Raw genomic sequence first — 57,320 nt, 5'->3', positions numbered from 1 at the left:
CTGACCGACCCGGCCGTCGACATCACGTGGATCTGGTACGACCACGAGGAGGTCGAGGCGTCGCGCAACGGCCTGGGCCGCATCGAGCGCGAGCGGCCCGAGCTGCTGGCGGCGGACTTCGCCGTGCTGGGGGAGCCGACCGCCGGCGAGGTGGAGGGCGGCTGCAACGGCACGCTGCGCGCCGTCGTGCGCACGCGCGGCGCCCGGGCCCACAGCGCCCGCTGGTGGATGGGCGAGAACGCCATCCACGCCGCCGCGCCGCTGCTCATGCGCCTGGCCGAGTACCGCCCGAAGACGATCGAGGTCGACGGCCTCGCCTACCGGGAGGGCCTCAACGCCGTGCGGATCGACGGCGGCGTGGCCGGCAACGTGATCCCCGATCTGTGCGAGGTCGAGGTGAACTTCCGCTTCGCCCCGAGCCGCACGATCGAGCAGGCCGTCGCGCACGTGCGGACGGTGTTCGAGGGGTACGAGGTCGAGATCACCGACAGCGCCGCCGCGGCGCGGCCGGGCCTGGATGCGCCCCTCGCGCGGGACTTCCTGCGCGCCGTCGGCGGCAGCGCCCGCCCGAAGTACGGCTGGACCGACGTGGCGCGGTTCTCGGCGCTCGGCGTGCCGGCCGTGAACTACGGCCCGGGCGACGCGTCGCTGGCACATCACGACGAGGAGCGCGTGCCCGTCTCGCAGATCGAGCGGGTCGAGCGCGGCCTGCGGGCGTGGCTGAGCGGGTCCTGACCCGGTCGCGGGCGGAGGGCGGCACGTGAGAGCGGCCTGGCGGGGGCTCCCCGCGGCGCTGCGCATCGCGGTCGTCTACGCGGCCGCGCGTCTGGTCACGATCGGCTTCATCCTGATCGCGGCGGCGCTCGCCTCTCCGGAGACGCAGCTGCCCTCCGGCAACCCGCTGTCGGATTTCGCGCTCGCGTGGGACGCGCAATGGTACTGGACGGTCGCCTACGACGGCTATCCCTCCGAGCTGCCGCGGGACGCGGACGGGCACGTGACGGAGAACGCCTGGGCGTTCATGCCCGTCTACGCATACCTGGCCCAGGCGGTCGCCGTCGCGCTCGGGGCGGCGTGGGGCGTCGGCGGCTTCCTCGTGTCGTTCGTGTCGGGCTATCTCGCGTGCCTGGCGCTGCACCGCCTGCTGCGGGTGCGGCAGGGCGAGGGCGAGGCGATGTGGGCGGTCGTGCTGTTCGCGTGCGGGCCGCTCGCGGGGCTCTTCCACGCCGGCTACGCCGAGTCGCTGTTCCTGCTGCTGCTGTTCCTCGCGCTGCTGTGCGTCGTGCGGCGGCGGTGGTGGTGGCTCTACCTGCTCGTGCCCGTCATGGGATTCACGCGCCCCGGCGTGCTCGCGTTCGCCCTCCTGCTGGGGCTGTACGGCATCCACCGCTGGCTCGCGCGCCGCGACGACCCGCTGCCGGCGCGTGAGATCGCGCACATCGTCGCGCTCGGCGCGCTGGCGACCGCCGTGGGCTTCGCCTGGCAGGTCATCGCCGCGGTCGTCACGGGGGAGCCCGGCGCCTATCTCGACACCGAGCTCGCGTGGCGCCGCTCGTGGGTGGGCACCGAGCACTTCCTGCCGCTGGAGGGCTGGTTCCAGGGCGCGGACGTGTGGTTCGGCGTGTGGGGTCTGCCCGCGTGGCTCGCGCCCGTCGCGGTCGTCGCGCTCATGCTCGCGGCGGCGGCGCTGCTGATCCTGCCGCGGGCGGTGCGACGCGTCGGCCCGGAGCTGCGCCTGTGGGCGGGGAGCTACCTCGTGTACCTCTTCCTCGTCTTCTTCCCGCAGTCCAGCGTGTTCCGGCTGCTCGCGCCGCTGTCGCCGCTGTGGGGCGCGTTCGCCGCGGTGCGCTCGCGGGGCGTGCGGATCGCGGTGCTGGCGCTCGGGCTGCTCGGCCAGTGGTGGTGGATCTGGAATATGTACGGACAGGGCAGCAGCTACTGGCAGGTGCCGTGAGCGGCATCGGCACCAGTTCTTAACCGTTCGCGAATGGACCAGACCCGGCCGACCGATAAACTAAGCACGCAGACACCTAGGAAAGGGAGCCCGCCATGGCAGCCATGAAGCCCAGAACCGGTGACGGACCGATGGAGGCCGTGAAGGAGGGGCGTCTCATCATCGTTCGCGTGCCGCTGGAAGGCGGCGGCCGGCTGGTCGTCTCGGTCAACGACGACGAGGCGAAGGAGCTCTACGGCGTCCTCGGCGAGGTCGTGAACGCGGCCTGATCGCTTCAACAAAGGGCCCCGAGCGCATGCTCGGGGCCTTTTCGTGTCCGCGCGCCTCAGGTGGCCCGGACCGTGGTGAGCTGCAGCAGCCCCTCGCCCACGGGGGCGAGGGCCGCGACGACCGCGGCCGACTCCTGCGTCTCGCGCAGCAGCGTGCGGTACGTGGTGGTGAGGTCGTCGCGCTGCACCGGATCGGCCACCTTGCCGCCCGCCAGCACGCGCGGCACGAGCACCGTGCCGCCGGGGCGCGCGAGCCGCAGCCCGTGCGCGACGTAGTCGATGACGTGCTCGGGGTCGGCGTCGACGAGCACGAGGTCGTATGCCGCCTCGTTCATCCGCGGCAGCACCTCGGCCGCGCGCCCGGTGATCCAGCGCACCCTGGTCGATGGCACCCGGGCGGCCTGGAAGGACTCGCGGGCCGCGGCGAGGTGCTCGGGCTCGCTGTCGATCGTCGTGAGCGTCGCCTCCGGGGCCCCGTGGAGCAGCCAGAGGCCCGAGACGCCGGCGCCCGTGCCGACCTCGATGATCGTGCGCGCGGCGGTGGCGGCGGCCAGGAAGGCGAGCTGCGCGCCGACGGCGGCGCTCACCGGCGCCGCTCCCAGCTCGCGCGCGTGCTGCCGCGCGCGGGCGATGTGCTCCGGCTCGGTCACGCTCTCTCGGACGAATCGGGCGATCGCATCGTGCTCGCTCATGTCAGAAGCCTACGGCGCGGCGGGGCCGAGCGTGTCGCGCGTCGCCGCGGCGAACGGGAACGGCCCGCCCGCCACGGGTACGATGAACCCCGTGGAGTTCGGCCTGTCGTTCGAGAAGATCATCCTGATCGGCGTCGTGGCCGCGCTCCTGATCGGCCCGGAGCGACTGCCCCGCTACGCCGAGATGCTCGGACAGTTCGTGCGCCGCGCGCGCGACTGGATGCAGGGGGCCCAGGAGCGCGTGAAGCGCGAGATGGGCGAGGACTTCGAGGACGTCGACTGGCGCCGGCTCGATCCCCGGCAGTACGACCCGCGCCGCATCATCCGCGAGGCGCTGCTCGAGGAGCCCGCCGTCTCGGCCACCGCCGTGGCGCCGCGACGGCCGTCGGCCGGTGCCGCCGCGGCGGGCGCCGGGGCGACGGCGATCGCCCCGGCCCGGCCCGCCGCGCGCCGCCACTTCAGCGCCGCCGAGCCGCCCCCGTACGACCCCGAGGCCACCTGACCGCGGCGCGTCTTCGCCGGTCGAGGCGACCGGGGGTCAGGACGGCGAGAAGGGCAGGCGGCGACCGGTGAGGCCGCGCGGCTGGGCCGCGATCGTCGCCGCGAGGCCGGTGATCGCGCGGGCCGCCGGATCGTCCGGGTGCGCGACGACGACGGGATCGCCCGCATCGGCCGAGGCGCGCAGCGCGGGGCTGAGCGGGATCGACGCGAGCACGGGCACGGCGGCGTCCTGGTCCTCGGACAGGGCGCGGGCGACCTCGTCGCCGCCGCCCGAGCCGAACAGGTCGAGCGTCGTGCCGTCGGGCAGGGTCATCGCCGCCATGTTCTCGACCACGCCGGCCACGCGCTGCCCGGTCTGGCGCGCCACGAGCCCGCTGCGCACCGCCACGTCCGAGGCGGCGGCTTGCGGCGTGGTGACGACGAGCACCTCGGCGTGGGGGAGCAGCTGGCCGACCGAGATCGCCACGTCGCCTGTGCCCGGCGGCATGTCCAGCAGCAGCACGTCGAGGTCGCCGAAGTACACGTCGGTAAGGAACTGCTGCACGGTGCGGTGCAGCATCGGCCCGCGCCAGGCGACGGCGCCGAGCCGCCCGTCCTGGCCGCGCTGCAGGAACATGCCGATCGAGATGGCCTTCACGCCGTGCGCGACGGGCGGCAGCATGAGGTCGTCGAGCTGCGTCGGCTGCGCGATCTCGCCGCCGCGCGCCAGGCCGAGCAGGGCGGGGATCGAGAAGCCGTGCACGTCGGCATCGACGAGCCCCACCTTGAGGCCGCGCGCGGCGAGGGCGACGGCGAGGTTGGCCGTGACGGTCGACTTGCCGACGCCGCCCTTGCCGCTCGTGACGGCGATGACCCGCGTGAGCGAATCGGGCCCGAAGGGCATCACCCGCGCCGGCCCGCCGCGCAGCCGGTCGGTGAGCGCCTGCCGTTCGGCCGGGGTCATCACGCCGATCTCGAGCGCGACCTCGCCCACGCCGGGCACGCCCTCCGCCGCGCGGCGCACGTCGGCCTCGATGCGGTCGGCGGCGGGGCAGCCGACGATCGTCAGGGCGATCTCGACGCGCACGGCGTCGCCGGCGGCCGTGACGCCGCGCACCATGTCGAGCTCGGACAGCGGGCGGCGCAACTCCGGATCGGAGACGCGGCCGACCGCCTCGCGCACCCGCTCGGCGAGGTCCGTCACGCCCGATCCCTCCGGCGCCGCTCGCCCGGGGGCTCGGGGGAGCCGTCGTCGCCCAGCTCGGCCAGCAGCGCGCGCAGCTCGTCGCGCAGCGCCTCGCGCGTGACCTGCCCCTCGCGCAGCTCGTCGATCGTCATCCGCAGCGCCACGATCTCGCGCGCCATGTACTCGGTGTCGGCGAGGTTGCGCTCGGCGCGCTGGCGGTCCTGCTCCATCGAGACGCGGTCGCGGTCGTCCTGCCGGTTCTGGGCGAGCAGGATGAGTGGGGCCGCGTACGACGCCTGCAGCGACAGCATCAGCGTGAGCGCGGTGAAGCCGAGCGCGGCGGAGTCGAACCGCCACGCCGCCGGGGCGAGCGTGTTCCACGCCATCCACACCGCGCAGAAGAGCGTGAGCCCGAGCAGGAACCACGGCGTGCCCATGGCGCGCGCGATCCATTCGGTCGCCTGACCGAACCGGTCGCTGCCCTTGGGCTGCGTCTCCACGAAGCGCGGGGTGCGGCCCCGCGGCGTCTCGAGGTCGCGGGCGCGCGCCATCACCGCGCACCTCCCGGCGGCAGCGCGATCGTGCCCGTCTCGGGCGGCGCGGTGATGCGCTCGTCGTCGGCGTCCTGGGATCGCCAGTCGTCGGGCAGCAGGTAGTCGAGCACGTCGTCGACCGTGACCGCGCCGACGAGGCGGTGGGCCTGGTCGACCACGGGCATGGAGACGAGGTCGTAGCTCGCCAGGCGGCGCGCGGCCTCGGCCGCCGGGGCCGTCACGAGCAGCGGCTCGAGCGTGTCGTCGAGGATCGCGCCGACGCGCTCGTGCGGGGGATAGCGCAGCATCCGCTGGAAGTGCACGGCCCCCAGGAAGCGGCCCGTCGGCGTCTCGTACGGCGGCAGCGTCACGAACACGCTCGCGGCGAGGGCGGGGTGCAGCTCGTGCCGCCGGATGAGGGCGAGCGCCTCGGCGATCGTCGCGTCGGCGGGCAGGGTGATGGGCTCGCTCGTCATGAGTCCGCCGGCGGTGTCGGGGCCGTAGCGCAGCAGCATGCGCACGTCCTCGGCCTCGTCGGGCTCCATGAGCTCGAGCAGCTCCTCGAGGCGCTGCTGCGGCAGCTCGGCGAGCACGTCCGCGGCGTCGTCCGGATCCATCGAGTCGAGGATGTCGGCGGCGCGCTCGTCGCCGAGGCGCTCGAGGATGCGCACCTGGTCCTCCTCGGGCATCTCCTCGAGCGCGTCGGCGAGGCGCTCGTCCGAGAGCTCCTCGGCCACCTCGATGAGGCGCGCCTCCGGCAGATCCAGCAGGGTGTTGGCGAGGTCGGCGGGCTTGAGGTCGGCGAACGTCTGGGCCAGCCGCTCGGCCGACTGCGCCTCGCCGGGCCGGCGCTGCTCGCGCACCTCGCTCCACGTGGCGGACGTCGTGGGGCCCTTCGCGAACGGCGAGGCGCTCGTCTTGGGCTTGCGCAGGAACAGCTGCCCGATCGACCACTCGCCGAGCCGGTTCGGCTCGATCGCGACGTCCTCGATGACGGCGGTGCCCGTGCCGTCGACGAACTCGACCCGGCGGCCGATCATCTCGGCCATGACGCGCAGCTCGCCTGCGCGGGGCTGGAAGCGGCGCACGTTGATGAGGCCGGTGGTGATCACCTGGCCGGTCGAGATCGAGGTGATCCGACCGATCGAGAGGAACACCTGGCGGCGGCCGGGGATCTCGCACACGAGGCCGATCACGCGCGGCGAGCCGGAACTTCGGTACACGACGACGACGTCCCGGACCCGCCCGAGACGGTCGCCGGAGGGGTCGAAGACCGGGCATCCCGCCAGGCGCGCCACGAAGACCCTCTGCGTACTCACGCCTCCCAGCGTAGACCGCGGTGCCCGGGCGGGACGGGGGCGCGCCTGGAACCGCGCGGCACAGGGCATCCATAGCCGGCGCAAAGGCGCGCGCGGGCGGCGCGTGGGATGATCGAGGCATGAGCATGCTGGGTGGGACGGGCCGGACGCCGCAGAACGTCGGCGAGACCGTGGCGCGGTACGACGACTACGAGGCCGCGCAGAAGGCGGTGTCCAAGCTCATCGAGGCCGAGGTCCCGGCGCGCGAGATCAGCATCGTGTGGGCGGGACTCAAGGCGGTCGAGATGGTGACGGGCCGCATGGGCTACGCCCGCGCGGCGTGGTCGGGAGCGCTCAACGGCGCGTTCCTCGGGCTCATGTTCGGCGCCATCATCACGCTGCTGTCGCCGACCCTCTCGATCCAGGTCCTGCTGGGCTGCCTTCTCGTGGGCGTCGCGATCGGCATGATGATGCAGATCCTGACCTACTCGCTCACGCGCCGCCGCCGGGACTACACGAGCATCACGGCGCCGATCGCCGACCACTACGAGATCGCCGTCTCGGGACCGCACGTGTCCAGCGCGCGCGACGTGCTGGGCGGCGGCGACCGCCCGGGCAGGGTCGCGCCGTCCGCTCGCGCCGCCGCGCCGACGCCGCCGGCGCCCCTCGAGCCTCCGCGCTACGGCATCCGCATCGACGACCGCCCGGCCTCCGCGCCGCAGGCGCCGACGATCCCGCCCGTGCCGCCGCTCCCGCCGCAGGCCGCTCCCGTGCCGCCCGCGCCCGGGGATGCGCCCCAGGCCGAGCCGGCGGAGCCGCGCGCCGACGAGCCGCGGTCGGACGAGCCCCAGTCGGACGAGCCGCGCGCCGACGAGTCCGAGTCCGAGGGCCCGACCGGGCGCGACGCCGACCGCGCGTGACGGCCGGGGCCCGCATCCGCGTCGCCGTCGCGCTGCCGGCGGGCCCGGTCGATGTCGGGGCCGCCTGGAGCGGGCCCGCCGACGCGGCCGACACCGTCGTGATCGCGCACGGCGCGGGCGCCGGCATGGACCACCCGTTCCTCACGGGGTTCGCGGCGGGGCTCAACGACCTCGGCATCCGCACGCTGCGCTTCGAGTTCCCCTACGTCGCCGCGGGCCGCCGCATGCCCGGCCCCGCCGCGCACGCGATCCTCGCCTGGCGCGCCGTGCTCGCCGAGGCGCGCACGCGGGCCGAGCGCGTGTGGGCGTGCGGCAAGTCGTACGGCGGGCGGATGGCGTCGATGGCGGCCGCCGAGGGCGACTTCCCCGTCGAGGGGCTCATCTACCTCGGCTATCCGCTGCACCAGCCGGGGCGGCCCGAGAAGCCGCGAGCCGAGCATCTGCCGCGCGTGACGGTGCCGCAGCTGTTCGTCGAGGGCGAGAACGATCCGTTCGTTCAGCCGCGCGAGCAGCTCGAGGCCGCGGTCGCCGACTGCCGCGACGCGCGGATCGCGTGGATCGCGGGCGCCAATCACTCGTTCGAGGTGAAGGGCGCGCGGCGCCCGGCGGACGGGATCGGCCGCGGTCTCGCGCCGCTCGTGGCGGAGTTCGTGCGCGGCGCGTAGGACGCGGACGCAATGTTTCGTCACACTTCGCCGGCCGGGCCGCGGAGCGGGCAGGATGGCCACGTGATCCTCACATGTCGCTGTTGTCGCTGAGCGCATTCGCGCGCCCGCAGACAGCCATCGACAGCGCCCGCGCCCCGCGCGGCACCGAGAGGAACAATCCCATGCGCTACGCGCGCAGCATCGCCGAGCTCGTCGGCAACACCCCGCTCGTCCGTCTGAACCGCGTCACCGAGGGCATCGCCGCCACGGTGCTGGCGAAGGTCGAGTACCTCAACCCCGGCGGCTCCGCCAAGGACCGCATCGCGGCGCGCATCATCGACGCCGCCGAGCGCGACGGGCTCCTGCGGCCCGGCGGCACGATCGTGGAGCCGACCAGCGGCAACACCGGCGTCGGGCTCGCGCTCGTCGCCCAGCAGCGGGGCTACCGCACGGTCTTCGTCGTGCCCGACAAGGTCTCCGAGGACAAGCGGGCCGTCCTGCGCGCGTACGGCGCCGAGGTGGTCGTGACGCCCACGGACGTCGCGCCGGAGGATCCGCGTTCGTACTACAGCGTCTCAGACCGGATCGTCGCCGAGACTCCGGGGGCGTACAAGCCATCGGCGGGCTGCGCGACGGCTACGAGTACGGCCGCGCGGCCAACCCCACGCGCACGGCGCTGCAGCGGCAGCTCGCCGCGCTCGAGGGCGGCCGCCACGGGCTGTCGTTCGCCTCGGGCCTGGCCGCCGAGGACGCGCTGCTGCGCGCCCTGCTGCAGCCGGGCGACACGGTGCTGCTGGGAGACGACGTCTACGGCGGCACGTATCGGCTGCTCACCCGCATCCTCGGACCGTGGGGCGTGACCGTGAGCGTGGTCGACCTCGGCGACGCCGACGCGGTGGGTGAGGCGCTGCGGCGCGAGAGCCCGCGCGTGGTGTGGCTCGAGACGCCGAGCAACCCGCTGCTGAGGATCGTCGACATCGCCGCGCTCGCGGACGCCGCGCACGCCCACGGCGCGACCGTCGTCGTCGACAACACGTTCGCGTCGCCGGCCCTGCAGCGCCCGCTCGCGCTGGGCGCCGACGCGGTCGTGCACTCGACGACGAAGTACCTCGGCGGCCACTCCGACGTCGTCGGCGGCGCCGTGGTGCTCGACGACGACGGGCTCGCGGAGCGCGTCGGCTTCCTGCAGTTCGCCGCGGGCGCGGTCTCGGGCCCGCTCGACGCCTGGCTCACGACGCGCGGCATCAAGACGCTCGGCCTGCGGATGGAGCGCCACAGCGCCAACGCGCAGCGCGTGGCCGAGTTCCTCGACGCGCACGACCGCGTGGCCCGCGTGTACTACCCGGGCCTTCCGTCGCATCCGGGCCACGACATCGCCGCGCGGCAGATGTCGGGCTTCGGCGGCATGGTCTCGCTCGCCCTCGAGGACGCCGCCGCGGCGCGGCGCTTCGCCGAGGGCACGCGCCTGTTCCAGCTCGCCGAGTCGCTCGGCGGGGTGGAGTCGCTCGTGAACTACCCCGACGCCATGACGCACGCCTCGGTCCGCGGCACCGCGCTCGCCGTGCCGCCGGAGGTCGTGCGCCTGTCGGTCGGCGTCGAGGACGTCGACGACCTGCCGCAGGACCTCGACGACGCGCTGCGCTGAGCCACCCGCGGCGAGCCCGGCGGCCTCAGCTCGAATCGCCGCGGGACGGGGTCAGCGCGGCTCCGCGCAGATCGGTCAGGGCGACGGCGTCAGCGCGCGAGGCGCGCGATCCAGGCCTCGACCTCGTCGGCCGTGCGGGGGATGCCGGCCGAGAGGTTCACGGGGCCGTCGGCCGTCATGAGGATGTCGTCCTCGATGCGCACGCCGATCCCGCGGTACTCCTCGGGAACGGTGAGGTCGTCGATCTGGAAGTACAGGCCGGGCTCGATCGTGAAGACCATGCCGGGCTCGAGGATGCCGTCGTAGTACATCTCGCGACGGGCGGCGGCGCAGTCGTGCACGTCGATGCCCAGGTGGTGGCTCGTGCCGTGCACCATGTAGCGGCGGTGCTGGCCGCCGCGGTCGGCGTCGAGCGCCTCCTCGGCGGTGACGGGCAGCAGGCCCCACTCCGCGGTGCGCGCGGCGATGACCTCCATGGCGGTCTCGTGCACGGTGCGGAACGTCACGCCCGGGCGGGCGGCGGCGAAGGCCGCGTCGGCCGCCTCGCGCACGGCCTCGTAGACGCGGCGCTGCACGGGGCTGAACGTGCCGTTCACGGGCAGCGTGCGGGTGATGTCGGCGGTGTAGAGGCTGTCGACCTCCACGCCGGCGTCGATGAGCACGAGATCGCCCGGCACGACGCGGCCGTCGTTGCGCGTCCAGTGCAGGTAGCACGCGTGGGGGCCGGCCGCCGCAATGGTGTCGTAGCCCTCCCAGTTGCCGTCGCTGCGGGCGCGCTGGTGGAAGACGCCCTCGATGATCCGCTCGCCGCGGGGGTGCTCGATCACGCGCGGCAGCTCGCGCACGATGTCGTCGAAGCCGCGCGCCGTGACGTCCACGGCCACGCGCAGCTGCTCCTGCTCGTACTCGTCCTTCACGAGGCGCAGCTCGGAGACGAAGCGGCTGAGCTCGGCGTCCTCGTCGAGCACGACGTCGCCCTCGCGCGCCTCGAACGCGTCGACGTGCGCGGTGGCCACGCCCAGGTCGGCCGCGACGCCGTCGAGGGACGGGCGCGGGCCGATCCAGAACTCGCCCACCGACGCATCCGAGTAGAACTCGGCCGTCGTGCGGTCGGCGCGCTCGCGGAAGTAGAGGGTGACGTCGTGGCCCTCGTCGGTCGGGTCGAACACGAGCACCGAGTCGGGCTCGGCGTCGCTGCCCCATCCGGTCAGGTGCGCGAACGCGGAGTGCGCGCGGAACGGGTAGTCGGTGTCGTTGCTGCGCTGCTTGAGCGAGCCGGCCGGGATCACGAGGCGCTTGCCGGGGAATGCCGCCGACACCGCCTTGCGGCGCCTCGCCGCGAACGGCGCCTGCTCGCGCGCGGGCGCGACGGGCTCGGCCTTCTCGGCCCAGCCCTCGCCGATCGTGTCGAGGAATCCCTGCGGGAACGGCTGCTTGCGGTTGGAGGTCGCCTCTGCCTGCTGCTGCTCCGCGGTCGTCGTGTCGCTCATGCCTCCAGTGTCTCACCCGCGCCCGGCACAGGGGTGCCGCGGCGGCGCCGCAGGGCGAGGGCGACGGACCCGGCGAGCCCGATCGCCGCCGCGAGGAGCACCGGCCAGGCGCCGTCGACGAGCCGCATCCGCAGCATCGTCACGCCCGACTCGAGCATCGGCCCCCACGACCCGAGGTTGACGCGCGACGCGACGGCGCCGAGCAGGCCCCACAGCAGCGCGGGCGCGAGCCACAGCAGCGCGAGCGAGCCGATCCACGCGCCGGGGCGCCGGCCGGTCCACGCGAGGATCGCGCCGACGAGGATCGCCGGAAGCCAGTGCGAGCCCCACACGAGCGCGGCCGGCGGACCGAGCGAGAACGGGCCGGCGACGTCGAACCACGCCCGCAGCCAGAACCCGGCCGCCACGGCGCCGGCCGCGAGTCCCAGGGCGGCGCCGGTCACCGGCGCGCGGGTCGCGAGGTGCAGCGCGAGCACGCCGATCGCCGCCGAGACGACGCAGAACACGACGATCGCGGTGACGTAGAGCGCGGCGGCCGTGGAGATCGAGCGCACGTCGGTCGCGAAGGTCGGCGAGCCCGCCTGGCGCATGCCGCCCGCGGTGACGATCCCCGTCTGCGCGATCGCGACCGCCTGCACGATCGCGATGCCGCCCGTCGCGAGCCAGCGGCCCCGCGCGGCCACGCGATCGCGCAGCGCGAGCCCCGCGAGCGCGCCCGGGAGCGCGAGCAGGCCGAACAGCGACGGCAGCGTGTACTGGCTGAACGGCAGCAGCGCGAAGGGCATGTCGGCGGGCAGGGTCGGGGTCGCCCACAGGTTCTGCAGGGGCAGGCGCATGCCCGTGGCGATCCACGGCAGCAGGGCGAGGAGGGCGGCGATGACGCCGACGAGGACGGCCGCGACGGCCGGGATCCGTTTCGGGGAGCTCACGCCGTGAGCGTGCCAGCGCCCCGTGACAGATCGCTGGGAGACGCCGGCGGGGTGCGTCAGCCGGCCGGCTCGAGCTGCACGACGAGGGGGCGGTGGTCGCTGCCCGCCTTGTCGAGGTTCGTCAGCACGATGGAGCCGGTGGGGCGCCACGCGTCGGAGTGCAGCACGTGGTCGATCGGGGTGCCCAGCAGCGAGGGGATGCTCGTCGGCCAGGTGCCGACCGCGCCGTTGCCCGTCTCGGCGGCGGCATCGGAGCAGTAGCCGAGGTCGTGCCCGTCCACCCCGAAGCGCTGCATGTGATCGATCGTCGCGTTGAAGTCGCCGGCGATGATCACGTTGCCGTCGGCACACTGATCCGCGATCCAGCGCAGATCGTCCCGCCACGCGTCCATGTACGCGGGGCGGGGCGCCACCGCGTGCACGGCGACGACGATGGGGCCTGTGCCGTCGACCGGCATCGCTACGGCGCTCGGCAGCACCGTGGTGTTGCTGGAGCCGTCGCTGGAGGACTCGATGACCGAGTAGTCGCCCAGCTCGGGTGAGATGAGGATCGTCGTCTCCCAGGCCTGCGGCGTCGGCGCGTCCTGGTCGTTGTACGCCACGTGGTGCACCCACATGGGGCGCCCGAGCTCGCGCATCTCGACGGCGACCTGCTCGCCCACCGACTGCGCCGTCTCGGGCAGGGCGATGATGTCGGCGTCCATCGCGATCGCCGTCTGCGCCACTCGGAACGCGCCCGTGGCGTCGCCCGCCGTGTTCCAGGTCATGACCCGCACGCTCGTGTCGGTCGCGGCGGGCAGCGTGTCGTCGCCGTAGCCGCGCATGCCGAGCGCGACGCCGCCCAGGATCGCGCCGACCGCGGCGACCATCGCCATCGACAGCGCGAAGCCGCGCGCCGCGCGCGAGGCGGCGACGAGCAGGAAGAACAGCGCGATGCCGGCGAAGCACACCACCAGCAGACCGCGCACCGCGATGATCTGCGCGATGGGGAACATGTGCTCCACGCGGAAGAAGCGGGGGAACGAGAGCACCGCGGTGGCGCATGCGAACAGCACCGTGAAGAGGAACCCGAGCACACGCACGAGGCGAGCCTACGGTCGTCACCTGGGCGTATGGCGGATGTCGGCCGTGTGCCGCGTGGCCGCGCGCCATCGGATCGGCGGCCCGCGCCGCCCGCATTACCATCGGGGGAATGGGCGATGAACGAGCGGCCGGGCCCGCGGATCTGCACCTGCACTCGGCCTGCTCGGACGGCACGGAGCCGCCCGCCGCGGTGTGCGTCGCGGCGCACGCGGCGGGGATGCGCACGATCGCGCTGACCGACCACGACACGACGATCGGGTGGGACGAGGCCGCCGACGCCGCCGCGTCGCTCGGCATGACGCTGCTGCCGGGGGCCGAGGTCTCGGCGAAGCACCGCGGGCGCAGCGTGCACGTGCTCGCCTACCTGTTCGATCCGGCGGCTCCCGAGCTGGCGGCGATGATGCAGCGGGTGCGGGAGGACCGGATCGGGCGCGCCGAGCGACTCGTCGGCAACCTGGCGCGCGACTACGACATCGCGTGGGACGACGTGCTCGCGCAGCGCGTGGGCGATGCCACCGTGGGCCGCCCCCACATCGCCGACGCCCTCATCGCGAAGGGCATCGTGCCGAGCCGCGAGGAGGCCTTCGCCGACATGCTCCACCCCGCGAGCCCGTACTACGTCGCCCACTTCGCGCCGTCGCCGCTCGACGCCGTGCACGCCATCGCGGCGGCCGGGGGAGTGTCGGTGATCGCGCACCCCGCCGGCCGCGGCATGCTGCCCGTCCCCGTGCTGGAGGAGCTGATCGGCGCGGGCCTGGGGGGACTCGAGATCGATCACCGCGAGAACACCGCGGCGGGCCGCGAGACGCTGCGCGAGCTCGCCGCCGCGCACGATCTCATCGTCACGGGATCGAGCGACTACCACGGCGCCGGCAAACCGAACCGCATCGGCGAGAACACGACATCGCCCGAGGCGGTGGCGCGCATCATCGACGCGGCGACGGGGATCGAACCCGTCACGCCCTAGGTCGACGGGCGCGCGTACTCCGAGCCGGTGGCGGTGCGCTCGAGCAGCCCGTAGTCGACGAGATAGCGCCGCAGCACGGCGACGTCGTCGGTGAAGGACGCGAGCCGCTCGTTGATCTCGCGCTCCGCCACGACCTCGCCCTGGCGCAGCGCCCGCTCGGCGATGAGGGCGAGCAGCTCGCCGCGGACCGTCTTGTTCGCCGGATACTGGGCGATGCGGCCGTCCGCGTCGAGGAAGCGCTCGGGGCCCGTCGCGCGCGGGGGCGCGGGCGCCGCGCGCAGGGCGGCGCGGAACACCTCGCCGTCCGCGATCCAGCGCCCGTCCGCCTCGGTGACGAGGCCGGCGCCCACGAGCGTGTCGGCCACGTGGCGGCGGCGCGACGGGCTCAGCCCCTCGAACGCGGCGTCGGCGTCGCCCGCGACGATCCGGGCGTACGCCACCCGGGCGGCGTCGTTCGCCAGCGCCGCGACGATCGCCCGCCAGGTCTCCACGCGCGCTCCGTGCGTGCGGGTCAGGCGCCCTGCGCGGCCTGACCGGACGAGCGGCGGCGGCGACGACGGCGGCGCGCCGCGGCGGGCTTGCCGTCGTGGTGCTCCTTGCCCGCGCCGTCGTGCGTGCCCGCGCCCTCGGGCTTCTCGCCCTCGGCGGTCGCGGCCGCGCCGCCCTCGCCCGATCCGGCATCGTCCGTGCGGTGGCGCCGGCGGCGCGACGATCCCTCGCCCTCGCCCGCGCGCTGCGCGGACGGCTGGCGCCGGGGACGCTCGGCCTTCGGGGCGGAGGCGATTCGCCCCTTCGTGCCCTCGGGGATGTTCAGATCCGTGAACAGGTGGGGGCTCGACGAGTAGGTCTCGGTGGGCTCGGGCTGGCCGAACTCGAGGGCGCGGTTGATGAGCGCCCACTTGTGCAGGTCGTCCCAGTCCACGAACGTCACGGCGATGCCCGTCTTGCCCGCGCGGCCGGTGCGGCCCGCGCGGTGCAGGTACGTCTTGTCGTCGTCGGGGATCGTGTGGTTGATCACGTGCGTGATGTCGTCCACGTCGATGCCGCGTGCGGCGACGTCGGTGGCCACGAGCACGTCGACCTTGCCCGCCTTGAACGCGGCCATCGAGCGCTCGCGCTGCTCCTGGCCCATGTCGCCGTGCACGCCGCCCACGTTGAAGCCGCGGTCGTTCAGCTCGTCGACCAGGCGCTGGGCCGCGCGCTTCGTGCGCGTGAAGATCACGACCTTGCCGACGCCCTCGGCCTGCAGGATGCGGCCGATGATCTCGTCCTTGTCGAGCGAGTGGGCGCGGTAGACGATGTGCTTGATGTTCGCCTGGGTGAGGCCCTCGTCCGGATCCGTGGCGCGGATGTGGATGGGGTTCGACATGAAGCGGCGCGCGAGCGTGAGGATCGGGCCGGGCATGGTCGCGCTGAACAGCTGCGTGTGCCGCTTGGCGGGCAGGCGCGTGAAGATCTTCTCGATGTCGGGCAGGAAGCCGAGGTCGAGCATCTTGTCGGCCTCGTCGAGCACGACCTCGGTTGCGTTCGACAGGTCGAGGAGGCGCTGGTTGGCGAGGTCGATGAGGCGGCCGGGCGTGCCGACCACGATCTGCGCGCCCGCCTTGAGCTGGTCGATCTGCCCCTCGTACGCCTTGCCGCCGTAGATGGCGACGACGCTCGTCGAGCGGTTGGAGGTGAGCAGGTCCATGTCCTCGTACACCTGCACCGCGAGCTCGCGGGTGGGCACGACGACGAGCGCCTTCACGCCGGGCTCGGGGTCGAGGCCCAGGCGCTGCACCACGGGGATGCCGAAGCCGAAGGTCTTGCCGGTTCCCGTCTTGGCCTGGCCGATGACGTCCTGTCCGGGCATCGACAGCGGGATCGTCTGCTCCTGGATCGGGAAGGCGTCGGCGATGCCCTTGGCGGTGAGTGCGTCGATGATGTCCTGATCGACACCGAGGTCGGCGAATGCGGTCACTGTGAATCAAGCCTGTCCGGCGGCGCGCGCCGCCCGTACGAAGGGTCCACGCCGTTCTCGATTCCCAGGCGCGGCGCCCCGCGTCCGTCGGCGGGGCCGTGAACCAGCCTAGGGGATCGGTGCGGGGAAGCCCCTGAGCGGCGCGTGGCGCGCGCATCCGCGTGGCGCGGGCGCCGCCGCGTAGGATCGCCTCCGTGGTGAACTGGTTCTGGCGGCGCCGGCCGCCCGCGCGCATCCTCAAGCTGCGCTCGCGCGGCGACCTCGGCGACGCGCGCCGCGTGGACTTCGCCGAGCTGGCACCGGACGTCGCCACGTTCCTCGGCCAGGCCGCGTACCTGCAGCTGGGCTACTTCGAGACCCTCACGCGCCTCATCCGCGCCACGCCGGAGCTGGCCGAGAAGGAGGCGCTCTCGCTCGCCGCCGGCCGCGCGCTGCGCAAGCACCGCCAGATCGTGCGGCTCATCGCCGACCGCGTGGGCGATCCGACCGAGGTGATGCTGCCGTTCCGCGAGCAGCTCGACGCGTTCCGCGGCGCGACGATCGGCGCGCGTCCGCGCGAGACCATGCTGTCGGTGTACATCACGGCGGGCATGCTCGACGACTTCTACCTGGCGCTGGCCTCGAGCTACGGATCGACGGGGCGGCGGGTGTCGGAGATCCTCGGCGAGGCGAGCGACCGCGATCAGCTCGAGCAGCTGCTGCGCGCCACGATCGAGGGCGACGACGAGATGCGATCGCTGCTGTCGATGTGGGCGCGCCGCCTCGTGGGCGACACGCTGCTCGTGGCCCGCGCGGCGCTCGCGCCCGAGCGGTTGGGCCTCGACGACGAGAAGCGCGTCGAGCCGGTCTTCACGGCGCTCATGGCCGCCCACGCGCGCCGCATGGACGCGCTCGGCCTCGCCGCCTGATCCCGGCTTCCTCAGCGAGACAGCATCTGCGCGCCGAGACAGTGGCGTGTGCACGCTGTCTCGGCGCGGGAATGCTGTCTCGCGGGAACCAGGGGGCCGGATCAGGCGATGCGGAGGCGGCGGCGCTCGGCGTCGTCGCGGCGGGTGCGGGCGATGCCGAGGGTGACCGCGACGGCGGCGGAGACGACGATCGCGGCGGCGAGGGTCGCGACCCACTGCCACGGATTCGCCTCGCCCCAGCCGATCCACGTCAGCGCGGCGTAGACGGCGGCGGCGACGAGGGCCGCCACACCCGGGGTCAGCACGATGCCGCGCGTCTCGCGGTGGGGGAGCGCGTAGTGCAGGCCGATGCCCAGCGCGATGGCCCCGATCAGCGCCAGCAGGATGTACATGTCAGGAGACGAAGCCGACGGGGCGCTTGCCCTCGGACCCGATCTCGACGTACGCGAGGTTCGCGACGGGGACGAGGTAGGTCGTGCCCTTCGCGTCGACGAGCTCGATGTGCATGGTGCCCTCCTTGAGGGCCGCGGCGATGGTCTTCTTGACGGTCTCGGCCGACTCGGCGGACTCGAAGCTGAGCTCGCGGCCGGTGTTGGTGATGCCGATGCGGATCTCCACGGATGACTGCCTTTCGTCGCGCGCGCCACGGCCGGTGCCGGGCTGGTGTCAGCCTATGCGATCGGCCGTGGGCGGGGCGGCGCGCACGCTGACGGCGAACAGGGGCGGCGGCCCCGCGATGCGGCCGCGCGATGTCGGCGGTGCTGGCTACCGTGGAGTCGTGCCCCTCGAGACCCCCGACCTCGCGCAGCGCGCCGTCATCGACCTGCCCGCCGACGCGTCCGGCACCGTGATCGGCGCGCCGGGCACGGGCAAGACGACGGCGCTCGTCGAGCGCGTGTCGCGGCTGCTCGCGTCCGCCGCCCTCGGCCCGGAGGCCGTCGTGGTGCTCACGCCCACGCGGCCGTCGGCCACGCGGCTGCGCGACGAGCTCGGCGTGCGGGTCGCCGTGGCGACCCCCGGCCCGCTCGCGCGCTCGATCGGGTCGCTCGCCTTCCAGATCGTGCGGGCCGATACCGTGCGGCGCGGCGAGGACCCGCCCCAGCTGCTCACGGGGGCCGATCAGGACCGGATCATCGCCGAGCTCCTGGAGGGCGACGAGCTGGACGAGGCTGCGGGCCGCTCCCGCTGGCCCGCGCACCTCGGCCCCACCGTCCGCCGCTCGGCCGGCTTCCGCTCGGAGCTGCGCGCCTTCCTCTCGGAGCTCACCGAGCTGGGCGTCGCGCCGGCGGAGCTGGAGGCGCTCGGATCGGAGACGTGGACGGCGGTGGCGGGATTCGTGCGCGACTACCGCAACGTGCTCTCGGGCATGCGCGCCGCGCACCGCGACAGCGCCGAGCTGTACCGCGAGGCGGCCGAGGTGCTCGCGAGCGGCCAGCCGCTGGGCGAGCTGGATCGGCTGCGCGCGGTGCTCATCGACGACGCGCAGGAGCTGACGCGCGGCGGGATCGACCTGGTGGCGGCCCTGCGTGCCCGCGGCGTCGCGGTGCTCGCCTTCGGCGACCCCGACATCGGATCGGGCGCCTTCCGCGGAGTGACGCCCGAGCTGTTCGCGCGGCTGGCGGGCGTGCTCGGCCCCGTGCACGTGCTCGACGCGGACCATCGCGGACACGCGGCGATCGCGCGGCTGGCGCGCGCCGTGACGCAGCAGATCGGCGCGGGCGGACGAGTGGAGCACCGCCGCGCGCCCGGGCCGGAGGTCGAGGCGCCCGGCGTCGTCGAGGCGCGCATCGCGTCGTCGCCGTGCGAGGAGGCCGACCGCATCGCGTGGGCGCTGCGGTCCTGGCATCTCGACGACGGGGTGCCGTGGGAGCGCATGGCGGTGATCGCGCACGACACGCGGCAGATCACGGCCCTGGAGACCGAGCTCGCCGCGCGCGAGGTGCCCACGCGGGCGGCGGGCGTGCAGCGCCCCCTCGGCAGCGAGCGCGCCGTTCGTCAGCTCGTGGAGCTCGTGCGGCTGGGGCTCGCGGAACCCGAGGAGCGCGAGGGCGAGGCGCTGCTCGAGGCCCTGCGCTCGCCGTTCGGCGGGCTCGACGGCGTGGGGGCGCGCCGGCTGCGCGCGCGGCTGCGACACCGCGAGCTCGAGGCCGGCGGCACGCGGCCCGCGCGCGAGCTGCTGCGCGAGGCGCTGAACGATTCCGTGCACCTGACGTTCATCGACACCGCCGAGGCGCGCTCCGCGCACCGCCTCGCCGAGACGCTGCGCCGGCTGCACGAGCTCGGTCGCGCCGGCGCGACGATCCACGAGCTGCTGTGGGAGGCGTGGGATCGCGCCCGCACGCCCGACGGGCGGCGGCTGTCGCGCGCGTGGCACGAGGTCGCGGTCTCCGCGCAGCCCCTCGCGGCCGAGACGGGGCGCGCGCTCGACGGCCTCGTGGCGCTGTTCGACGCGGCCAAGCGCTACAACGAGCGCTCACCCGGGGAGGGCCCGGAGCCGTTCATCCACGACATCCTCGACAGCGACGTGCCCGAGGACGCGCTCACCGCCCCCGAGCGCCCCGGCACCGTCACCCTGCTGACGCCGGCGATGGCGCTGGGAACGGAGTTCGACGCCGTCGTGATCGCGGGCGTGCAGGACGGCGTGTGGCCCAACGTGCGGCTGCGCGGCGGCCTGCTCGACTCCTGGCGGCTGGCCGACGCGGTCGCCGCCGCGCGATCCGGCACCGCCGCCCCCGAGCCGGCTGGCGTGCTCGACCGCCGCAGGGCGGCGCTGCACGACGAGCTGCGGCTGTTCGTGCGGGCCGTGTCGCGGGCGCGCTCGCGGCTGCTCGTGACGGCCGTGGACGACGACGACGCCACCCCGAGCCCGCTGCTCACCCTGCTGCCCGAGCCTCCGGAGGACGAGGCGGCCGAGCCGATCGAGCATCCGCTCACGCTGCGCGGGCTCGTCGCGCGGCACCGCCGCACGCTCACGTCGGCCGCCCCCGATGCCGCGAAGGAGCACGCCGCCGCGCAGCTCGCGGTGCTGGCCGGCGAGGGCGTGCCCGGCGCCGACCCGGCGCAGTGGTACGGCGTGCGCGGCCCCTCCACGACCGCCCCCCTCGTCGATCCGGACGCGCGGCCGGTGCGCGTCTCGCCGTCGCGCATGGAGACGTTCGAGGCGTGCGGGCTCGACTGGGCGATCCGCGCGCTCGGCGGCGACACCGCCGGCGCGCCGTCGGCGGGCATCGGCACGATCCTGCACGCGGCGCTCGAGGCGGCGCCCGACGGCGACCTCGGCACGATGCGCGGCGTGCTCGACGCGCGCTGGGGCGAGCTGGAGTTCGAGGCCGGCTGGATCGAGCGCAAGGAGCGCCGGCGCGCCGAGGAGTACGTCGAGCGCCTGCATCGCTACCTGCGGCACGTGCACCACGAGGGCGGCCGGCCCGTCGCGGCGGAGGCGCGCTTCCGCCTCGCCGTCACGCTCGACGACGAGCCGCGCGTCGTCGGCATCCCCGAGGGAGAGCAGACGCCCGACCTCGGCCCGCACGCGCTGCTGAGCGGCATCATCGACCGCGTCGAGGCGTACCCCGCCGGCGGCGGCGAGCACGCCGACGCGCGCGGTCGCGGATGGGTCGCCACGCGCCCGGCGGACGGCGCGGCCGCGGAGGCCGTGGTGATCGCGGATCTGAAGACGGGCAAGTACGAGGACCGCACCTCCGACGCGAAGGTCGTCGAGGACGCGCAGCTGGCCTCCTATCAGCTCGCCGTCGAGGCGGGCCTCGTGCCCGGAGCCCCACCCGGCTCGCTCGCGGGGGCGCGGCTCGTGGTCGTCTCGCAGAAGACCGCGAAGTCGGCGTACCGCGTGGCGCACCAGCCCGCGCTCGGTCCCGAGGCGCGCGCCGCCTTCCTGCGCCGCGTCACCGAGGCCGCGCGCGGCATGTCGGCCGCCGGCTTCACCGCCAACGTCGACGTGCACTGCCGGGGCTCGCACCGGCCCACGCTGTGCCGCCCGCACACCGTCAAGGCGGTGAGCGCCTCGTGACCGCGCCCGCGATCGCCGCCGCGGCGCCGGCGTGGACCGGCCCGCTCGCGCTGTCGGCCGACGTGATCGCCGCCGCGCTGGGGCAGCCGACGCCCACCGCCGCGCAGCGCGAGGTCATCGAGGCGCCCGCGGGTCCGGCGCTCGTCGTCGCCGGTGCCGGCAGCGGCAAGACCGAGACGATGGCCGGGCGCGTGGTGTGGCTCGTCGCCAACGGCCACGTCGAGGCCTCGCAGATCCTCGGCCTCACCTTCACGCGCAAGGCGGCGGGCGAGCTGGCCGAGCGGATCGGCGCGCGCCTGCAGCGGATCGGCGAGTTCGACGAGCGCGGCCTGCTGCCGCACCTGCCCGAGATCGTCGCCTCCGGCGCGCTCGAGCGCATCGCCGCCGCGGCGCCCGAGGCGCAGCGCGCCGTGCGCCGGGCCGTGCTCGACGAACTCGCCGCCGCCTACGGCACCGGCTGGGATCCGTCGCGCGCCTCGGGCGTGGCCGGCCTGCTCGAGCGGCCGCGCGTGGCGACCTACAACGCCTTCGCCGACGCGATCGTGCGCGAGCACGCGGCGCGGATCGGCCGCGATCCCGAGGCCGCGCTGCTGTCGCAGTCGGCGTCGTGGCTGCTCAGCCGCGCCGTCGTGATGCGGGCCGACGAGGCGGGGCTCGATGAGATCGATCCGGCCCTGTCCACCATCGTCGAGGCCGTGCAGCGGCTGGCCGGCGACGCGCTCGACCACCGCGCCGACCTCGACGCGGTGGCGCGGCACGCGGCCGAGCTCGCCGAGCGCATGGAGCCGTTCGCGAACCGGCAGCGCGCCACCAAGGGCGACATCGAGAAGGCGTGCGACAACCTGCGCGCGCTGCCGCGGCTGCTCGAGCTCGTGCGCGAGTACGGCGCCGAGAAGGACCGGCGCGGCGTGCTCGACTTCGCCGACCAGGTCACGGGCGCGCTCGAGATCATCGAGGGGGCGCCGCAGGTGGGCCGCGAGCTGCGCGAGCAGTACCGCGTGGTGCTGCTGGACGAGTACCAGGACACCTCCGTCATCCAGACCCGGCTGCTGTCGACCGTCTTCCGCGACGCGCCCGTGATGGCCGTGGGCGACCCCAACCAGTCGATCTACGGGTGGCGCGGCGCGAGCGCCGACAACCTGCACGCGTTCGCCGCGGCGTTCGCGGCCGAGATGCCGGCGGCGCGCTACGACCTCATGATCAGCTGGCGCAACGACAGCGCCGTGCTGCGCGCGGCCAACCGCCTGCTCGAACCGCTGCGGCGGCCGGGCCGGCTGCCCGTCGAGCCGCTGCGCGACCGGCCGGGCGTGGGGGAGGGCCGCGTGGAGCACCGCTTCACCGGCACCGTCGACGAGGAGGCCGACGCCGTCGCGGAGTGGTTCGCGCAGGTGCGCGCGGCCCATGCGGGCGAGAGGCCGCACACGGGCGCGATCCTGTTCCGCGCCAAGAAGCACATGCAGACGTTCGCCGACGCGCTGGACCGCCGCGGCATCCCGCACCGCATCCTCGGGCTCGGCGGCCTGCTCGCCACCCCCGAGGTCACCGACGTCGTCGCGGCCCTGCGCGTGGTGCACGACCCCACGCAGGGCTCGTCGCTCATCCGGCTGCTCGTCGGCCCCCGCTTCGGCGTGGGCGTGGCCGACATGGCGGCCCTGTACGACCTCGCCACCACGCTGTCGCGCCGCGACGGCGCGCTCGTGCCGCTGTCGGACGAGCTGCTCGAGCGCATCCGGGCGTCGTCGGGAGCCGATGAGCAGGTCTCGATCATCGACGCCCTCGAGTTCGTGCGCTCGGTGCCGGACGACTACCGCCTGCTGGAGGCGATCACGCCCGAGGGCAGGGCGCGCCTGCGCGAGGCTGCCGGCGTGTTCGAGCGGCTGCGCCGGGCCGCCGGGCAGCCGATCCCCGAGCTGATCCGCCTCATCGAGCTCGAGCTGCGGCTCGATGTCGAGCTCGCGTCGAACGAGTCGCGCGGCCCGGCCCGCGTGGCCGCCACGCAGCTGCGCGCCTTCGCCGACGAGGTGCGCGCCTTCCTCGACGCGGACGAGCGCGGCACGATCGGCAGCCTGCTGGCCTGGCTGGCGCACGCGGAGGAGACGGACGAGCTCATGCCGCGGGCCGAGCCGCCGGAGCCGGGCGTCGTGCAGCTGCTCACGATCCACGGCTCGAAGGGCCTGGAGTGGGACGCCGTGGCGGTGGTGCGCATGGTCAAGGACGAGCTGCCCAAGAGCCCGCCCACGACCTTCGGCTGGCTCGGCTTCGGCCAGCTGCCCTACGCCTTCCGCGGCGATCGCGACGCGCTGCCGCACCTGGACTGGCACCCCGGGCCCGAGAGCACGGCCAAGGAGCTGGCCGCGGCCATCGCGGCGTTCAAGGCGGCCAGCCGCGAGCATCAGCTCGAGGAGGAGCGCCGCCTCGCCTACGTCGCGGTCACCCGCGCGCGCTCACGGCTGCTGCTGACGGGCTCGTCGTGGGCCGGGCAGTCCAAGCCGCGCGACCCCAGCACGTACCTGATCGAGGTGATCGACGAGCTCGGCCTGCCGCCCATCGAGCCGCCGGACGCCGACGAGAACCCCTACGAGGGCGAGGGCGGCACGCTGCAGTGGCCGCTCGACCCGCTCGGCGCCCGGCGCGCACCCGTCGAGGGGGCCGCGGCGCGCGTCCGCGCGGCCCAGGCGGGCGAGCCCGCCGAGCCGACGCCGCAGCTGCGCCGGCTGCTCGACGAGCGCCGCCGCCGCGAGAGCGCGCCGGCGCTGCGCCCGCCCACGCGCGTTCCCGCGTCGCGCTTCAAGGACTACGTGACCGACTTCGCCGGCACGGTCTCGCAGATCGCCCGGCCGATGCCGGAGCGTCCCTATCGCCAGACGCGGCTCGGCACGCTCTTCCACCAGTGGGTGGAGCAGCGCTCGGGCCTCGTTGGTCGTGGCCCGTCTCCCGACGACGCCCTGTGGGAGAGCGACGACGAGCTCTTCGGTGCCGAGGCGGCCGATCCCGGCCACGGCGCGGGCGAGGCGATGTCGGCGGCCGACGAGGCCGAGCTGGCCCGGCTGCGGGCGATCTTCGAGCGCAGCGAGTGGGCGCCGCTGCGCCCCCTCGAGGTGGAGACCGAGATCGACTTCGCCCTGCCGGGGCGCGACGGCGAGCCGCCGCACATCGTCATCTGCAAGCTCGACGCCGTCTACCGCCGCGGCGACCGCATCGAGATCGTCGACTGGAAGACGGGCGCCGCGCCGCGCACGGCCGCCGAGAAGCGCGACCGCCTGCTGCAGCTGGCCCTCTACCGGCTCGCGTACCACCGCAGGCACGGCGTGCCGCTGGAGCGGATCGACGTGGCGCTGTTCTACGTGTCGGACGAGCTCGTGCTGCGCGGCGACGACGTCTGGTCGGAGGAGGAGCTCGTCGAGCGGTGGAGGTCCGCGACGTCCATCGGCTCGGTGGCGCCCGGCTCGACCGGCTCCTGAGCCCGGGCATCCCGCGCATTCGCACTCGGGTCCGCCGCACCGCCGTCCGGATCGTCCCACGACAGATCGCCCGTGAGCGACAGCTCGGCGGGGTCGTACGCGTCGGTCTCCATGGCGGTGCCGCCCGCTCCCGCGGCGCGCTCGGCGCTCTCGGGCACGCGGCCCAGCACCGCGATGGCGTCGTCCATGCCGGTCTCGCCGTCGCGGCGCAGGCCCGCGAGCAGGTTGTTGTCGCGCACGCCGTCGGCGAGGGATTCCAGCAGCCCCGCGGCGTCGTCCACGACGTCGGAGCGGTGCGTCTCGAGGCCGTGCAGGAGCCAGCGGGCGAACTCGAGCTCGGCGTGCAGGCGGGCGCGCACCTCGAGCGCGTCGTCGGGCGCGCGGTGGGCCGCGGCTCCGTAGGCCGAGAACACGTGCGGCGCGGCATCGGGCGCCGACGCCACCCACTGCAGGTCGATGGCGGGGTCGTCGATCGACAGGCCGTGCCAGTCGAGCACGCCGGTCACGACGGGCGCGTCGCGCTCGTCGTCTCCGAACAGGAACGACGTCGCCTGCGTGCCGCCCAGGCCGACCGCCGACTCGAAGGCCCACAGCCTGTCGTCGTCGGCCGCCGTGCGCCAGCGCACCGTGAGGCGCACCGGCACCCGGCCGCTGGCCGCGGCGGCGTCGATCACGCGCGAGACGTCGGCGCGCGACTCCTCGGGCGAGCGCTCGGGAAGCCCCGCCGAGCGGACCACCGACGGCGGCAGGGCGTGGATCGCGGCGATCGTGCGGCCGATGGACGTCGCGGCGCCCTCGCCCGGCGGGATCTCGGCGGCCTCGATCTGGTAGCCGGGCAGCATCGTCATGGCGGTGGCGCGGCCCTGCCGCAGCACGGCCGATCCGAGGTACTCCGGCACCGACACCGGCAGCAGCTCGCGCACGCCGGGGGTGAGCGCCCGCAGCGCGACGGCCTCGGCGGCCAGCTCGCTCTCGGCCGATTCGTCGACGGGGGTGCGGATGACGACCTCTCTGCCGTCGGCCAGCGTGGCGACGGCGGCGTCGTATCGCCCCGCCCCTTCCGCCGTCAGCGGCCGGGTCGCGACGACCTCGGCGCCGGGCACGGCCGCCGTGACCGCCGCCGCTAGAGTGAAGGGAGAGCGTGCCATGCGTTTCAGGGTATGCGGGCGGAGCGCCCGCCACCCGCGCCACGCCCGCGAGCACGCCACCGCGCACGGCGCCCCGGGCGTGTGGCGATAATGGATGGCCGTCGCACAGCAGGCGAGGAATCCACGCACGCCCGTGACGCGAGAGAGGTCCCGCATGCCCCGCCCCGCCCCCTCCGGAGCCATCGAGCGCAGCGCCGCGGAACGCGATCGCCCGGGGCTCCTCGAGGAGCTGCGCGGCGACGCCGACGCGCGCGTGCTCGTCGTGCGCGGGGACGCGGCGCCGCGCGCCGAGGGCGACGCGCCCGCGCTGGGCTGGGCGGCGCCCGACGAGGTCGCCGCCGGCGCCGAGTGGGCCTTCCTCGGCCGGGACGAGCGCGGCGCGCCCGTGCTGCTGGCCGCGTGGCACGGCGAGGGGGAACCCGTGGCGGCGCCGGCCGGGTGGGCCCCGCTGCGCGAGGTCGGGGCGGAGCTGCCGGCCGCGGAGTCCGAGGCCTTCGTCGTGGGGGTGAGCCTCGGGCGGTTCCTCGGCGAGGGCTTCTGCCCCGCCTGCGGCTCGCCCGCGCCGGTGACGCTGGCCGGGTGGGCGCGGCGCTGCACGGGCTGCGGCCGCGAGCTGTTCCCGCGCACCGACCCCGCCGTGATCGTGGCGGTCGAGAGCGAGGACGGGCAGCGGCTGCTGCTGGGCGCCAATGCGGCGTGGGGCGGGCGCATGCACTCGTGCTTCGCGGGCTTCGTGGAGGCGGGCGAATCGCTCGAATCGGCCATCCACCGCGAGATCGCGGAGGAGGCCGGCGTGCGCCTGCGCGACGTGCGCTACGCGGGATCCCAGGGCTGGCCGTACCCGCGCTCGCTCATGCTCGGCTTCCACGCCCGCGCGGTCGCGGACGGCGAGGCCCGCGCCGACGGCAGCGAGATCGTGAACGTGCGCTGGTTCACGCGAGACGAGATCCGCGAGGGGCTCGCGGGCCGCGGCGTGGGGCTCCCCGGCCGCGTCTCGATCGCGCACCGCCTGATCCGAGAGTGGGTCGAGCGCGCCGGGGGCGCGGCGTGAGCGCCCTCGACGCGCTCGACGAGCGCCAGCGCGAGGCCGCCGAGATGCTCCGGGGGCCGGTGGCCGTGCTCGCCGGCGCCGGCGCCGGCAAGACCCGCGTCATCACGCATCGCATCGCGTACGGCGTGGAGACGGGGGAGTACTCGCCCCCGCGCGTGATGGCCCTCACCTTCACGACGAAGGCCGCGGGCGAGCTGCGCGGCCGCCTGCGCGCGCTCGGCGTCGACGGCGTCGCGGCGCGCACGTTCCACTCGGCCGCGCTGGCGCAGCTGAACTTCTTCTGGCCCACCGTGGCCGGCGACGTGGCGCCGAAGATCATCGACAACAAGGTGCGGCTGCTCGCCCACGCGGCCGACGGCGTGGGGCTGAAGCCCGACACCGCCACCCTGCGCGACGTGGCCTCGCAGATCGAGTGGCGCAAGATCACGATGCGCTCGATCGATCAGTACGCGCGGCTGGAGCGCCGGGTCGGATCGATCGGTCCCGACGCGCTCGTCGCGCTGATGCGCTCGTACGAGGCGCTGAAGGACGAGCGCCGCCAGCTCGACTTCGAGGACGTGCTGCTGGCGTGCGCCGGCATGCTCGAGGCGGAGCCCCGCGTGGCCGCAGCGGTGCGCGAGCAGTACCGGCACTTCACGGTCGACGAGTACCAGGACGTCTCGCCGCTGCAGAACCGGCTGCTCGAGCTGTGGCTGGGCGAGCGCCGCGACCTGTGCGTCGTGGGCGACGCGAGCCAGACGATCTACTCCTTCGCCGGTGCCGATGCCCGCTTCCTCCTCGACTTCGAGCGGCGCCACCCGGGGGCCACCGTCGTGCGACTGGAGCGGAACTACCGCTCGGACCGCTCGGTCATCGACGCGGCCAACGCGCTCATGCGTGGCCGGCCGGGGGCCCTCACGCTCGTGCCCGCGCGCGACGAGTCGCTCTCGCCCACGCCGACGGTGACGGCCTACGCGGACGAGACGGCGGAGGCGGCGGGCGTCGCGGCCGCCATCGAGCGGCAGCTGCAGCGGGCGCGGCCCGACGAGATCGCCGTGCTGTACCGCTCGCACGCCCAGTCCGGCGTGCTGCAGCAGGCGCTCGCGGCCCGTGGCATCGCCACGACGGTGCTCGGCGGCACCCGGTTCTTCGACCTGCCCGAGGTGCGTCAGGCGGTGCTCGCGCTGCGCGGCGCCGCGGTCGCCCCGCAGCAGCACGACGACTTCGTCGACACCGTGCGCGATGTGCTGCGCAGCCTGGGGCACTCCGACGAGCCGCCGGCGGCCGGCGGCGCCCTCCGCAACGCGTGGGAGGCCCGCCAGGCGGTCGTGCGCCTGGCCGAGGAGGCACGCCCCGGCACGACGCTGCGCACCTTCGCCGACGGGCTGCTCGCGCGGGCCAAGGACCACCACGAGCCGTCGCTGCGCACCGTCACGCTCGCGACGATCCACGCCGCCAAGGGCCTGGAGTGGCCGCACGTGCACCTCGCGGGTCTCTCGGAGGGGCTGCTGCCGATCTCGTACGCGACCGGGATCGAGCAGATCGACGAGGAGCGGCGCCTGGCGTACGTCGGCATCACGCGGGCCGCGCGAACGCTGTCGCTGTCGTGGTCGCGGGGTTCGGGACGGGTGGCGCGCCAGCCGTCGCGCTTCCTGACCGAGATCGCGGGGCCTCGCTGGGCAGAAGGCGGCACAGGCATCCTGCGTGCGGTCGATGCGAGCGCCACAGCCGCCGCAGCCCCGCGTCGATCCTGACGGAGCGGGACCGGCCGTCCTCGGCCGCATCCGACACGGGCTCGTCGAGCAGACGTGCGGCGAGCGCGGCCGCCTCGATCGCCAGCGGCAGCGCGACGTCGGGCGGGCGGCGGGCGACGAGCTGGGTGACGAGCGCCGGCCACGCGGGGTCGCGGTCGCGTTCGTGCGCGGCGAGGCAGCCGAGGCAGGCGGTGCGGCCCGGCACGACGAGGGGGCCGACGTCGGCCCTGCCGCCCGCGAAGACGAGCGGCAGGTGCGGCGCGTCGGCGCGCTGCAGCGGCGCCCACTGGTGCGGCGCGACCGCGTGTGCGGCCAGCAGGACGACCGGGATCGGCTCGATCCGCCCGTCCCGCACCGCGACGGGCGGCTCGCCCGGAGCCACCCACGACGGCTCCCAGCCGCTGCCCTCGAGGCCGTCGAGCACGTCGCCCACGGCGCGCTCCGGGAAGCGGTCGGCCGCGATCACGGCCACGCGCCGCGGGTCGCCCGAGCGGCGCAGCACGGGCGAGAGGCGGTCGAGCAGGGCGTCGAGCGCCTCCCGCGGCACGCGCAGGGCCGCGGCCAGGCGCTCGAGGTGGGCGCGCTCGGTGCCGCGCTCGAGCTCGGCCACGATGCGCTCCTGCCACGGGGCCGGGTCGCGCAGCACCACGGTGCCCTCGCGGCCGAGCTGCAGCGTCGACGCGTCGCGCCAGAGGGGCACGTGAGCCGGATCGAGTCGCAGCGGAGTCATGCCGCGATTCTGTCGCCGTTACGGGGCCCGCGGGGCGTTATCCACAGAGCGGATCGCGGACGGCCCCGATCCGTGCGCCTGGGAGCGAGCCGCGCGCCGCGCGTCCCCGCCGGCCCGCGGTTCGCACCTCAGACCGCGCGCGGCCCCTCGGGCCCCTCGCCGTCGGGCCCCTGGCCGCGGTCGCCACCGTCGCTCGAGCCCTGGTCGCCCGAGCCCTCGCTACCCGAGCCGTCGTCACCCGAGCCCCGGTCGCCCGAGCCCTCTGCCCGCGGCTCCGCCGATCCCGGTTCGCCGCGCTCGGCGTCGGCCAGCAGCTGCGCGAGCGCGGCGTCCATCTCGTCGGGCTCCGGCTCGTCGCCGCGCGCCTTCGCCTCGAGCCGCGCGATGAGCCCCGACGGGTCGTCGATGTCCTCCGCCTGCGGCATGAGGTCGGGGTAGTCCCACAGCGCGTCGCGCGCCGAGACGCCGACCGCCTCGGTGACGGCGCGCCACATGGCGGCGGCCTCGCGCAGGCGGCGCGGGCGCAGCTGCAGGCCGACGAGCGCGGCGAGCGCGTCCTCGGCCGGACCGCCGGCCGCGCGGCGCCGGCGGATCGTCTCCGCGATCCGCTCCAGATCGGGCATGCGGCTCGTCGCGTCGGCCGTGACGACGTCCACCCAGCCCTCGATGAGGGCGAGCAGGTTCTCGAGCCGCGTGAGCGCGAGCCGCTGCGCCTCGGACTGCTGGGGCAGCAGCGCGCCGCTCTGCAGCGCGTCGCGCAGCTCGCCGGGGTCCTGCGGGTCGAAGCGCGAGGCGAGCTCCTCGAGCCGCTCCACGTCGATGTCCACGCCGCGGGCGTACTCGGTCACCTGCGCGATCACCTGCAGGCGCAGCCACTTGGCGTGGCGGAACAGGCGGGCGTGCGCGAGCTCGCGCGCCGCGACGTAGATCGCGAGCTGGTCGTCGGGGATCTCGAGCCCGCGGCCCAGGTCGGCGAAGTTCTGCGGCAGGATCACGGCGCTGCCGGCCGGCATGACGGGCACGCCCACGTCGCCGCCCGAGATCACCTCGAGCGAGAGGCGGCCGATGACCTGGCCGAACTGCGCGGCGAAGAGCTGGCCGCCGATGCCGCGGATGAGCCGTCCCGCACCCTCGAGCAGGGGCCGCAGCTCCTCGGGCGACTGCGTGCGCAGCGCCTCGATGAGTGCGTCGGCGATGCTCGTGGCCACGGGCTCGGCGAGCTCCTGCCACACGGGCAGCGTGAGCTCCACCCAGTCGCCGCGGGTGATGGCGCGCGGGGTCTCCGTGAGCTCCGAGATCGCCGTCGCCTCGCCGAGCCACAGGTTCGCGAGCGCGAAGGCCTGGTCCAGGTCGGTGCGCTGCCCGTCGGTCACGCCCCTGCCGTCCTGGTTCGCGATGTGCAGCGCGCTGCGCCTCGTCGCGTCCCACGAGATGCCGTCGCCCGCCGAGGCGAACGCGCGCTGCATCTGCTGCATCATCTGCTGCAGCATGGCGGGGTCGAACGGCATGCCGCCCGCGCCGTCGCCCATCGCCTCCGAGAGCCGCCGCAGCTGCTCGGGATCGAGGGAGCCGCCGGGAAGGCCGCCGGGCATTCCCTCGAACATCCGCCGCAGGAACTCGGGCAGGTCGTCATCCGGTCGGGGATCGTCCTGGGACACGTCAGCCGCCTCTCGTGTGCGCCGTATCAGCCGGCCAGAAGGTATGCGTTCTACGCTAGTCGCGCCGTCGTCGCCCGGCACGTCGGGCGGATCATCCGCCTTACGCCCGGCGCGAACGGCCACGAACCACAGGGAGATGGCACGCGCGTGAGCCTGTTCGACGAGCCGGGGGAGCAGCCCCGACCCACCCCGCTGTCGGCACTCAGGCGGATGCCGCGACGCACCGCGATCGGAGCCGTGTCGCTCGCGATCGCGCTCGTCGTGCTCTTCGCGCTGACCCTGATGCCGTCGGCGTACGTGATCCAGCAGCCGGGGCCGGTCTACAACACGATCGGCACGGCGCAGAATGCCGAGGGCGAGGACGTGCCGCTCATCGAGGTGGACGGCGCCGAGACCTACGAGACCGGCGGCAGCCTCGACCTCACCACCGTGCAGGTCGTCGGCAACCGCGAGTGGACGCCCCGCTGGATCCAGCTCGCCGCGGCCTGGCTCGACCCGTCGAAGGCCGTCGTGCCGCTCGACTCGGTCTTCCCGCAGGGCACGACGAGCGAGCAGCGCACCGAGCAGAACGCCATGCTCATGGTCGACTCCCAGGCCGACGCCACGGCGGCCGCGCTGCGCCAGCTCGGCTACGACATCGGCTCCCGCATCCAGGTCGTCTCGCTCACCGACGAATCGCCCGCGCGCGGCGCGCTGCGCGAGGGCGACGTGATCACGACCGCCGACGGCGAGGACGTGACCGACGTCACCCGGCTGCGCGAGCTGATCCAGGCGAGCGAGGGCGAGCCGATCGAGATCGGCTACCTGCGCGACGGCGAGCCGGGCGCGGCCGAGATCACGCCGACCCGGGCGGTCATCGACGGCGCGGAGGCATGGGCGATCGGCGTGAGTCTGACGACCGACTACGACGACTTCCCCGTCGACGTGCACATCCAGCTCGACAACGTGGGCGGCCCGAGCGCCGGCACGATGTTCGCGCTGGGGATCATCGACGTGCTGACGCCGGGGGAGGCCACGGGCGGCGAGGACATCGCGGGCACCGGGACGATCGACGGCGCGGGCGAGGTCGGGCCGATCGGCGGCATCCGCCAGAAGCTGCACGGTGCGCGCGCCGCGGGCGCCGAGTGGTTCCTCGCCCCGCGCGACAACTGCGACCAGGTCGTGGGGCACGAGCCGGACGGGCTGACCGTCGTGTCGATCGCGACGCTCGACGAGGCCGTCGACGCGGTCGAGGCGATCGCGGACGGCGACGCGGACGGGCTTCCGTCCTGCACCGCCGGCTGATCCGCCCTGGGGGAATCCCCCGTATCCGCGTCGGGGTGCCCGGCTCGTGCCCCCGGCCGTTTCGGCCCGCCTAGGATGACAGGGTGACCTCGACCTCAGCGCCGACGCCGGCCACAGCTCCCAGTCCCTTCCGACGCGTGGTGACGATCTCGCTCGTCGTGATCGCCGCGCTCGTCGGAGCGTTCTTCGTCTTCGCGACGCTGTACGCCGACTTCCTCTGGTACGAGCAGCTGGGATTCGACTCCGTGCTGCTGACGCAGTGGACGGGGCGGGCGCTGATGTTCGTGATCGGCTTCGTCGGCATGGCCGCGCCGATCTGGGCGTCGATCTTCCTCGCCTACCGCATGCGGCCCGTGTACGCGCGCCTCAGCTCGCAGCTGGACCGCTACCAGGAGGTCGTCGAGCCGCTGCGTCGCCTCGCGATGTGGGGCATCCCCGTGTTCTTCGGCTTCTTCGCCGGCTTCGCCGCCTCGGCGCAGTGGGAGTCGGCGGCGCTGTGGCTCAACGGCGTGTCGACGGGCGAGGTCGACCCCGAGTTCGGCATCGACACGGGCTTCTACATGTTCGCCATGCCGTTCTACACCGGCGTGGTGGCGTTCGCCTCCGCCGCCGTGCTGCTCAGCTTCGTGATGACGGCGATCGTGTCGTACCTGTACGGCTCGGTCCGCATCGGCCAGGGCGAGCTGCGCATCTCGAAGCCGGCGCGCATCCAGATCGCGGTGACCGCCGCGGTCTACATCCTCCTCCAGGCCGTGAGCCTGTTCCTCGACCGCTTCAACACCCTCGTGGCGCCGAACGACCGCATCACCGGTCCCGGCTACACGGGCGTGAACGCGCAGATCCCCGGTCTGACGATCCTCTCCATCGCCGCGATCGTCGTGGCCGCCCTGTTCATCGTCACCGCGATCATCGGCCGCTGGCGCCTGCCGCTGGCGGGCACGGCGCTGCTGCTCGTCACGGCGCTCGTCGTGGGCATCGGCTACCCGTGGGTCGTCAACACCATCCAGGTGCAGCCGAACCAGCTCTCGATGGAGCGCGAGTACTACCAGCGCAACGTCGACATGACGCGCGAGGCCTACGGAATCGACGACATCAGCACCACGGAGTACCGGGCCGAGACGACGACCGAGGCCGGTCAGCTGCGCGACGACGCCGAGACGACCGCCTCGCTGCGCCTGATGGATCCGGGCGTCGTGAGCCCCACGGTCCGCCAGCTCGAGCAGCGGTTCCCGTACTACTCCTTCCAGCCCAACCTCGACGTGGACCGCTACGAGATCGACGGCGAGTCGCAGGACACCGTCGTGGCCGTCCGCGAGCTGAACCAGGGCCAGCTCGAGAGCCAGACGTGGGAGAACGTCGCCACGGTCTACACGCACGGCTACGGGCTCGTGGCCATGAAGGGCAACGAGCGCACGGCCGACGGCGGTCCCGTCTTCCTCGAGAACGGCATCCCGTCGACGGGCGTGTTCAGCGAGATGGAGTACGAGCCGCGCATCTACTTCGGCGAGAGCTCGCCCGAGTACTCGATCGTGGGCGCGCCGGAGGGCGCGGAGCCGCGCGAGCTCGACTACGCGCGCGGGGACGAGTCGAACCAGACCCGCACGACGTTCGAGGGGGACGGCGGGCCGAACGTCGGCAATCTGCTGAACAAGATCGTGTACGCGCTGAAGTTCCAGTCGGAGGAGATCTTCCTCTCGCAGTACGTGAACGAGGAGTCGCAGATCCTCTACGACCGCGATCCCGCCACGCGCGTGCAGAAGGCGGCGCCGTACCTCACGATCGACAGCGACCCGTACCCGAGCGTCGTCGACGGCCGCGTCGTGTGGATCGTCGACGCGTACACGACGAGCGCCTCGTACCCGTACTCGTCGACCGTGAGCCTGTCGGACGCCATCAGCGACTCGAACGTGCCCCAGCCGCAGCTGCTGATCGACGAGATCAACTACATCCGCAACTCGGTCAAGGCGACCGTCGACGCGTACGACGGATCGGTCACGCTCTACGCGTGGGAGGAGGAGGACCCGGTCCTCCAGGCGTGGCAGAAGGTGTACCCCGCCACGGTGGAGCCGCTCGACGCGATGAGCAGCGAGCTCATGAGCCACGTGCGCTACCCGACCGACCTGTTCAAGGTGCAGCGCGCCATGCTCGGCACCTACCACGTGGAGGACGCGGCCAGCTTCTACAACCGCGACAACATCTGGGCCACGCCCGCCGATCCTCAGGACGACGCGGTCAAGCAGCCGCCGTACTACCTGACGATGCGGATGCCGGATCAGGACGAGCCGTCGTACTCGCTGTTCACGTCGTTCATCCCGCCGGGGACGGGCGAGAACAGCCGCAACGTGCTGCTCGGCTATCTCTCCGTCGACGCGGATGCCGGCTCCGAGCCGGGCGCGAAGCGCGAGGGCTACGGCGAGCTGCGGCTCCTCGAGGTCTCGAGCGACACGACCGTGGCCGGACCCGGCCAGATGCAGAACAACTTCAACGCCGACCCGGCCAGCGCCGACGAGCGCAACCAGCTGCAGATCGGCGACTCGGAGCTCGTGCTCGGGAACCTGCTGACCCTCCCGGTCGGCGGCGGCTTCCTGTACGTGGAGCCGGTGTACGTGCAGTCGAAGACCGGCACGTCGTTCCCGCGCCTGCAGAAGGTGTTCGTGGCGTTCGGCGACGAGATCGCCTTCGAGAACACCCTGGCCGAAGCGCTGGACGCGATATTCGGGGGAGACTCCGGATCCGAGACGGGCGACGAGGACATCGATCCCGTCGATCCGACCGAGGGCGCGACGGATCCCGATCAGGGCGGCACGGCCGACCCGACCGAGGCGGAGGCCCGCGAGGCCGCCCTCGCGGACGCCGCGGAGGCACTGGAGGCGAAGAACGCCGCGCTGGAGGAGGGCGACATGGTCGCGTATGCCGAGGCCGACGAGCGCCTCATGGACGCCCTGCAGCGCCTGTTCGACCTCGAGGCGGCCCCGGAGGGCACCGAGGAATAACCCTCGTCCGACCCTCCGCGAAACAGCATCTGCGCGCCGAGACAGTGGCTTCTGACCACCGTCTCGGCGCGCAGTTGCTGTCTCACCGGGTGGGGGATCGGGCCCGATTGGCGCACTCCGAAAACCCGTGCTAGGCTTGTCTCTTGTGCCGCGGGGTGGAGCAGTTCGGTAGCTCGCCGGGCTCATAACCCGGAGGCCGCAGGTTCAAATCCTGCCCCCGCAACAAAGAAGGCCCGGATCCGCTTGGATCCGGGCCTTCTGCTTTGCCTGGCGGCGGCCCGCGCGGGGCCGCCGTGGGCCTTCGCGTGCGAGGATGGGCGCATGTCCAGCCCGGCCGAGCAGAGCGCGCCGCACCGCAACGAGACGCCCGCGGAGCGCGATGACCGCAACTGGATCGAGGCGCTGCAGGAGCTGCGCGTGCTGCAGACCGGCACGCAGATCCTCACGGGCTTCCTGCTCGCTCTGGCGTTCCAGCCGGCGTTCGCCGAGCTGAACCCCGGGCAGCGCGTGTTCTACCTCGTGCTCATCGTGCTGGCGGGCCTGAGCGCCGTCATCGCCCTCGCGCCGGTGGCGCTGCACCGCATCGCCTTCCGCGGCGGCATGAAGCGCACCGTGGTCTCCTACGGGCACGCGGCGCTGCTGACGGCCCTGCTCATCGTCTCGGCGCTGCTCGTGGGCGTCGTGGGATTCGTGTTCGAGGTGGTCCTCGGCGACACCGCCGCCTGGATCGCCGGATCGGTGCTGGCCGCGTTCGTCGTGGTGCTGTGGTTCGTCGCGCCGCTGCTGCTGCGGGCGCGCCGGACGGGAGGGGAGTCATGAGCGGATCGGTGGGCGTGGCGGCGGGCCAGTTCGCGCCCGGCGCCGACAAGGCGGCCAACCTCGCCGAGATCGAGCGGCTCGCGCGCGAGGCGCGGGAGCGCGGTGCGCGCGTGGCGCTGTTCCCCGAGTACTCGAGCTACTTCGTGAACCCGATGGATCCGACCCTCGCGCGCCACGCCGAGCCGGTCGACGGGCCCTTCACGGCGCGGCTGGCGGCGCTGGCGGGCGAGCTCGGCATGACGCTCGTGGCGGGGCTCATCGAGCAGGCCGGCGACGGCCGGGTGCGCAACACCGCCGTGGCCGTGGACGGCTCCGGCGTCGTGGCGCTGTACCGCAAGCAGCACCTGTACGACGCGTTCGGGCAGCGCGAGTCGGAGTGGGTGGAGCCCGGCGCGCCGCACGAGCCGCAGACGTTCGCGATCGACGGCCTGACCTTCGGGCTCATGACCTGCTACGACCTGCGCTTCCCGGAGATCTCGCGCACGATCGTCGACGCGGGCGCCGATGTGCTGCTCGTGCCGGCGGAGTGGGTGCGCGGCCCGCTCAAGGAGCACCACTGGACGACGCTGCTCGCGGCGCGCGCGATCGAGAACACGATCTTCGTGGTCGCGGCCGACCATCCGGCCCCGATCGGCGTCGGCCGCTCGGCCGTGCTCGATCCGCAGGGCGTGACGCTCGCCGGCCTCGGGCCCGAGCCCGGGCTGGCCGTAGCGTGGCTGGACCGCGAGGCGATCGTCCGCACCCGCCGGGTCAACCCGGCCCTCGAGCTGCGCCGCTACCGCGTCGAGCCGCGCTGACCCCCCGGCGGGCACGCTTGCGGTGGTCGCTTCATCTTCGTTCGCTGACGCTCACTTCGTTCAGCAACCGATGAGCGCTACCCGATCGGTTGCTGAACGGAGCGGCCGCAGGCCGCGGAGATGAAGCGACCACGGCAAGCTCAGCGGCTCAGGCGAAGGCCGCCTGCAGGCGCGCGGCGGCGTCCTCGAGCACCTCGATGCGCTTGCAGGCCGCGAAGCGCACGAGCGTGGCGCACTCGGCCCGGCGCGCGGGCGTGACGAACGCCGTGAGCGGCACGCCGGCCACGCCGGCCCGCTGCGGCAGCGCGCGGCAGAACTCGGCGGCGTCGGTCGCGCCCAGCGGCGCGGCGTCGGCGACCGTGAAGTACGAGCCCTGCGGGTCGAACACCTCGAACCCGGCGGCGCGCAGCCCGGCGCCCAGCACGTCCTTCTTGCGGCGCATGTCGTCGGCGAGCCCGCGGAAGAACGCGTCCGGCAGCCTCAGCCCCACGGCGATCGCCGGCTGGAACGCCGAGCCGTTCACGTACGTCAGGTACTGCTTCACGGTGAGCACGGCGGTGAGCAGATCGGCCGGCCCCGTGATCCAGCCGATCTTCCATCCGGTGGTGCGGAACGTCTTGCCCGCCGACGAGATCGTGAGCGTGCGCTCGCGGGCCTCCGGCAGCGTGGCGATCGGCACGTGCCGCTCGCCGAACACGAGGTGCTCGTAGACCTCGTCGGTGAGGATGATCGCGTCGTGACGCTCGGCGAGCCGCGCGATGTGCGCGCGCGTCTCGGCCGAGAAGACCGCGCCCGTGGGGTTGTGCGGATCGTTCACGAGGATCACGCGCGTGCGGTCGGTGACGGCGGCGGTCAGCTCGTCGAGGTCGGGCTGGAATCCGGGCGCGCGCAGCGGCACGGTGCGCAGCGTGGCGCCGGACAGCGCCACGCACGCCGCGTAGGAGTCGTAGTACGGCTCGAACACGACGACCTCGTCCTCGGGGCCGTCGACGAGCGCGAGCAGCGCCGCCGCGAGCGCCTCCGTGGCGCCGGCCGTCACGAGCACCTCGGTGGCGGGGTCGAGCTCGATGCCGTAGAAGCGGCGCTGGTGCGCCGCGATGGCCTCGAGCAGCGCGGGCACGCCGCGGCCCGGCGGGTACTGGTTGGCGCCGTCGGCGATCGCGCGCCTGGCGGCCTCGAGCACCTCGGCGGGCCCGTCCTCGTCGGGGAAGCCCTGGCCCAGATTGACCGCGCCCGTGCGGGCCGCGAGGGCCGACATCTCTGCGAAGATGGTGGCGGCGACCGAGCCGTCGCCGCCGAGGAGTCCTGCACCGGCGGCGGTGCGCCGCCAGGCACCGGGTACGGATCGCATCGTCCCAGGCTACCGTCGGGGCCGCGAGGGGCGGCCCTCGACCCCTCACGGAGACGTCAGAAGCGGGACATAGCAAGCGCAAAGGTTGACGGATCACCCTGGAGGGGACTCGTCAGAAGGAGCACCCGATGGACAACCAGGTACCCGGCGCCGGCAACGACAGCGCATCGGCTGAGAACGGCACGCCCGAGGCGCGCGCGTCGCACGTGGTCCCGCCGCGGCCGATGATGTCGGCCGCCGACGCGGCCGCCCGGCACGCGGCGCCGCCGACGTTCTCGCCGTCGTGGGCCTCCGCTCGGGCCGACGAGCACCCGACGGTGCCGCTGACCGGCGCGACCGCCGAGCTGCCGCCGTTCATCGCGCCCGAGGACCGCGTGGGCGCGGACGCGCCGGGGGACGGCGTGCGGGCGGGCGCGCCGGAGGACCGGCCCGCCGAGAAGAAGCGCCGCGGGGGGCTGCTCGTGGGCGCGCTGCTGGCGGCCGCCGTCGTCGGCGGGGCGTCGGGACTGGGTGGCACGTACGTGGGGACGCAGCTGTGGGCGACGCCCGCGGCCACCGGCGGATCGGACAGCCCGTCGTCCATCACGGTGAACAACCCCGGATCGGTGAACGAGGCCACGGCCATCGCGACCGAGGCGCTGCCGAGCACCGTGACGATCTCGGTGACGACCGGCGACTCGGGCGGCAGCGGCACCGGCGTGGTGCTCAGCGAGGACGGCTACGTCGTGACGAACACGCACGTGGTCACCCTCGGTGGCGCGTCGGCCGACGGCACCATCCGCGTCACCGACTCGGACGGGCGCATCTACGACGCCGAGATCGTCGGCACCGACCCCGTCTACGACCTGGCCGTCATCAAGCTCGAGGGCGCCGAGGGCATGACGCCCATCGAGTTCGCCGACTCGTCGAAGCTGAACGTGGGCGACACGACGGTCGCGATCGGCGCGCCGCTCGGGCTGCCGAACACCGTGACCACGGGCATCGTGAGTGCGCTCAACCGCAGCATCCAGATCGCCTCGGCGGCCGCGCCCGACAGCCCGGACGAGCCGCAGGACTCGGACGGGGGATCGGGGGAGGACTCGCCGTTCTTCTTCGACATCCCGGGGCAGGAGAACCAGGGCAACGCGAACGAGACCATCTCGATCGCGGTGATCCAGACCGACGCCGCCATCAACCCGGGCAACTCCGGCGGTGCGCTCGTGAACTCCGAGGGGCAGCTGATCGGCATCAACGTGGCGATCGCGACGGCGTCGGGCAGCACCACGGAGGAGTCCGGATCGGTCGGCATCGGCTTCTCGATCCCGTCCAACGTGGTCGAGCGGGTCACGGGCGAGATCATCGAGAACGGCACGGCCAGCCACGGCCTGCTCGGGGCGAGCGTGACGAGCGCGGCGGCCTACGAGGACGCCGAGATCGAGGGCGCCCTGATCGCCGAGCTGGTGCGCGGCGGCGCGGCGGCCGAGGCGGGGCTGCGCGAGGGCGACATCGTCACCGAGTTCAACGGCGTGCCGATCACGAGCTCCACCGACCTCACCGCCCAGGTGCGCGCGGCCGCGGGCGGCAGCGACGCCACGCTCACCTATGTGCGCGACGGCGAGGCGCACACGGTCGACGTCACGCTGGGCACGCTCGAGTAGGGCGCCCTTCGAGGAAGACGCCGCTTCGCGAGATAGTCTCGCGAAGTGGCGTCTTCGTTTTCGTTCGGTGCGGGCAACGCGGCGAAGCTGCTGCGTGCGCCCCTGTACCTGCTGGGACGCCTCGTCACCCTCGTCGTGCGGCGCGGCCGGCGCTGGGTCTTCGGCTGTGGCGCCGGCATCGGCGACGGGCCGCTCGCGCTGTGGCGGGTGGCGGCGGCCGAGGGCGTGGACGCCGTGTGGCTCGTCCGCTCGGACGCGGAGGAGCGCGCCGCCGCCGAGGCCGGCATCCCCACGCTGCGGCGCGACTCGCTGCGCGGGTTCTGGGCGACGGCCCGCGCGCGGGTGCTCGTCGTGGCATACGGGCTGGGAGATGTGAACCCGTACGCCGTCTCCGGCGCGTTCGTCGTGCAGCTGTGGCACGGCATCCCGCTCAAGCGCATCGGCCTCGACTCGCCCGAGACGCTGCGCAGCCCGATCCCCGTCGCCGCGGGCGCGATCAGCCGCCTGCTCGGCCTGCTGTACCGCGCGTCGCAGCGGCGGATCGACGTGCTGCCGGCCGCCTCGCACCTCGTGCGCGGCCGCCTGGAGTCGGCCTTCGGCCTGCCCGGCGACCGCGTCGTCGTGACGGGGGAGCCGCGGGTCGACCCGCTCTCGGCCGGCACCGCCGCCGAGCGGCGCGACCGAGCCCGCGCGGCGCTGCGCGCGGCCGCGGGGCCTCTCGAGGACACCACGCCCGTCGTCCTGTACGCGCCCACGTGGCGCGACGGGGCGCCGGATCCGGCCGTGCCGACGGCGGCCGACTGGGAGCGGGTCCGAGACGCCCTCGAGCGCCACGACGCCGTGCTGCTCGTGCGCTCGCACCGGCTGGGGGCGGGCGAGTACGTGCCGCCGTTCGCGACGGATCGGGTGCGCGCGCTCGGATCCGATGTGCTGGGCGACATCACGGCGGCGCTGCCCGGCGTGGACGTGCTCGTGACCGATTACTCGTCGCTCGCGTACGACGCGGGGCTCGTGCCGCTGCCGGTGCTGTTCCTCGCGCCGGACGAGGACGACTACGCCGCGCGGCGCGGCTTCTACGGCACCTACGCCGACGTGGCAGGGCCCGATCCGTCCCGCACGTGGCCGCAGCTGCTCGCGCAGCTGGACGCGGTGCTCGCCGATCCGCGCGCGCGGGCGGAGCGCGTGGCGCGGTCCGAGGCGCTGAGCGCCCGCGTGCACGCGTATCGTGACGGACGGAACACGCGCCGCCTGTACGACATCGTGCGGGCGCGACTGGATGGGCGGAGCGGACCGCCGACGGAAGGCAGCGAATGACGACGGCCCGGTTCATCCCCGACGGACCCGAGCTTCTCATCGAGGGCGAGGGGCCTCGGCCGGAGAGTGCGACCCTCACCGGCCCCCGCGCCGCGGTGACCGGGCGCCTCACGGGGCGCGGCAAGACGTGGAAGGCGCGCTTCGCCCTCACGGTCTCGCGCTGGGGCGGACCGGCGCTGCCGCTGCCGTCGGGCACCTACCGGGTCGAGATCGCCGGGCAGCGCGTGGCCCTGAGCCTGCCGCTCACGATGCTGCCGGGGCTGCGCGCCTCGGCGGTCGAGAGCGAGGTGGAGATCGGCGCGCCGATCGACCCGGCGTACGACTCGCCCGAGGGTCAGCGAGCGCTCGAGCTGCGGTACGCCACGCACGAGACGCCGCTCGAGAACGCCGTGTTCTTCGAGAGCTTCTACGGCAGCGCGGCGGGCTGCAACCCGCTCGCGATCGACCGTGAGCTCTCGCGCGTGGCGCCCGGAGTGACCCGGTACTGGAGCGTGGTCGACCGCTCGGTGCGGGTTCCGGAGGGTGCGACCGCCGTCGTGGAGGGCACGCCGGAGTGGTGGCGCGCGCGGGGCGCGGCGCGGCTGCTCGTCGTCAACGACTGGCTGCGCCGGCGCTACGCGCGCCGCGCGGGGCAGCGCGTGCTGCAGACGTGGCACGGCACGCCGCTCAAGCGGCTCGCGCTGCATCGGCCGGGCTTCCAGCCGCGGCGGTGGGGCGCGGTCGTCAAGGAGTCGCGACGGTGGGACGTGCTGCTCGCGCAGAACACGTACGCCGAGCGCATCCTGCGCAAGGCATACGCCTTCCTCGGTCGCCCGGTGTGGGTCGAGGGCTATCCGCGCAACGACGTGCTCGTGACCGGTGGGGGCGACGAAGCGCGCGCGTCGCTCGGGATCGGGCCGGACGAGCGGGTGCTGCTGTACGCGCCCACGTGGCGGGACGACCGGCTCGAGATGGTCGACTTCATCGATCCCGCCCGACTCGCGGCCGACACGGGATCCGTCGTGCTCGTGCGCGGGCACTCCCGCACGCTGCGGCCCGGCCAGGACGTCACGGGCCCCCGCGTCGTCGACGTCACGGGCTACCCCGACACAGCCAGCCTGCTGCTCGTGGCCGACGCGCTCGTGACCGACTACTCCTCGGTGATGTTCGACTACTCCGTCACCGGCAAGCCGATGTACTTCCTCGTGCCCGACCTCGAGCACTACCGGGGCCGGCTGCGCGGCTTCTACTTCGACCTCGCGGCGCGGGCGCCCGGCCCGCTCGTGCGCACGTACGACGAGCTCCTCGGGGCGCTCGGAGACGACCCGGCGGCCTACGCCGGGCGGTACGACGCGTGGCGGCGCCAGTTCAACGCGCGCGACGACGGCCGCGCGTCCGAGCGCGTCGTCGCCCGCCTGTTCGACCAGGGCTTCCTCGACCGCGCCTGACGCGGTCCGCCGGCCGGCCGGCCTACGGCAGCGGGGTGTTGCGTCCGGAGAGGCGCGAGGTGTCGACCGTGTCGTGGGCGCCGCGCAGCACGCCGCGCAGGAAGCCCACGCCCCACGCGAGGTGCATCGTGGGCAGCACGGTGAGGGTCCACAGCTTGTCGCGCCAGCCCGTGCCTCCGCCCCTGCCGGCCGCCACCACGGCGACGAGGCCGATGTAGGCCAGTACCGGCAGGTACAGCACCGATGCGATCACCGCCCACAGCCCCGAGAGCGCGCGCGTGAGCTGCAGCGCACCGAGCACGATCGCGGCGAGCACCGCGAGCACGAGCACGGGAGGTGCGAAGAACCGCAGGGAGTTGCGCAGCCCGTAGCGGCGCACGAGCTCGCCGCGCCACGTGCCCGTGGCGTGGAACTGCCGGGCGAGGCGCACCCAGCTGTCGCGGGGCCAGTACGTCACCGAGAGCTCGGGATCGAACCACACCCGGTAGCCGGCGGAGCGGATCCGCAGGTTCAGCTCCCAGTCCTCGCCGCGGCGGATCGTCTCGTCGAAGCCGCCGACCTCCTCGATCACGGCGCGGCGCATGACGCCCAGGTAGGCCGACTCGGCCTCGCCCTCGCGCCGGCCGCCGTGGTACGCGCCGCCGCCCAGGCCGATGGGGGAGTTGTAGGCCCGCGCCACCGCGCGCTGGAAGGGCGTGCGCCCCTCGGCGTGCATGACCCCGCCCACGTTGGCCGCGCCGGTGCGGCGCAGCGTCTCGAGCGCGCGGGCCGTGTATCCGGGAGCGAGCTCGGAGTGCGCGTCGACGCGCACGATCGTCGGGTGCCGGCTGGCGCCGATGGCGCGATTCAGGCCAACGGGGATGTCGGCGGCGGGGTTGTCGACGAGCACGATCCGCTCGTCCTCCTCGGCCAGCTGGCGCGCGAGGTCGTTCGTGCCGTCCGACGACGGGCCGAGCGCCAGCACCAGCTCGACGGGGCCGTCGACCTCCTGCTCGAGCACGGTCTCGACGGCGCGCCGCAGGTACGCGCGCTCGTTGAGCACGGGCATCACGAACGAGACGCCGCTGCCGGGCGGGGGCACCGGGGCGCTGCGCCGGGGGACGCGGGCGCGGCCGGTCTCCGGGACGCTGTGCATGGCTCGATCATCGCACGGGCCGGCATGCCGCTCCCGTGATGATGCTGAGGCGCGCCCGGGCGGCACCCGTCCCAGGGCGAATCCAGTCCGCCCGGATAGCGTGGAGCGCGTGGGAGTCGTGAACGATGCGAAGAGGGCCGTCGCGCTGGTGCGCAAGGCGCTGCGAGGTCGCAGCGCGTACCGGGCGGTCCGATCCGCGCTGAGCGAGCGTGGCCCGCTCGAGCGCGATCGGTACCGGGTCGCCGTGTACTTCGCCGACAGCGACGTGAACATGTACCAGATGCGCCAGTGGTACAAGCCGCTGCAGGAGCTGGCGAAGACGTGGCCGGTGCTCGTCATCGCGCGCAACGCGGCGGGGGCGCGCGCGCTCATCGCCGACGGCGCGCTGCCGGTGGCCTACACCCCGGAGGTGCGCGGCATCGAGCGGCTGCTGCGCCGGCAGGACATCCGCGTCGTGCTGTACGTGAACCAGAACACGCGCAACTTCCAGATGTTCCGCTACGGGCGCCGCTGGCACGTGTTCATCAACCACGGCGAGTCCGACAAGATGTACATGACCACCAACCAGTACAAGGCGTACGACTACGCGCTGGTGGCGGGCCAGGCCGCGCGCGATCGCCTCTCGCGCACGCTGTGGGACTACGACGTGGAGCGGCGCACGATCGAGATCGGCCGGCCCCAGGCCGACCACTACTCGGGCGTCGTGCCGTACGAGCCCGATGACCGCACCGTGGTGCTGTACGCGCCCACGTGGGAAGGCGACCGCCCCGCCGCCCACTACGGGTCGGTCCTCTCGCACGGCGAGGCGCTCGCCGCGGCGCTGCTGGCCGATCCGCGCTACCGCCTCATCTACCGCCCGCATCCGCGCAGCGGGGTGGTGGACGCGGCGTTCGGCGAGGCGAACCGGCGGATCATCCGGGCCATCCGCGCCGCGAACCAGGCCGATCCGTCGGCGCACCACGTGTACGACGACCGGCCGGAGCTGGGCTGGCAGCTGGCGGCGGCGGACGTGGCGATCGTCGACATCTCGGCGATGGTCTACGACCGTCTCGCCGCGGGCAAGCCGCTCCTCGTGACGCGGCCGGCGGACGAGCGCGCGCAGGTGGACGAGGGCGGGTACCTCGGCGCCTGCGAGTGGCTCGACGCCGCCGACGCGGCGGATGTGATCGCACAGGTCGAGCGCGTGCGCGGCGACGCGGAGGCGACCGAGCGGCTGCAGCACTGGGTGCGCCACTACTTCGGCGACACCTCGCCCGGCGCGCCGACCGCCCGCTTCCACGCGGCGATCGAGCACCTCATGCGCGAGTGGGACACGTGGCACGCGGGATCGACGGAGGAGCCCGCCTCGGACGAAGAGGACGACGAGGGCGAGGACTGACCCCCGATCGGTTGCTGAACGGAGCGGCCGGAGGCCGCGGAGATGAAGCGACCACCGCAAGCTCGCGGGATCCGCCAGGTCGCACCGGATCGGTTGCTGAACGGAGCGGCCGGAGGCCGCGGAGATGAAGCGACCACCGCACCTCCGCCTCGGGTCAGCAGCCGGGGCCGGTGGGGTTCTCGTGGCAGGTGTACTTCACGAGGCCGGTGTGGGCGGTGACGGCCTGGATGGTGCGGGTGGCGGGCGGTGAGGCGACGAGGCCTTCGACGGGGCGGGTGCCCCAGGGTCCGAAGTCGACGACGGCTTCGGACAGGACGGTGGCGGTGACGGGGTAGTGCCCGCGGGCGCTGTAGGCGTGGCTGGTGTCGGTGGGGGTGAAGTCGGGCTGGCCGAGTTGTTCCCAGGTGCCGCTGCCGAGGGGGACGGTCTTGGTGGTGCCGTCGCCGTAGTCGATGCGTGCCTGGACGGGGGTGAACTGCACGGACACGGGCAGGTCGAACAGGGTGCCGGTGGCGGTGTGGGCGGTGGCGGTGACGAGGACGTTCATGGGCATGCCGACGACGGCGACGCCGTCGGGTTCGGTGCCGATGGCGGGGGTGGCGGGGGCGAATCGGGCGACGTCGGTGGCCTGCACGGCGGGGATGATCGGCGCGTCTTCGGTCTGCTCGGCGGGTGGTTCGGGGGCGTAGTCCTGCCAGCAGAGGCCGTCGGCGCGTGGGGAGGTCTGGTCGTCGCGGCATCGTCCCCACCGCGGGTCGCGTTGCGGCGGTGCGGCCTCACCGACGCCGTCTCCGTCGCCGGCGATCGGCTGCGTGCCACTGCCGGACTCCGACGAGCCACCGCCGCTACCGGGACGCGTCACGGAGCCCTCCAGCGCGACCTCGGATCCGTTGTTGGATGAAGTGCACTGGTCGATCCACGACGCGAACTCGCAGGCGCTCGCGGACTGCACCGCGATCGGCGCCGCCGTCAGCATTAGCCCGACGAGCACGCCTGCCGCGACAGCGACGGTCAGCCGTCGCATGACGGGCCGTCCTCTCTGCCCTCGGTCTGCTCGATCAGCATGGCATCGCCGCGCTCGGGTAGGACGAAGGAGACGCGAAGCGACTGGACGTCGGGTCGGGTGTCTCTGACGACCGACTGCCCGCTTGGGTCGACAACGTCGATCTCGGAGACATCCAGGCAAACGTCCATCACCGCTGTGCCCGCTTCGACATCAGCGGAGCGCGGTTCGAGGATCACGATCTTGGTGCTTCCAGTGCGCGTCAGGCGCTCGGCGTGAAATGAGGTGAGCTGTTCGCGGGCGGAGGCGAGCGAATCGCCCGTCGTAAGCGCATAGACCGGCTCGAAGGTCTCGGGATCGCTCAGGTCGACGGCGTTCTCCGCCTCCACATACGCCCGATACGTCTCCTCGGCCGCGGCGAAGGCCTCCTCCTCGCTCGCGAACCCGGTCGGCGTCGGCTCGGGCTCGGGCGCGGCGGCGCACCCGGCCAGTGCAAGGGCGAGGCCTGCGAGCAGAGCCAGAGCGAGTGACCGGCGCGACATGCCACACACGGTAGCGAGCGCGCGCGATCCCCGCAGAGGCTCTCCACAGCCCCGCGGCGCCGGACGCGCGAGCTACTTCGCGGCGCCCGCCCGGTAGTACCGCGACTCCTTGCCGTGGATGGGCGAGTCATCGGGCACCATGCGCCCGCGCGACGCCTTGCGGATGTCGAGGATCGTGCCCACGGCCAGCGCGAACGTGATGCCCCAGCTCACCCACTGCAGCGCGACCCGCCACGTGAACGGCCGCTCGCCGGCGCCGCGGAGCAGCGAGACGCCGCTGAGCACCGCACCGACGATCCCGGTTCCTGCTACATACTTCCGCATCCCCATGTCAACCACGCTAGCGCGCAACATGCCCGACACGCCCTCGCTGTTAGCCTGGCGATACCGGCACAACGACCGTCCCGGGGCGAATGCCGACCCGGCGCGAAGGACGAATCCCGGTACGAGGAGACAGAGTCATGCAGAAGGCCGATCTCGTGGTGGTCGCCAATCGCCTGCCGGTGGACCGGGTCACGGAGCCCGACGGAACCGAGACCTGGCGGCGATCTCCCGGGGGGCTCGTCACGGCTCTCGAGCAGGTGATGGCCAAGACCGACGGCGCGTGGGTGGGCTGGGGCGGCAGGGCCGACCTCGAGATGGAGCCCTTCGAGTTCGAGGGCACGGTCCTCGTGCCCGTGCGGCTGTCGGCCCAGGAGCTCAAGGACTACTACGAGGGCTTCTCGAACGGCACCATCTGGCCGCTCTACCACGACGTCATCGCCGCGCCGGTGTACCGGCGCTCGTGGTGGGACGCGTACGTGCGGGTGAACCGCCGCTTCGCCGAGGCCGCCGCGGAGGTGGCGGAGCACGAGGGCTTCGTGTGGGTGCAGGACTACCAGCTGCAGCTCGTGCCGCAGATGCTCCGCGAGCTGCGCCCCGATCTGACGATCGGGTACTTCCACCACATTCCCTTCCCGGCATACGGCCTGTACTCGCAGCTGCCGTGGCGTCGGCAGGTGCTCGAGGGCCTGCTGGGCGCCGACGTGCTGGGCTTCCAGCGCGTGGCCGATGCGGGCAACTTCCAGCGCTCGGTGCGGCGGATCTTCCGCTACCCGACGCGGGCGAGCGAGATCACCGTGCCGACGCCCGAGGGCGGCTCGCGCAACGTGATCGCCGCGCCGTTCCCCATCTCGATCGACGCGCAGGCCTTCATCGAGCTGTCGCAGCGCCCCGAGGTGCGGGCGCGCGCGGCCGAGATCCGCGAGCAGCTGGGCAACCCCGACAAGATCCTGCTCGGCGTCGACCGGCTCGACTACACCAAGGGCATCCGGCACCGCCTCAAGGCGTTCGGCGAGCTGCTGGACGACGGCAAGGTCACGGTCGGCGAGGTCACGCTCGTGCAGATCGCGAGCCCCAGCCGCCCCGGCGTCGAGGCGTATCAGGATCTGCGCGACGAGATCGAGCTGACGGTCGGCCGCATCAACGGCGACTACGACACGATGCACCACACCGCCATCCGGTACCTGCACCAGGGCTTCCCGCGCGAGGAGATGGTCGCGCTGTACCTGGCCGCCGACGTCATGCTCATCACGGCGCTACGCGACGGCATGAACCTGGTCGCCAAGGAGTACGTGGCGGTGCGCACCGACAACCGGGGCGTGCTGCTGCTGAGCGAGTTCGCCGGCGCCGCCGATGAGCTCAGCAGCGCGCTGCTCGTGAACCCGCACGACATCGATGGCATGAAGGAGGCGATCCTGCGCGCCATCAACATGCCGACGGCCGAGCAGTCGCGCCGCATGCGCGCGCTGCGCCGCAACGTGCTCGAGAACGACGTCGAGGCCTGGGGGCAGAGCTTCCTCAAGGCGGTCGACGCCATCCGGCACGCGCGGGCCACCGGCGCCCCGATCCCGCCGGAAGTGAAAGTGAAGCCGACCCTCAGGAAGAAGCCCCGCGAATGACGCAACCGCAGACGGACTGGCGCTCGGCGCTGCCGCGCATCGCCCACACCGAGCGACTCCTCGTCGCGCTCGACTTCGACGGCACGCTCGCGCCGCTGCAGGACGACCCGATGACGTCGCGGGCGCTGCCCGAGGCCGCCGAGGCGGTGCGGCGGCTGGCGGATCTGCCCGACACGATCGTCGCGTACGTCTCGGGCCGCAGCCTGCCGCACCTGCGGATCATCGCCGAGCACGACGACGCCTCGCGCGTGTGGCTGGCCGGATCGCACGGCGTGGAGTACTGGCGGCCCGCCGACGTGGAGGTGCCCGCGGACGACGAGCCCGACGACACACACGAGCGCGAGCTGCTGGCACGCCTGGCGGCCGAGGCGAAGGAGCTCGTCGACGGCATCGAGGGCGCGTGGATAGAGGACAAGTCGGTGGGCTTCGCGGTGCACACGCGCCTGACGCCCCGCGACATGGCCGACGGCGTGCAGGGCGTGATCGACGCGCTCGTGGCGCGCGAGGCGCCGGGCTGGCGGCGCCGCGCCGGGCACGACCTCGTGGAGTACACGTGGCGGCACGAGGGCAAGGACGCCGCCGTCGCGCGGCTGCGCGAGCAGACCAGGGCGACCGCCGTGCTCTTCGCGGGCGACGACGTGACCGACGAGGACGCCCTGGCGAGCCTCGAGCCCGCCGACCTCGGGGTGCGCGTGGGCTCGGGGGAGACGTCGGCCTCCGTGCGCGTGCAGGCCGCCCGCGAATTCGCCGACCTGCTCGCCGAACTTGCGGATCTGCGGGCATCCTGACAGCCCGTCGCGGGCGCGCCCGAGCGGATCGCGCACCGGGCGCGGGGCGCGGTTCGGGCGGCTCTAGACTCGGGATCATGGCCGAAGCAGTCCCCAGCGCATCCATCGACATCAAGCCCCGCAGCCGCGCCGTCACCGACGGCATCGAGGCCACGACCTCCCGGGGCATGCTCCGCGCTGTCGGCATGGGCGACGACGACTGGGAGAAGCCGCAGATCGGCATCGCGTCGAGCTGGAACGAGATCACGCCGTGCAACCTGAGCCTCGACCGCCTCGCGCAGGCCTCGAAGGAGGGCGTGCACGCCGGAGGCGGCTACCCGCTGCAGTTCGGCACGATCAGCGTCTCGGACGGCATCTCGATGGGCCACGAGGGCATGCACTTCTCGCTCGTGAGCCGCGAGGTCATCGCCGACAGCGTCGAGACCGTCGTGATGGGCGAGCGCCTCGACGGCACCGTGCTGCTGGCCGGCTGCGACAAGTCGCTGCCCGGCATGCTCATGGCCGCGGCCCGCCTCGAGCTCGCGAGCGTCTTCCTCTACGCCGGCTCGATCGCCCCCGGCTGGGTGAAGCTCGAGGACGGCACCGAGAAGACCATCACGATCATCGACTCGTTCGAGGCCGTCGGCGCCTGCAAGGCGGGCCAGATGAGCGAGGCCGACCTCAAGAAGATCGAGTGCGGCTTCGCGCCGGGCGAGGGCGCCTGCGGCGGCATGTACACGGCCAACACGATGGCGTGCATCGCCGAGGCGCTCGGCATGAGCCTGCCCGGCTCGTCCACGCCGCTGAGCGCCGACCGCCGCCGCGACATGTACGCGCACCGCTCGGGCGAGGCCGTTGTCGAGATGCTGCGCAAGGGCATCACGACCAAGGACATCCTCACGAAGAAGGCGTTCGAGAACGCCGTCACCGTGGCGATGGTGCTGGGCGGATCGACCAACGCGGTGCTGCACCTGCTCGCGATCGCGAAGGAGGCGGGCGTCGAGCTCACCCTCGACGACTTCACCCGCATCGGCCAGCGCTCGCCCCACCTGGCCGACGTCAAACCGTTCGGCCGCTTCGTGGCCCAGGACTTCGACCGCGTGGGCGGCATGCCCGTCGTCATGAAGGCGCTGCTCGACGCCGGCCTGCTGCACGGCGACGCGCTCACCGTCACCGGCAAGACCGTGGCCGAGAACCTCGCGACCCTCGACGTCGCCCCGCTCGACGGCGAGGTCGTGCGCACGCTCGACAACCCGATCCACGCCACCGGCGGCCTCACGATCCTGAACGGCTCGCTGGCGCCCGAGGGCGCCGTCGTGAAGACCGCCGGCTTCGACGCCGAGGTGTTCGAGGGCCCCGCCCGCGTGTTCGAGCGCGAGCGCGCGGCGATGGACGCGCTCACGAACGGCGAGATCGACAAGGGCGACGTCGTGATCATCCGCTACGAGGGCCCCAAGGGCGGTCCCGGCATGCGCGAGATGCTCGCGATCACCGCCGCCATCAAGGGCGCTGGGCTCGGCAAGGATGTACTACTCTTGACGGACGGTCGATTCTCCGGCGGCACAACCGGCCTGTGCATCGGCCATATTGCACCCGAGGCGGTGGACGCTGGTCCCATCGCCTTCGTGCGCGATGGTGATCTGATCAGGGTCGATATCGCGGCCCGCACTCTCGACCTACTCGTCGATGACGCGGAGCTCGAATCCCGCCGTTCCGGCTGGGAGCCCCTGCCCCCGCGCTACACCCGCGGCGTTCTGGCGAAGTACTCGAAGCTCGTCCGCTCCGCAGCGGAGGGCGCCGTCACGGGCTGACGCGCCTCTGCGAGCAGCCCACGCAATCAGATCCAGGAAGCATGCACATGTCATCCGACACCGCTCCGGCCGTGCCCCGGCCGCCCGCCCGCACCGCGAACGCGTCCGTGCTCACGGGCGCCGAGGCGGTCGTCCGCTCGCTCGAGATGCTCGGTGTGACCGACGTGTTCGGTCTGCCGGGCGGCGCGATCCTGCCCGTCTACGACCCGCTCATGTCGGCCGAGAAGCTGCGCCACATCCTCGTGCGCCACGAGCAGGGCGCCGGCCACGCCGCCGAGGGCTACGCCTCGTCGAGCGGCAAGCTCGGCGTCGCGATCGCGACGTCGGGCCCCGGTGCGACCAACCTCGTCACCGCCATCGCCGACGCCTACATGGACTCGGTGCCGATGCTCGCGATCACCGGCCAGGTGTTCTCGACGCTGATGGGCACCGACGCGTTCCAGGAGGCCGACATCGTGGGCATCACGATGCCGATCACGAAGCACTCCTTCCTCGTGCGCACGGCGGAGGACATCCCGGGCGCGCTCGCGGCGGCGTACGAGATCGCGACGACCGGGCGCCCCGGTCCCGTCCTCGTCGACATCACGAAGGACGCGCAGCAGAACGAGATGACGTTCTCGTGGCCGCCCAAGTACGACCTGCCCGGCTACCGGCCCGTCACGAAGGCGCACGGCAAGCAGATCCAGGCCGCCGCGTCGCTCATCGCCGAGGCGCGCAAGCCCGTGCTGTACGTGGGCGGCGGCGTCATCCGCGCTCGGGCCTCGGCCGAGCTGCGCACCCTCGCCGAGACGAGCGGCGCGCCCGTGGTGACCACGCTCATGGCGCGCGGCGCGTTCCCCGACTCGCACCCGCAGCACCTCGGCATGCCCGGCATGCACGGATCCGTTCCCGCGGTGCTCGCGCTGCAGGAGGCCGACCTCGTCGTCGCCCTCGGCGCGCGCTTCGACGACCGCGTCACGGGCAAGGCGAGCCTGTTCGCGCCGCACGCCAAGATCGTGCACGTCGACATCGATCCCGCCGAGATCGGCAAGATCAAGGCCGTCGACGTGCCCATCGTGGGCGACCTCAAGGACGTGCTCGTCGACCTCGACGCCGCCCTGCGCGGCACCGAGCGCGCCGACACCGAGGAGTGGTGGGCCTACCTGCACGGGCTGCAGGACCAGTACCCGCTCGGCTACACGCCCACGAGCGACGGCCTGCTCGCGCCGCAGCACGTGATCCAGCGGATCGGCGAGCTCACCGGTCCCGAGGGCGTGTACGCGGCCGGCGTGGGCCAGCACCAGATGTGGGCGGCGCAGTTCATCAAGTACGAGCGACCCAACGCGTGGCTCAACTCCGGCGGCGCCGGCACGATGGGCTACGCCGTGCCGGCGGCCATGGGCGCGAAGGTCGCCCAGCCGGATCGCGTGGTGTGGGCGATCGACGGCGACGGCTGCTTCCAGATGACGAATCAGGAGCTGGCCACCTGCGCGATCAACAACATCCCGATCAAGGTCGCCATCATCAACAACTCCTCGCTCGGCATGGTGCGCCAGTGGCAGACGCTGTTCTACGACGGCCGCTACTCGAACACCGACCTGAACACGGGCGCCGGATCGATCCGCGTGCCCGACTTCGTCAAGCTCGCCGAGGCGTACGGCTGCCACGCGATCCGCGTGGAGACCGAGGATCAGGTGGACGCGGCGATCCAGGAGGCGCTGTCGATCAACGACCGGCCCGTCGTCATCGACTTCGTCGTGAGCGCCGACGCGATGGTGTGGCCGATGGTGCCGCAGGGCGTGAGCAACAGCTACATCCAGTACGCGCGGGACAACGCGCCGACGTTCGACGAGGAGGCCTGAGATGTCGACGCACGTGCTGAGCCTGCTCGTCGAGGACCGCCCCGGTCTGCTCACCCGCGTGGCCGGGCTGTTCGCCCGCCGCGGCTTCAACATCAACTCCCTCGCCGTGGGCGTGACGGAGATCCCCGGCCTGTCGCGGATCACGGTGGTCGTGGACGTCGACGACCTGCCGCTCGAGCAGGTGACGAAGCAGCTGAACAAGCTCGTCAACGTCATCAAGATCGTCGAGCTCGACCCGGCCTCGTCGGTGCAGCGCGAGCACATGCTCGTCAAGGTGAAGGCCGACAACACGAGCCGCTCCAACGTGCTCGAGGTCGTGAACCTCTTCCGCGCCCGCGTGGTCGACTACGCGCCCGACGCGCTCGTGATCGAGGTGACCGGCGACAAGGGCAAGGTCGACGCGTTCCTCAAGGCCGTCGAGCCGTTCGGCATCAAGGAGCTCGCCCAGTCGGGCCTGCTCGCCCTGGGCCGCGGCGGCAAGTCCATCACCGAGCGCGTCCTCCGCGGCTGAGCCCGACTCCATCGGTTGCTGAACGAAGCGGCGAAGCCGCGAAGATGAAGCGACCACCGCAAGCCCACCAGCAACACCCAAGGAGAGAACCAGTGACCGAGATCCTCTACGACGCCGCCGCCGACCTGTCGCTCATCCAGGGCAAGAAGGTCGCGGTGGTCGGGTACGGCTCGCAGGGCCACGCCCACGCCCAGAACCTGCGCGACTCGGGCGTCGAGGTCGTCATCGCCCTCAAGGACGGCTCGAAGTCCACGGCCAAGGCGCAGGAGGACGGCTTCGAGGTCAAGTCGGTCGCCGACGCGACCGAGTGGGCCGACCTCATCATGATCCTCGCGCCCGACCAGCACCAGCGCTCGATCTACGCCGAGGGCATCGCCCCCAAGCTCACGGCGGGCAAGACGCTGGCCTTCGCGCACGGCTTCAACATCCGCTTCGGCTACATCCAGGCGCCCAGCGACGTCGACGTCATCCTCGTCGCGCCGAAGGCCCCGGGCCACACGGTGCGCCGCGAGTTCGTGGCCGGCCGCGGCATCCCCGACATCATCGCCGTCGAGAACGACGCGTCTGGCCAGGCCTGGGACGTCGCGCTCTCGTACGCGAAGGCGATCGGCGGCACCCGCGCCGGCGTCATCAAGACGACGTTCACCGAGGAGACCGAGACGGATCTGTTCGGCGAGCAGGCCGTGCTGTGCGGCGGCATGAGCCACCTCGTGCAGGCGGGCTTCGAGGTGCTGACCGAGGCGGGCTACCAGCCGCAGATCGCCTACTTCGAGGTGCTGCACGAGCTCAAGCTCATCGTCGACCTCATGTGGGAGGGCGGCATCGCCAAGCAGCGCTGGTCCATCTCGGACACGGCCGAGTTCGGCGACTACGTCTCGGGCCCGCGCGTCATCGACGCCGACACGAAGCAGCGCATGAAGGACGTGCTCGCCGACATCCAGTCGGGCGCGTTCGCGAAGCGCTTCATCGACGACCAGGACGCCGGCGCGCCGGAGTTCAAGGCCCTCCGCGAGAAGGAGGAGTCGCACCCCATCGAGGCCACCGGCAAGGAGCTGCGCGCCCTGTTCTCGTGGAAGAACAGCGACGACGATTACGTGGAGGGCAGCGCTGCGCGCTGATCGCTTCAGCTGGTCGCTTCATCTCCGCGCCTGCGGCGCTCCGTTCAGCAACCGGTGGGCTCCACTCATCGGTTGCTGAACGGAGGCCGCGCTAGCGGCCGGAGATGAAGCGACCACCGCAACCACGGCCCCCGCGCTCACGAGGCGCGGGGGCCGTGCTGCGTCCGCACGGGGGTCCAGCGCCGGCCGCGCAGAATGATGCGGTTTGCGTCATCGATCCACGAGGAAGTCCATGCGAATCCCCACCCTTCGCCGCGCGCTGGCGCTGACCGCCGCGGGCGCGACCGCCGCCCTCGTCCTCGCCGGCTGCGCGGGCGCCGCGCCCGAGCAGGCCGTCGACACCGGGGCGCCCCTGTACGACGCGCTGCCGCAGGACATCAAGGACGCCGGCAAGATCGTGGTCGGCGGCGACATCGCGTACGCGCCGATGGAGTACTACGACGAGGACGGCACGACGATCCTCGGCTTCGACAAGGAGCTCACCGACATCCTGAGCGAGCAGCTGGGCGTGCCGTTCGAGTGGAACAACGTCGTCTTCGACAGCCTCATCACGCAGCTGAACTCGGGCCGCATCGACATCATCGTCTCGGGCATGAGCGACAACGAGGAGCGCCAGCAGGAGATCGACTTCGTCGACTACTACATGGCCGGCGCCGTCCTGCTCGTCCCGAAGGGCAACCCCGAGGGCCTCACGGGCATCGAGGACCTGTGCGGGCGGACGATCGCCGTGCAGCGCGGCACGGTGCAGGAGGGCTACGCGCAGGACCAGTCGGCTACGTGCGAGGCCGAGGGGCAGGTGCCGATCGAGATCCTCTCGTTCGACCGCGAGACCGAGGCGATGCTGCAGGTGAAGAACGGCCGCGCCGTCGCGGGCATGCAGGACTACCCGGTGGCCGCGTACAACGCGCGGGTGTCGGGCGGCGGCGAGGACTTCGAGGTCGTGGGCGACCAGGTGCAGGCCGGCCCGATGGGCATCGGCGTGAGCAAGGACGACGCCGAGCTGCGCGACGCGATCCAGCAGGCCGTGCAGGCCGCGATCGACGGCGGCGAGTACGGCGAGCTGATCGAGAAGTACGAGACCCCGCTCGGCGCGGTCGACGAAGCCACGATCAACGGCGGCTGACATGGACGAGCGGACGATGACCACGGTCCCGGTGCGGCACTGGGGGCGCTGGATCACGGGCGCCGTGGTGCTCGTCCTGCTCGCCGCGCTCGTCTACGCCTTCTCGCAGGCCGACATCCAGTACGACGCGACCCTGCGGTTCCTCACCGTGCCGACGATCCTGCAGGGCATGGCGGGCACGCTGCTCATCAGCATCGCCGCGCAGGCGCTCGGCATCGTGCTGGGCGTCGTGGCCGCGATCATGCGCCTGTCGGCGAACCCCGTGGCGCGCGCGGTGGCGGGCGGCTACGTGTGGCTCTTCCGCGGCACGCCCGTGCTCGTGCAGCTGCTGCTCTGGTACAACCTGTCGCTGGTGTTCCCCGAGGTGTGGATCCCGTTCGCCGGCTCCGTCGACACGAACACGATCATGACGCCGTTCCTCGCGGCCCTGCTGGGGCTCGGCATCAACGAGGGCGCGTACATGGCCGAGATCGTGCGCGCGGGCATCGTGTCGGTCGACAAGGGCCAGGTGGAGGCCGCCAAGTCGATCGGCATGCGGCCGGGACGCACCATGCGCCGGATCGTGCTGCCGCAGGCGATGCGGGTGATCGTGCCGCCCACGGGCAACGAGTTCATCAACATGCTCAAGACGTCGTCGCTGGCCTACACGATCCAGTACGGCGAGCTGCTGCTGTCGGCGGTGGGCATCTACTCCAACAACCTGCTCGTGGTCGAGCTGCTGCTGACGGTGTCGATCTGGTACCTGATCCTCACGACCGTGTTCAGCATCGGCCAGTACTTCATCGAGCGGCGCTTCGAGTACTCGTCGGTGAGCGACGCGTCGAGCGTCGGCGACGTGCTGCGCCGCATCCTGCCGGGGAGGACCCGATGAACGCTCCGCTCGTCCAGGCCGTCGGCGTGCGCAAGCGCTTCGGCGACAACGAGGTGCTGAAGGGCATCGACCTCGCGGTCGCGCCCGGCGAGGTCGTGTGCCTCATCGGCCCGAGCGGATCGGGCAAGTCGACGTTCCTGCGCTGCATCAACCACCTCGAGCGGATCGACGGGGGAGAGCTGCGCGTGGCCGGCGAGCACGTGGGCTACCGCGAGAGCAACGGCCGGCTCTACGAGCTGCGCGAGCGCGAGGTCGCGGCGCGGCGCGAGAGGATCGGCATGGTCTTCCAGCGCTTCAACCTGTTCGGCCACATGACGGCGCTCGAGAACGTCTCGGAGGGGCCGATCGGGGTGCGCGGCGTGCCGCGCGCGCAGGCGCAGGCGGAGGCGCGGGCGCTGCTGACGCGCGTGGGCCTGGCGCACCGGATGGACGCGTACCCGCACGAGCTCTCGGGCGGTCAGCAGCAGCGCGTGGCGATCGCGCGCTCGCTCGCGATGAAGCCCGAGCTCATGCTCTTCGACGAGGGCGTGTTGATCAAGAGGTTCCGCTCCTCGGTGGGTGAGTCTTGAACGGTGACGCGACAGGAGATCTCTGACGAGGTGTGGGCCGTGATGGAGCCGTTGATGCCGACGGTGACCGGTCGGTCGCGGCCGTGGACGGATCACCGGCTCGCTATCGAGGGGATGGCGTGGAAGTACCGGACCGGTGCGCCGTGGCGTGACGTTCCGGAACGGTTCGGGAAGTGGAACTCGATCTACAAGCGGTTCAACCGGTGGGCCGGGGACGGCACCTGGCAGAAGCTGCTCACCGAGGTGCAGAAGCAGGCCGACGCCGCTGGGGAAATCGACTGGGTCGTCTCGATCGACTCCACGATCGCGCGCGTGCATCAGCA

At 73.3% G+C, this 57,320-nt stretch carries 46 protein-coding genes, 1 tRNA gene and 4 pseudogenes (1 of these 51 running past the window's edge); 33 read left to right on the top strand and 18 right to left on the bottom strand.

Features of this window, described 5'->3' with window-relative positions; genetic code table 11:
- The 3 genes from dapE to ACODR5_RS05020 form a co-directional block, all read left to right on the top strand.
- Positions 1-735, top strand: partial view of a succinyl-diaminopimelate desuccinylase gene (gene dapE, locus ACODR5_RS05030; protein ID WP_488982928.1) — the 3' portion only. 342 nt of this gene lie to the left of the window's left edge; only the last 735 of its 1,077 coding nucleotides appear in the window; its start codon lies beyond the left edge, outside the window; it ends in the stop codon at positions 733-735.
- Positions 736-760: 25 nt separating this feature from the next.
- A complete protein-coding gene (locus ACODR5_RS05025; RefSeq protein ID WP_488982927.1) occupies positions 761-1,954 on the top strand; it encodes a mannosyltransferase family protein in 1,194 nt (397 codons plus the stop codon).
- 95 nt (positions 1,955-2,049) lie between these two features.
- Entirely contained in the window at positions 2,050-2,223 is a 174-nt protein-coding gene (locus ACODR5_RS05020; RefSeq protein WP_261164427.1) for a DUF3117 domain-containing protein, read from the top strand.
- Positions 2,224-2,279: 56 nt separating this feature from the next.
- Here ACODR5_RS05020 and ACODR5_RS05015 read toward each other — a convergent pair whose 3' ends face one another.
- Positions 2,280-2,915 carry an O-methyltransferase gene (locus ACODR5_RS05015; protein WP_449853380.1) on the bottom strand — a complete coding sequence of 212 codons (636 nt, stop codon included), beginning with the start codon at positions 2,913-2,915 and terminating at the stop codon, positions 2,280-2,282.
- Between the two features lie 91 nt (positions 2,916-3,006).
- Here ACODR5_RS05015 and ACODR5_RS05010 point away from each other — a divergent pair, with 91 nt between their 5' ends.
- A complete protein-coding gene (locus ACODR5_RS05010; protein WP_449853379.1) occupies positions 3,007-3,417 on the top strand; it encodes a twin-arginine translocase TatA/TatE family subunit in 411 nt (136 codons plus the stop codon).
- 36 nt (positions 3,418-3,453) lie between these two features.
- Here ACODR5_RS05010 and ACODR5_RS05005 read toward each other — a convergent pair whose 3' ends face one another.
- From ACODR5_RS05005 to ACODR5_RS04995, 3 genes are read right to left on the bottom strand one after another with little or no spacing between them, the layout of a single operon-like run.
- Positions 3,454-4,599 carry an Mrp/NBP35 family ATP-binding protein gene (locus ACODR5_RS05005; RefSeq protein WP_488982926.1) on the bottom strand — a complete coding sequence of 382 codons (1,146 nt, stop codon included), beginning with the start codon at positions 4,597-4,599 and terminating at the stop codon, positions 3,454-3,456.
- The gene (locus ACODR5_RS05000) at positions 4,596-5,132 is read right to left on the bottom strand and encodes a DUF1003 domain-containing protein (RefSeq protein ID WP_488982925.1); all 537 of its coding nucleotides are present in this window, start codon (positions 5,130-5,132) and stop codon (positions 4,596-4,598) included. The genes ACODR5_RS05005 and ACODR5_RS05000 overlap by 4 nt, the downstream gene beginning before the upstream one ends.
- Positions 5,132-6,433, bottom strand: coding sequence for a magnesium transporter MgtE N-terminal domain-containing protein (locus tag ACODR5_RS04995; RefSeq protein WP_460817374.1), 1,302 nt, complete (start codon positions 6,431-6,433; stop codon positions 5,132-5,134). Before ACODR5_RS04995 ends, ACODR5_RS05000 begins: the two co-directional genes overlap by 1 nt.
- A 119-nt stretch (positions 6,434-6,552) precedes the next feature.
- Here ACODR5_RS04995 and ACODR5_RS04990 point away from each other — a divergent pair, with 119 nt between their 5' ends.
- The 4 genes and pseudogenes from ACODR5_RS04990 to ACODR5_RS04975 form a co-directional block, all read left to right on the top strand.
- Positions 6,553-7,332 carry a YflT domain-containing protein gene (locus ACODR5_RS04990; protein ID WP_488982924.1) on the top strand — a complete coding sequence of 260 codons (780 nt, stop codon included), beginning with the start codon at positions 6,553-6,555 and terminating at the stop codon, positions 7,330-7,332.
- On the top strand, positions 7,329-7,997 hold the full coding sequence (locus ACODR5_RS04985) for an alpha/beta hydrolase family protein (RefSeq protein ID WP_488982923.1): 669 nt from the start codon (positions 7,329-7,331) through the stop codon (positions 7,995-7,997). Before ACODR5_RS04990 ends, ACODR5_RS04985 begins: the two co-directional genes overlap by 4 nt.
- Positions 7,998-8,161: 164 nt before the next feature.
- A pseudogene (locus tag ACODR5_RS04980) lies at positions 8,162-8,599 on the top strand (PLP-dependent cysteine synthase family protein); the annotation flags it as partial.
- Positions 8,596-9,624: pseudogene (locus ACODR5_RS04975) on the top strand (cystathionine gamma-synthase); the annotation flags it as partial. The pseudogenes ACODR5_RS04980 and ACODR5_RS04975, both read left to right, overlap by 4 nt.
- 89 nt (positions 9,625-9,713) lie before the next feature.
- Here the strand turns inward: ACODR5_RS04975 and ACODR5_RS04970 are convergent.
- The 3 genes from ACODR5_RS04970 to ACODR5_RS04960 are packed head-to-tail and all read right to left on the bottom strand — an operon-like array spanning position 9,714 to position 13,125.
- On the bottom strand, positions 9,714-11,114 hold the full coding sequence (locus ACODR5_RS04970) for an aminopeptidase P family protein (RefSeq protein ID WP_488982922.1): 1,401 nt from the start codon (positions 11,112-11,114) through the stop codon (positions 9,714-9,716).
- Positions 11,111-12,043 carry a hypothetical protein gene (locus tag ACODR5_RS04965; RefSeq protein ID WP_488982921.1) on the bottom strand — a complete coding sequence of 311 codons (933 nt, stop codon included), beginning with the start codon at positions 12,041-12,043 and terminating at the stop codon, positions 11,111-11,113. Before ACODR5_RS04965 ends, ACODR5_RS04970 begins: the two co-directional genes overlap by 4 nt.
- A gap of 56 nt (positions 12,044-12,099) precedes the next feature.
- Positions 12,100-13,125 (bottom strand): endonuclease/exonuclease/phosphatase family protein, encoded by a 1,026-nt coding sequence (locus ACODR5_RS04960; protein WP_460817383.1) that lies wholly within the window; start codon positions 13,123-13,125, stop codon positions 12,100-12,102.
- A 110-nt stretch (positions 13,126-13,235) separates the two neighbouring features.
- Between ACODR5_RS04960 and ACODR5_RS04955 the strand changes: the two genes are divergently transcribed.
- Entirely contained in the window at positions 13,236-14,093 is an 858-nt protein-coding gene (locus tag ACODR5_RS04955; RefSeq protein ID WP_488982920.1) for a PHP domain-containing protein, read from the top strand.
- On the opposite strand, the gene ACODR5_RS04950 is transcribed toward ACODR5_RS04955, so the two are convergent.
- Together ACODR5_RS04950 and ACODR5_RS04945 are read right to left on the bottom strand one after the other, a co-directional pair.
- Positions 14,090-14,584, bottom strand: a complete 495-nt coding sequence (locus ACODR5_RS04950; RefSeq protein WP_449853367.1) for a DUF2087 domain-containing protein — start codon at positions 14,582-14,584, stop codon at positions 14,090-14,092. The genes ACODR5_RS04955 and ACODR5_RS04950 overlap by 4 nt on opposite strands.
- A 20-nt stretch (positions 14,585-14,604) precedes the next feature.
- On the bottom strand, positions 14,605-16,053 hold the full coding sequence (locus ACODR5_RS04945; protein ID WP_488982919.1) for a DEAD/DEAH box helicase: 1,449 nt from the start codon (positions 16,051-16,053) through the stop codon (positions 14,605-14,607).
- Between the two features lie 194 nt (positions 16,054-16,247).
- Here ACODR5_RS04945 and ACODR5_RS04940 point away from each other — a divergent pair, with 194 nt between their 5' ends.
- The gene (locus ACODR5_RS04940; protein WP_449853365.1) at positions 16,248-16,961 is read left to right on the top strand and encodes a ferritin-like fold-containing protein; all 714 of its coding nucleotides are present in this window, start codon (positions 16,248-16,250) and stop codon (positions 16,959-16,961) included.
- A 101-nt stretch (positions 16,962-17,062) separates the two neighbouring features.
- Here the strand turns inward: ACODR5_RS04940 and ACODR5_RS04935 are convergent, their stop codons facing one another.
- A complete protein-coding gene (locus ACODR5_RS04935) occupies positions 17,063-17,353 on the bottom strand; it encodes a hypothetical protein (RefSeq protein ID WP_449853364.1) in 291 nt (96 codons plus the stop codon).
- Position 17,354: 1 nt separating this feature from the next.
- Complete coding sequence (locus ACODR5_RS04930) at positions 17,355-17,579, bottom strand: DUF3107 domain-containing protein (protein ID WP_449853363.1); 225 nt, start codon at positions 17,577-17,579, stop codon at positions 17,355-17,357.
- 160 nt (positions 17,580-17,739) lie between these two features.
- Here ACODR5_RS04930 and ACODR5_RS04925 point away from each other — a divergent pair, with 160 nt between their 5' ends.
- Together ACODR5_RS04925 and ACODR5_RS04920 are read left to right on the top strand one after the other, a co-directional pair.
- A complete protein-coding gene (locus ACODR5_RS04925; protein WP_488982918.1) occupies positions 17,740-20,985 on the top strand; it encodes a PD-(D/E)XK nuclease family protein in 3,246 nt (1,081 codons plus the stop codon).
- Positions 20,982-24,446 (top strand): ATP-dependent helicase, encoded by a 3,465-nt coding sequence (locus ACODR5_RS04920; protein ID WP_488982917.1) that lies wholly within the window; start codon positions 20,982-20,984, stop codon positions 24,444-24,446. Before ACODR5_RS04925 ends, ACODR5_RS04920 begins: the two co-directional genes overlap by 4 nt.
- Positions 24,447-24,832: 386 nt before the next feature.
- Here the strand turns inward: ACODR5_RS04920 and ACODR5_RS04915 are convergent.
- A pseudogene (locus tag ACODR5_RS04915) lies at positions 24,833-25,594 on the bottom strand (phosphotransferase); the annotation flags it as partial.
- Positions 25,595-25,748: 154 nt separating this feature from the next.
- On the opposite strand from ACODR5_RS04915, the gene nudC reads away from it, so the two are divergent.
- Positions 25,749-26,645: an NAD(+) diphosphatase gene (gene nudC, locus ACODR5_RS04910; protein ID WP_488982916.1), complete on the top strand. Its 897-nt coding sequence runs from the start codon at positions 25,749-25,751 to the stop codon at positions 26,643-26,645.
- The gene (locus tag ACODR5_RS04905; RefSeq protein WP_488982915.1) at positions 26,642-28,378 is read left to right on the top strand and encodes an ATP-dependent helicase; all 1,737 of its coding nucleotides are present in this window, start codon (positions 26,642-26,644) and stop codon (positions 28,376-28,378) included. The genes nudC and ACODR5_RS04905 overlap by 4 nt, the downstream gene beginning before the upstream one ends.
- A gap of 858 nt (positions 28,379-29,236) precedes the next feature.
- Here ACODR5_RS04905 and ACODR5_RS04900 read toward each other — a convergent pair.
- Complete coding sequence (locus ACODR5_RS04900) at positions 29,237-30,712, bottom strand: zinc-dependent metalloprotease (RefSeq protein ID WP_488982940.1); 1,476 nt, start codon at positions 30,710-30,712, stop codon at positions 29,237-29,239.
- Between the two features lie 201 nt (positions 30,713-30,913).
- On the opposite strand from ACODR5_RS04900, the gene ACODR5_RS04895 reads away from it, so the two are divergent.
- The 5 genes from ACODR5_RS04895 to ACODR5_RS04875 all read left to right on the top strand — a co-directional run bounded on the left by ACODR5_RS04895 (position 30,914) and on the right by ACODR5_RS04875 (position 36,659).
- Positions 30,914-32,050 (top strand): YlbL family protein, encoded by a 1,137-nt coding sequence (locus ACODR5_RS04895; protein ID WP_488982914.1) that lies wholly within the window; start codon positions 30,914-30,916, stop codon positions 32,048-32,050.
- Between the two features lie 83 nt (positions 32,051-32,133).
- Positions 32,134-35,043: a UPF0182 family membrane protein gene (locus ACODR5_RS04890; RefSeq protein WP_488982913.1), complete on the top strand. Its 2,910-nt coding sequence runs from the start codon at positions 32,134-32,136 to the stop codon at positions 35,041-35,043.
- Between the two features lie 149 nt (positions 35,044-35,192).
- Positions 35,193-35,266 (top strand) — tRNA-Met (locus tag ACODR5_RS04885).
- Between the two features lie 98 nt (positions 35,267-35,364).
- The gene (locus ACODR5_RS04880) at positions 35,365-35,862 is read left to right on the top strand and encodes a DUF6328 family protein (RefSeq protein WP_449853356.1); all 498 of its coding nucleotides are present in this window, start codon (positions 35,365-35,367) and stop codon (positions 35,860-35,862) included.
- On the top strand, positions 35,859-36,659 hold the full coding sequence (locus ACODR5_RS04875) for a carbon-nitrogen hydrolase family protein (protein ID WP_488982912.1): 801 nt from the start codon (positions 35,859-35,861) through the stop codon (positions 36,657-36,659). Before ACODR5_RS04880 ends, ACODR5_RS04875 begins: the two co-directional genes overlap by 4 nt.
- A gap of 148 nt (positions 36,660-36,807) precedes the next feature.
- Here ACODR5_RS04875 and ACODR5_RS04870 read toward each other — a convergent pair whose 3' ends face one another.
- Positions 36,808-38,010, bottom strand: coding sequence for a pyridoxal phosphate-dependent aminotransferase (locus ACODR5_RS04870; RefSeq protein ID WP_488982911.1), 1,203 nt, complete (start codon positions 38,008-38,010; stop codon positions 36,808-36,810).
- A gap of 128 nt (positions 38,011-38,138) precedes the next feature.
- Between ACODR5_RS04870 and ACODR5_RS04865 the strand changes: the two genes are divergently transcribed.
- The 3 genes from ACODR5_RS04865 to ACODR5_RS04855 are packed head-to-tail and all read left to right on the top strand — an operon-like array spanning position 38,139 to position 42,388.
- Entirely contained in the window at positions 38,139-39,647 is a 1,509-nt protein-coding gene (locus ACODR5_RS04865; protein ID WP_460818329.1) for a S1C family serine protease, read from the top strand.
- 45 nt (positions 39,648-39,692) lie between these two features.
- The gene (locus tag ACODR5_RS04860; RefSeq protein WP_488982910.1) at positions 39,693-40,961 is read left to right on the top strand and encodes a CDP-glycerol glycerophosphotransferase family protein; all 1,269 of its coding nucleotides are present in this window, start codon (positions 39,693-39,695) and stop codon (positions 40,959-40,961) included.
- Entirely contained in the window at positions 40,958-42,388 is a 1,431-nt protein-coding gene (locus ACODR5_RS04855) for a CDP-glycerol glycerophosphotransferase family protein (RefSeq protein ID WP_488982909.1), read from the top strand. Before ACODR5_RS04860 ends, ACODR5_RS04855 begins: the two co-directional genes overlap by 4 nt.
- A 22-nt stretch (positions 42,389-42,410) precedes the next feature.
- Here the strand turns inward: ACODR5_RS04855 and ACODR5_RS04850 are convergent, their stop codons facing one another.
- Positions 42,411-43,523: a glycosyltransferase family 2 protein gene (locus ACODR5_RS04850; protein ID WP_488982908.1), complete on the bottom strand. Its 1,113-nt coding sequence runs from the start codon at positions 43,521-43,523 to the stop codon at positions 42,411-42,413.
- Between the two features lie 109 nt (positions 43,524-43,632).
- On the opposite strand from ACODR5_RS04850, the gene ACODR5_RS04845 reads away from it, so the two are divergent.
- The gene (locus ACODR5_RS04845) at positions 43,633-44,901 is read left to right on the top strand and encodes a CDP-glycerol glycerophosphotransferase family protein (protein ID WP_449853349.1); all 1,269 of its coding nucleotides are present in this window, start codon (positions 43,633-43,635) and stop codon (positions 44,899-44,901) included.
- Positions 44,902-45,055: 154 nt separating this feature from the next.
- Here the strand turns inward: ACODR5_RS04845 and ACODR5_RS04840 are convergent, their stop codons facing one another.
- The 3 genes from ACODR5_RS04840 to ACODR5_RS04830 form a co-directional block, all read right to left on the bottom strand.
- Positions 45,056-45,925, bottom strand: coding sequence for a hypothetical protein (locus ACODR5_RS04840; RefSeq protein ID WP_488982907.1), 870 nt, complete (start codon positions 45,923-45,925; stop codon positions 45,056-45,058).
- Positions 45,913-46,446, bottom strand: a complete 534-nt coding sequence (locus tag ACODR5_RS04835) for a hypothetical protein (RefSeq protein ID WP_488982906.1) — start codon at positions 46,444-46,446, stop codon at positions 45,913-45,915. Before ACODR5_RS04835 ends, ACODR5_RS04840 begins: the two co-directional genes overlap by 13 nt.
- 72 nt (positions 46,447-46,518) lie before the next feature.
- Positions 46,519-46,776, bottom strand: a complete 258-nt coding sequence (locus ACODR5_RS04830; protein WP_488982905.1) for a hypothetical protein — start codon at positions 46,774-46,776, stop codon at positions 46,519-46,521.
- Between the two features lie 131 nt (positions 46,777-46,907).
- Between ACODR5_RS04830 and ACODR5_RS04825 the strand changes: the two genes are divergently transcribed.
- From ACODR5_RS04825 to ACODR5_RS04780, 10 genes and pseudogenes are all read left to right on the top strand, one after another.
- A complete protein-coding gene (locus ACODR5_RS04825) occupies positions 46,908-48,386 on the top strand; it encodes an alpha,alpha-trehalose-phosphate synthase (UDP-forming) (RefSeq protein WP_449853345.1) in 1,479 nt (492 codons plus the stop codon).
- Entirely contained in the window at positions 48,383-49,174 is a 792-nt protein-coding gene (otsB, locus tag ACODR5_RS04820) for a trehalose-phosphatase (protein WP_488982904.1), read from the top strand. Before ACODR5_RS04825 ends, otsB begins: the two co-directional genes overlap by 4 nt.
- 77 nt (positions 49,175-49,251) lie before the next feature.
- A complete protein-coding gene (gene ilvD, locus ACODR5_RS04815) occupies positions 49,252-50,964 on the top strand; it encodes a dihydroxy-acid dehydratase (RefSeq protein ID WP_488982903.1) in 1,713 nt (570 codons plus the stop codon).
- Between the two features lie 47 nt (positions 50,965-51,011).
- Positions 51,012-52,805, top strand: a complete 1,794-nt coding sequence (locus tag ACODR5_RS04810) for an acetolactate synthase large subunit (protein ID WP_488982902.1) — start codon at positions 51,012-51,014, stop codon at positions 52,803-52,805.
- Position 52,806: 1 nt separating this feature from the next.
- Complete coding sequence (ilvN, locus tag ACODR5_RS04805; RefSeq protein ID WP_449853341.1) at positions 52,807-53,316, top strand: acetolactate synthase small subunit; 510 nt, start codon at positions 52,807-52,809, stop codon at positions 53,314-53,316.
- A gap of 92 nt (positions 53,317-53,408) precedes the next feature.
- Entirely contained in the window at positions 53,409-54,434 is a 1,026-nt protein-coding gene (gene ilvC / locus ACODR5_RS04800) for a ketol-acid reductoisomerase (protein ID WP_488982901.1), read from the top strand.
- A 232-nt stretch (positions 54,435-54,666) separates the two neighbouring features.
- Positions 54,667-55,557 carry an ABC transporter substrate-binding protein gene (locus tag ACODR5_RS04795; RefSeq protein WP_488982900.1) on the top strand — a complete coding sequence of 297 codons (891 nt, stop codon included), beginning with the start codon at positions 54,667-54,669 and terminating at the stop codon, positions 55,555-55,557.
- A gap of 16 nt (positions 55,558-55,573) precedes the next feature.
- Positions 55,574-56,428, top strand: coding sequence for an amino acid ABC transporter permease (locus ACODR5_RS04790; RefSeq protein ID WP_488982899.1), 855 nt, complete (start codon positions 55,574-55,576; stop codon positions 56,426-56,428).
- Positions 56,425-56,952: pseudogene (locus ACODR5_RS04785) on the top strand (amino acid ABC transporter ATP-binding protein); the annotation flags it as partial. The gene ACODR5_RS04790 and the pseudogene ACODR5_RS04785, both read left to right, overlap by 4 nt.
- 48 nt (positions 56,953-57,000) lie before the next feature.
- A partial coding sequence (locus tag ACODR5_RS04780; RefSeq protein WP_488982898.1) for an IS5 family transposase occupies positions 57,001-57,320 on the top strand: 320 nt, incomplete at its 3' end.

Source organism: Microbacterium sp. FG3, from assembly GCF_057809335.1.
Note: the sequence above shows the minus strand (reverse complement) of the source record. Positions and strands in the feature narration are given on the sequence as shown.

What these genes read in the sequence shown, in the direction of transcription:
- ACODR5_RS05020 (WP_261164427.1), top strand. Translation starts at nt 2,050, where the DNA reads ATGGCAGCCATGAAGCCCAGAACCGGTGACGGACCGATGGAGGCCGTG.
- ACODR5_RS05015 (WP_449853380.1), bottom strand. Translation starts at nt 2,915, where the DNA reads ATGAGCGAGCACGATGCGATCGCCCGATTCGTCCGAGAGAGCGTGACC.
- ACODR5_RS05000 (WP_488982925.1), bottom strand. Translation starts at nt 5,132, where the DNA reads ATGGCGCGCGCCCGCGACCTCGAGACGCCGCGGGGCCGCACCCCGCGC.
- ACODR5_RS04990 (WP_488982924.1), top strand. Translation starts at nt 6,553, where the DNA reads ATGAGCATGCTGGGTGGGACGGGCCGGACGCCGCAGAACGTCGGCGAG.
- ACODR5_RS04970 (WP_488982922.1), bottom strand. Translation starts at nt 11,114, where the DNA reads ATGAGCGACACGACGACCGCGGAGCAGCAGCAGGCAGAGGCGACCTCC.
- ACODR5_RS04955 (WP_488982920.1), top strand. Translation starts at nt 13,236, where the DNA reads ATGGGCGATGAACGAGCGGCCGGGCCCGCGGATCTGCACCTGCACTCG.
- ACODR5_RS04935 (WP_449853364.1), bottom strand. Translation starts at nt 17,353, where the DNA reads ATGTACATCCTGCTGGCGCTGATCGGGGCCATCGCGCTGGGCATCGGC.
- nudC (WP_488982916.1), top strand. Translation starts at nt 25,749, where the DNA reads ATGCCCCGCCCCGCCCCCTCCGGAGCCATCGAGCGCAGCGCCGCGGAA.
- ACODR5_RS04900 (WP_488982940.1), bottom strand. Translation starts at nt 30,712, where the DNA reads ATGTTCGAGGGAATGCCCGGCGGCCTTCCCGGCGGCTCCCTCGATCCC.
- ACODR5_RS04880 (WP_449853356.1), top strand. Translation starts at nt 35,365, where the DNA reads ATGTCCAGCCCGGCCGAGCAGAGCGCGCCGCACCGCAACGAGACGCCC.
- ACODR5_RS04875 (WP_488982912.1), top strand. Translation starts at nt 35,859, where the DNA reads ATGAGCGGATCGGTGGGCGTGGCGGCGGGCCAGTTCGCGCCCGGCGCC.
- ACODR5_RS04870 (WP_488982911.1), bottom strand. Translation starts at nt 38,010, where the DNA reads ATGCGATCCGTACCCGGTGCCTGGCGGCGCACCGCCGCCGGTGCAGGA.
- ACODR5_RS04865 (WP_460818329.1), top strand. Translation starts at nt 38,139, where the DNA reads ATGGACAACCAGGTACCCGGCGCCGGCAACGACAGCGCATCGGCTGAG.
- ACODR5_RS04855 (WP_488982909.1), top strand. Translation starts at nt 40,958, where the DNA reads ATGACGACGGCCCGGTTCATCCCCGACGGACCCGAGCTTCTCATCGAG.
- ACODR5_RS04850 (WP_488982908.1), bottom strand. Translation starts at nt 43,523, where the DNA reads ATGCACAGCGTCCCGGAGACCGGCCGCGCCCGCGTCCCCCGGCGCAGC.
- ACODR5_RS04840 (WP_488982907.1), bottom strand. Translation starts at nt 45,925, where the DNA reads ATGCGACGGCTGACCGTCGCTGTCGCGGCAGGCGTGCTCGTCGGGCTA.
- ACODR5_RS04835 (WP_488982906.1), bottom strand. Translation starts at nt 46,446, where the DNA reads ATGTCGCGCCGGTCACTCGCTCTGGCTCTGCTCGCAGGCCTCGCCCTT.
- ACODR5_RS04830 (WP_488982905.1), bottom strand. Translation starts at nt 46,776, where the DNA reads ATGGGGATGCGGAAGTATGTAGCAGGAACCGGGATCGTCGGTGCGGTG.
- ACODR5_RS04825 (WP_449853345.1), top strand. Translation starts at nt 46,908, where the DNA reads ATGCAGAAGGCCGATCTCGTGGTGGTCGCCAATCGCCTGCCGGTGGAC.
- otsB (WP_488982904.1), top strand. Translation starts at nt 48,383, where the DNA reads ATGACGCAACCGCAGACGGACTGGCGCTCGGCGCTGCCGCGCATCGCC.
- ilvD (WP_488982903.1), top strand. Translation starts at nt 49,252, where the DNA reads ATGGCCGAAGCAGTCCCCAGCGCATCCATCGACATCAAGCCCCGCAGC.
- ACODR5_RS04810 (WP_488982902.1), top strand. Translation starts at nt 51,012, where the DNA reads ATGTCATCCGACACCGCTCCGGCCGTGCCCCGGCCGCCCGCCCGCACC.
- ilvN (WP_449853341.1), top strand. Translation starts at nt 52,807, where the DNA reads ATGTCGACGCACGTGCTGAGCCTGCTCGTCGAGGACCGCCCCGGTCTG.
- ACODR5_RS04795 (WP_488982900.1), top strand. Translation starts at nt 54,667, where the DNA reads ATGCGAATCCCCACCCTTCGCCGCGCGCTGGCGCTGACCGCCGCGGGC.
- ACODR5_RS04790 (WP_488982899.1), top strand. Translation starts at nt 55,574, where the DNA reads ATGACCACGGTCCCGGTGCGGCACTGGGGGCGCTGGATCACGGGCGCC.